The 56728-nt window shown below is 57.7% G+C and carries 52 protein-coding genes and 9 pseudogenes (2 of these 61 only partly in view); 41 read left to right on the forward strand and 20 right to left on the reverse strand.

Translation table 11 applies throughout. The features are described from left to right. Both AB8B31_RS32305 and AB8B31_RS32310 read right to left on the reverse strand, forming a co-directional pair. Nucleotides 1-984, reverse strand: partial view of a recombinase family protein gene (locus AB8B31_RS32305; protein WP_097622254.1) — the 5' end (the start) only. 1080 nt of this gene lie to the left of the window's left edge; 984 of the gene's 2064 nt are visible here — the first part of the coding sequence; its start codon is at nucleotides 982-984; its stop codon lies beyond the left edge, outside the window. Further along, on the reverse strand, nucleotides 974-1171 hold the full coding sequence (locus AB8B31_RS32310; RefSeq protein WP_037145433.1) for a hypothetical protein: 198 nt from the start codon (nucleotides 1169-1171) through the stop codon (nucleotides 974-976). Before AB8B31_RS32310 ends, AB8B31_RS32305 begins: the two co-directional genes overlap by 11 nt. A 569-nt stretch (nucleotides 1172-1740) precedes the next feature. Here AB8B31_RS32310 and AB8B31_RS32315 point away from each other — a divergent pair. Continuing rightward, complete coding sequence (locus tag AB8B31_RS32315; protein ID WP_096772157.1) at nucleotides 1741-1959, forward strand: hypothetical protein; 219 nt, start codon at nucleotides 1741-1743, stop codon at nucleotides 1957-1959. 351 nt (nucleotides 1960-2310) lie between these two features. On the opposite strand, the gene AB8B31_RS32320 is transcribed toward AB8B31_RS32315, so the two are convergent. After that, entirely contained in the window at nucleotides 2311-3225 is a 915-nt protein-coding gene (locus tag AB8B31_RS32320; protein ID WP_040111901.1) for a hypothetical protein, read from the reverse strand. 937 nt (nucleotides 3226-4162) lie between these two features. On the opposite strand from AB8B31_RS32320, the gene nodA reads away from it, so the two are divergent. Then, nucleotides 4163-4750, forward strand: a complete 588-nt coding sequence (gene nodA / locus AB8B31_RS32325; RefSeq protein WP_096772155.1) for a nodulation N-acyltransferase NodA — start codon at nucleotides 4163-4165, stop codon at nucleotides 4748-4750. A gap of 412 nt (nucleotides 4751-5162) precedes the next feature. On the opposite strand, the pseudogene AB8B31_RS32330 reads toward nodA, so the two are convergent. After that, nucleotides 5163-5546 (reverse strand): annotated as a pseudogene (locus AB8B31_RS32330) (GDP-mannose 4,6-dehydratase); the annotation flags it as partial. Nucleotides 5547-6010: 464 nt separating this feature from the next. On the opposite strand from AB8B31_RS32330, the gene nifH (AB8B31_RS32335) reads away from it, so the two are divergent. The 8 genes and pseudogenes from nifH (AB8B31_RS32335) (at nucleotide 6011) to AB8B31_RS32370 (ending at nucleotide 13012) form a co-directional block, all read left to right on the forward strand. Continuing rightward, nucleotides 6011-6904, forward strand: a complete 894-nt coding sequence (gene nifH, locus AB8B31_RS32335) for a nitrogenase iron protein (protein WP_054186393.1) — start codon at nucleotides 6011-6013, stop codon at nucleotides 6902-6904. Between the two features lie 106 nt (nucleotides 6905-7010). Then, nucleotides 7011-8513, forward strand: a complete 1503-nt coding sequence (nifD, locus tag AB8B31_RS32340; protein ID WP_096772154.1) for a nitrogenase molybdenum-iron protein alpha chain — start codon at nucleotides 7011-7013, stop codon at nucleotides 8511-8513. Between the two features lie 122 nt (nucleotides 8514-8635). Next, complete coding sequence (nifK, locus tag AB8B31_RS32345; protein WP_239621149.1) at nucleotides 8636-10177, forward strand: nitrogenase molybdenum-iron protein subunit beta; 1542 nt, start codon at nucleotides 8636-8638, stop codon at nucleotides 10175-10177. A gap of 58 nt (nucleotides 10178-10235) precedes the next feature. Further along, a pseudogene (locus AB8B31_RS32350) lies at nucleotides 10236-10553 on the forward strand (nitrogenase component 1); the annotation flags it as partial. A gap of 18 nt (nucleotides 10554-10571) precedes the next feature. Beyond that, entirely contained in the window at nucleotides 10572-11060 is a 489-nt protein-coding gene (locus AB8B31_RS32355) for a NifX-associated nitrogen fixation protein (protein ID WP_088397325.1), read from the forward strand. Nucleotides 11061-11084: 24 nt separating this feature from the next. Beyond that, on the forward strand, nucleotides 11085-11288 hold the full coding sequence (locus AB8B31_RS32360; RefSeq protein ID WP_097622192.1) for a CCE_0567 family metalloprotein: 204 nt from the start codon (nucleotides 11085-11087) through the stop codon (nucleotides 11286-11288). Further along, nucleotides 11285-11602, forward strand: coding sequence for a ferredoxin III, nif-specific (gene fdxB / locus AB8B31_RS32365; protein WP_097622191.1), 318 nt, complete (start codon nucleotides 11285-11287; stop codon nucleotides 11600-11602). Before AB8B31_RS32360 ends, fdxB begins: the two co-directional genes overlap by 4 nt. Before the next feature lie 954 nt (nucleotides 11603-12556). Continuing rightward, nucleotides 12557-13012, forward strand: a complete 456-nt coding sequence (locus tag AB8B31_RS32370) for a phasin (protein WP_007636614.1) — start codon at nucleotides 12557-12559, stop codon at nucleotides 13010-13012. 252 nt (nucleotides 13013-13264) lie between these two features. Here the strand turns inward: AB8B31_RS32370 and AB8B31_RS32375 are convergent, their stop codons facing one another. Further along, on the reverse strand, nucleotides 13265-13396 hold the full coding sequence (locus AB8B31_RS32375) for an NAD(P) transhydrogenase subunit alpha (protein ID WP_088397119.1): 132 nt from the start codon (nucleotides 13394-13396) through the stop codon (nucleotides 13265-13267). A gap of 336 nt (nucleotides 13397-13732) precedes the next feature. Between AB8B31_RS32375 and hemN (AB8B31_RS32380) the strand changes: the two genes are divergently transcribed. Next, nucleotides 13733-15085 (forward strand): oxygen-independent coproporphyrinogen III oxidase, encoded by a 1353-nt coding sequence (gene hemN / locus AB8B31_RS32380; protein ID WP_097622116.1) that lies wholly within the window; start codon nucleotides 13733-13735, stop codon nucleotides 15083-15085. Between the two features lie 567 nt (nucleotides 15086-15652). On the opposite strand, the gene AB8B31_RS32385 is transcribed toward hemN (AB8B31_RS32380), so the two are convergent. Together AB8B31_RS32385 and AB8B31_RS32390 are read right to left on the reverse strand one after the other, a co-directional pair. After that, nucleotides 15653-15892: a hypothetical protein gene (locus tag AB8B31_RS32385; protein ID WP_097622117.1), complete on the reverse strand. Its 240-nt coding sequence runs from the start codon at nucleotides 15890-15892 to the stop codon at nucleotides 15653-15655. 166 nt (nucleotides 15893-16058) lie between these two features. Further along, nucleotides 16059-16502 carry a pseudoazurin gene (locus AB8B31_RS32390; RefSeq protein ID WP_007637029.1) on the reverse strand — a complete coding sequence of 148 codons (444 nt, stop codon included), beginning with the start codon at nucleotides 16500-16502 and terminating at the stop codon, nucleotides 16059-16061. A 317-nt stretch (nucleotides 16503-16819) separates the two neighbouring features. On the opposite strand from AB8B31_RS32390, the gene AB8B31_RS32395 reads away from it, so the two are divergent. From AB8B31_RS32395 to AB8B31_RS32445, 11 genes are all read left to right on the forward strand, one after another. Beyond that, on the forward strand, nucleotides 16820-17044 hold the full coding sequence (locus tag AB8B31_RS32395) for a hypothetical protein (RefSeq protein ID WP_179874264.1): 225 nt from the start codon (nucleotides 16820-16822) through the stop codon (nucleotides 17042-17044). Nucleotides 17045-17328: 284 nt separating this feature from the next. Continuing rightward, nucleotides 17329-18951, forward strand: coding sequence for a cytochrome-c oxidase, cbb3-type subunit I (gene ccoN / locus AB8B31_RS32400; protein WP_007637026.1), 1623 nt, complete (start codon nucleotides 17329-17331; stop codon nucleotides 18949-18951). A gap of 8 nt (nucleotides 18952-18959) precedes the next feature. Continuing rightward, nucleotides 18960-19694 carry a cytochrome-c oxidase, cbb3-type subunit II gene (gene ccoO, locus AB8B31_RS32405; protein ID WP_007637025.1) on the forward strand — a complete coding sequence of 245 codons (735 nt, stop codon included), beginning with the start codon at nucleotides 18960-18962 and terminating at the stop codon, nucleotides 19692-19694. Between the two features lie 8 nt (nucleotides 19695-19702). Then, entirely contained in the window at nucleotides 19703-19855 is a 153-nt protein-coding gene (locus tag AB8B31_RS32410) for a cbb3-type cytochrome c oxidase subunit 3 (RefSeq protein WP_004674411.1), read from the forward strand. A 1-nt stretch (nucleotide 19856) separates the two neighbouring features. Beyond that, entirely contained in the window at nucleotides 19857-20720 is an 864-nt protein-coding gene (ccoP, locus tag AB8B31_RS32415) for a cytochrome-c oxidase, cbb3-type subunit III (protein ID WP_088397122.1), read from the forward strand. Nucleotides 20721-20731: 11 nt separating this feature from the next. Continuing rightward, the gene (locus AB8B31_RS32420) at nucleotides 20732-20917 is read left to right on the forward strand and encodes a hypothetical protein (protein ID WP_054185956.1); all 186 of its coding nucleotides are present in this window, start codon (nucleotides 20732-20734) and stop codon (nucleotides 20915-20917) included. A 167-nt stretch (nucleotides 20918-21084) separates the two neighbouring features. After that, on the forward strand, nucleotides 21085-22659 hold the full coding sequence (ccoG, locus tag AB8B31_RS32425; protein ID WP_097622118.1) for a cytochrome c oxidase accessory protein CcoG: 1575 nt from the start codon (nucleotides 21085-21087) through the stop codon (nucleotides 22657-22659). Continuing rightward, nucleotides 22656-23141: a FixH family protein gene (locus AB8B31_RS32430; RefSeq protein ID WP_007637017.1), complete on the forward strand. Its 486-nt coding sequence runs from the start codon at nucleotides 22656-22658 to the stop codon at nucleotides 23139-23141. The genes ccoG and AB8B31_RS32430 overlap by 4 nt, the downstream gene beginning before the upstream one ends. Next, a complete protein-coding gene (locus tag AB8B31_RS32435; RefSeq protein WP_097622119.1) occupies nucleotides 23138-25423 on the forward strand; it encodes a cation-translocating P-type ATPase in 2286 nt (761 codons plus the stop codon). Before AB8B31_RS32430 ends, AB8B31_RS32435 begins: the two co-directional genes overlap by 4 nt. After that, on the forward strand, nucleotides 25420-25578 hold the full coding sequence (gene ccoS, locus AB8B31_RS32440) for a cbb3-type cytochrome oxidase assembly protein CcoS (RefSeq protein ID WP_004674425.1): 159 nt from the start codon (nucleotides 25420-25422) through the stop codon (nucleotides 25576-25578). The genes AB8B31_RS32435 and ccoS overlap by 4 nt, the downstream gene beginning before the upstream one ends. A 31-nt stretch (nucleotides 25579-25609) precedes the next feature. Next, nucleotides 25610-26275 (forward strand): Crp/Fnr family transcriptional regulator, encoded by a 666-nt coding sequence (locus tag AB8B31_RS32445; RefSeq protein ID WP_054185960.1) that lies wholly within the window; start codon nucleotides 25610-25612, stop codon nucleotides 26273-26275. A gap of 277 nt (nucleotides 26276-26552) precedes the next feature. Here the strand turns inward: AB8B31_RS32445 and AB8B31_RS32450 are convergent, their stop codons facing one another. The 3 genes and pseudogenes from AB8B31_RS32450 to AB8B31_RS32460 all read right to left on the reverse strand — a co-directional run bounded on the left by AB8B31_RS32450 (nucleotide 26553) and on the right by AB8B31_RS32460 (nucleotide 28435). Next, a complete protein-coding gene (locus tag AB8B31_RS32450) occupies nucleotides 26553-26756 on the reverse strand; it encodes a hypothetical protein (RefSeq protein ID WP_097622120.1) in 204 nt (67 codons plus the stop codon). A 214-nt stretch (nucleotides 26757-26970) separates the two neighbouring features. Continuing rightward, nucleotides 26971-27249 (reverse strand): hypothetical protein, encoded by a 279-nt coding sequence (locus AB8B31_RS32455; protein ID WP_239621152.1) that lies wholly within the window; start codon nucleotides 27247-27249, stop codon nucleotides 26971-26973. 180 nt (nucleotides 27250-27429) lie between these two features. Next, a pseudogene (locus AB8B31_RS32460) lies at nucleotides 27430-28435 on the reverse strand (nodulation protein NodZ). 1656 nt (nucleotides 28436-30091) lie between these two features. On the opposite strand from AB8B31_RS32460, the gene nodB reads away from it, so the two are divergent. The 8 genes and pseudogenes from nodB (at nucleotide 30092) to AB8B31_RS32500 (ending at nucleotide 35799) form a co-directional block, all read left to right on the forward strand. Beyond that, complete coding sequence (nodB, locus tag AB8B31_RS32465) at nucleotides 30092-30751, forward strand: chitooligosaccharide deacetylase NodB (RefSeq protein ID WP_088397127.1); 660 nt, start codon at nucleotides 30092-30094, stop codon at nucleotides 30749-30751. A 7-nt stretch (nucleotides 30752-30758) separates the two neighbouring features. Continuing rightward, nucleotides 30759-32090, forward strand: a complete 1332-nt coding sequence (gene nodC, locus AB8B31_RS32470) for a chitooligosaccharide synthase NodC (RefSeq protein ID WP_097622121.1) — start codon at nucleotides 30759-30761, stop codon at nucleotides 32088-32090. Nucleotides 32091-32105: 15 nt separating this feature from the next. After that, nucleotides 32106-32717: a nodulation methyltransferase NodS gene (gene nodS, locus AB8B31_RS32475; RefSeq protein ID WP_097622122.1), complete on the forward strand. Its 612-nt coding sequence runs from the start codon at nucleotides 32106-32108 to the stop codon at nucleotides 32715-32717. Nucleotides 32718-32753: 36 nt separating this feature from the next. Further along, entirely contained in the window at nucleotides 32754-32969 is a 216-nt protein-coding gene (locus AB8B31_RS32480; RefSeq protein ID WP_008536485.1) for a carbamoyltransferase N-terminal domain-containing protein, read from the forward strand. Nucleotides 32970-33066: 97 nt separating this feature from the next. Beyond that, nucleotides 33067-33368: pseudogene (locus tag AB8B31_RS32485) on the forward strand (carbamoyltransferase C-terminal domain-containing protein); the annotation flags it as partial. A gap of 66 nt (nucleotides 33369-33434) precedes the next feature. Next, nucleotides 33435-34385 carry a nodulation factor ABC transporter ATP-binding protein NodI gene (gene nodI, locus AB8B31_RS32490; protein ID WP_280953262.1) on the forward strand — a complete coding sequence of 317 codons (951 nt, stop codon included), beginning with the start codon at nucleotides 33435-33437 and terminating at the stop codon, nucleotides 34383-34385. A gap of 3 nt (nucleotides 34386-34388) precedes the next feature. Next, on the forward strand, nucleotides 34389-35177 hold the full coding sequence (locus AB8B31_RS32495; RefSeq protein ID WP_097622124.1) for an ABC transporter permease: 789 nt from the start codon (nucleotides 34389-34391) through the stop codon (nucleotides 35175-35177). Between the two features lie 205 nt (nucleotides 35178-35382). Next, complete coding sequence (locus tag AB8B31_RS32500) at nucleotides 35383-35799, forward strand: cupin domain-containing protein (protein ID WP_088397132.1); 417 nt, start codon at nucleotides 35383-35385, stop codon at nucleotides 35797-35799. A gap of 353 nt (nucleotides 35800-36152) precedes the next feature. Here AB8B31_RS32500 and nodD1 read toward each other — a convergent pair whose 3' ends face one another. From nodD1 to AB8B31_RS32530, 6 genes and pseudogenes are all read right to left on the reverse strand, one after another. Then, a complete protein-coding gene (gene nodD1 / locus AB8B31_RS32505) occupies nucleotides 36153-37097 on the reverse strand; it encodes a transcriptional regulator NodD1 (RefSeq protein ID WP_097622125.1) in 945 nt (314 codons plus the stop codon). A gap of 166 nt (nucleotides 37098-37263) precedes the next feature. Further along, nucleotides 37264-37599 (reverse strand): hypothetical protein, encoded by a 336-nt coding sequence (locus AB8B31_RS32510; protein WP_054185970.1) that lies wholly within the window; start codon nucleotides 37597-37599, stop codon nucleotides 37264-37266. Nucleotides 37600-38249: 650 nt separating this feature from the next. Then, nucleotides 38250-38501 (reverse strand): FkbM family methyltransferase, encoded by a 252-nt coding sequence (locus AB8B31_RS32515; protein ID WP_275593057.1) that lies wholly within the window; start codon nucleotides 38499-38501, stop codon nucleotides 38250-38252. Beyond that, on the reverse strand, nucleotides 38429-40153 hold the full coding sequence (locus tag AB8B31_RS32520) for a carbamoyltransferase family protein (protein WP_275593059.1): 1725 nt from the start codon (nucleotides 40151-40153) through the stop codon (nucleotides 38429-38431). Before AB8B31_RS32520 ends, AB8B31_RS32515 begins: the two co-directional genes overlap by 73 nt. A 1528-nt stretch (nucleotides 40154-41681) precedes the next feature. Further along, nucleotides 41682-42073: pseudogene (locus AB8B31_RS32525) on the reverse strand (transposase); the annotation flags it as partial. Between the two features lie 49 nt (nucleotides 42074-42122). After that, nucleotides 42123-42299, reverse strand: a complete 177-nt coding sequence (locus AB8B31_RS32530) for a hypothetical protein (RefSeq protein WP_439004421.1) — start codon at nucleotides 42297-42299, stop codon at nucleotides 42123-42125. A gap of 185 nt (nucleotides 42300-42484) precedes the next feature. On the opposite strand from AB8B31_RS32530, the gene AB8B31_RS32535 reads away from it, so the two are divergent. Together AB8B31_RS32535 and AB8B31_RS32540 are read left to right on the forward strand one after the other, a co-directional pair. Then, nucleotides 42485-43159 (forward strand): transcriptional regulator, encoded by a 675-nt coding sequence (locus AB8B31_RS32535; protein WP_097622127.1) that lies wholly within the window; start codon nucleotides 42485-42487, stop codon nucleotides 43157-43159. Nucleotides 43160-43289: 130 nt separating this feature from the next. Then, the gene (locus tag AB8B31_RS32540) at nucleotides 43290-43868 is read left to right on the forward strand and encodes a hypothetical protein (RefSeq protein ID WP_097622126.1); all 579 of its coding nucleotides are present in this window, start codon (nucleotides 43290-43292) and stop codon (nucleotides 43866-43868) included. Between the two features lie 643 nt (nucleotides 43869-44511). On the opposite strand, the gene hemN (AB8B31_RS32545) is transcribed toward AB8B31_RS32540, so the two are convergent. The 4 genes and pseudogenes from hemN (AB8B31_RS32545) to AB8B31_RS32560 form a co-directional block, all read right to left on the reverse strand. Beyond that, nucleotides 44512-45858 carry an oxygen-independent coproporphyrinogen III oxidase gene (gene hemN, locus AB8B31_RS32545; protein ID WP_439004422.1) on the reverse strand — a complete coding sequence of 449 codons (1347 nt, stop codon included), beginning with the start codon at nucleotides 45856-45858 and terminating at the stop codon, nucleotides 44512-44514. Nucleotides 45859-45946: 88 nt separating this feature from the next. Then, nucleotides 45947-46144, reverse strand: a pseudogene (locus AB8B31_RS32550) (nitrogenase); the annotation flags it as partial. A gap of 106 nt (nucleotides 46145-46250) precedes the next feature. Next, nucleotides 46251-47144 (reverse strand): nitrogenase iron protein, encoded by an 894-nt coding sequence (nifH, locus tag AB8B31_RS32555; protein WP_054186393.1) that lies wholly within the window; start codon nucleotides 47142-47144, stop codon nucleotides 46251-46253. An 883-nt stretch (nucleotides 47145-48027) separates the two neighbouring features. Beyond that, nucleotides 48028-48726 (reverse strand): nitrogen fixation protein NifQ, encoded by a 699-nt coding sequence (locus tag AB8B31_RS32560; RefSeq protein WP_097622243.1) that lies wholly within the window; start codon nucleotides 48724-48726, stop codon nucleotides 48028-48030. A 1287-nt stretch (nucleotides 48727-50013) separates the two neighbouring features. Here AB8B31_RS32560 and AB8B31_RS32565 point away from each other — a divergent pair. From AB8B31_RS32565 to AB8B31_RS32605, 9 genes and pseudogenes are all read left to right on the forward strand, one after another. Beyond that, nucleotides 50014-50451 carry a DUF3846 domain-containing protein gene (locus tag AB8B31_RS32565; RefSeq protein ID WP_007636966.1) on the forward strand — a complete coding sequence of 146 codons (438 nt, stop codon included), beginning with the start codon at nucleotides 50014-50016 and terminating at the stop codon, nucleotides 50449-50451. A 322-nt stretch (nucleotides 50452-50773) separates the two neighbouring features. Continuing rightward, nucleotides 50774-51205 (forward strand): exopolysaccharide production repressor protein, encoded by a 432-nt coding sequence (locus tag AB8B31_RS32570; protein WP_239621156.1) that lies wholly within the window; start codon nucleotides 50774-50776, stop codon nucleotides 51203-51205. A 408-nt stretch (nucleotides 51206-51613) separates the two neighbouring features. Beyond that, nucleotides 51614-53020 carry a radical SAM protein gene (locus AB8B31_RS32575; RefSeq protein WP_245433424.1) on the forward strand — a complete coding sequence of 469 codons (1407 nt, stop codon included), beginning with the start codon at nucleotides 51614-51616 and terminating at the stop codon, nucleotides 53018-53020. Continuing rightward, nucleotides 53001-53465, forward strand: coding sequence for an adenosylmethionine decarboxylase (speD, locus tag AB8B31_RS32580; protein ID WP_097622241.1), 465 nt, complete (start codon nucleotides 53001-53003; stop codon nucleotides 53463-53465). The genes AB8B31_RS32575 and speD overlap by 20 nt, the downstream gene beginning before the upstream one ends. 76 nt (nucleotides 53466-53541) lie before the next feature. Beyond that, nucleotides 53542-53958 (forward strand): annotated as a pseudogene (locus AB8B31_RS32585) (IS5 family transposase); the annotation flags it as partial. A 157-nt stretch (nucleotides 53959-54115) separates the two neighbouring features. Continuing rightward, nucleotides 54116-54298 (forward strand): annotated as a pseudogene (locus tag AB8B31_RS32590) (1-aminocyclopropane-1-carboxylate deaminase); the annotation flags it as partial. 593 nt (nucleotides 54299-54891) lie between these two features. Next, the gene (locus AB8B31_RS32595) at nucleotides 54892-55023 is read left to right on the forward strand and encodes a hypothetical protein (protein WP_275593058.1); all 132 of its coding nucleotides are present in this window, start codon (nucleotides 54892-54894) and stop codon (nucleotides 55021-55023) included. Between the two features lie 200 nt (nucleotides 55024-55223). Then, nucleotides 55224-56504 (forward strand): cytochrome P450, encoded by a 1281-nt coding sequence (locus tag AB8B31_RS32600; RefSeq protein WP_097622047.1) that lies wholly within the window; start codon nucleotides 55224-55226, stop codon nucleotides 56502-56504. Nucleotides 56505-56509: 5 nt separating this feature from the next. Then, nucleotides 56510-56728, forward strand: a pseudogene (locus AB8B31_RS32605) (cytochrome P450); its annotated part runs 1062 nt beyond the window's last position; the annotation flags it as partial.

Raw genomic sequence — 56728 nt, forward strand, 5'->3', positions numbered from 1 at the left:
CCTTTTGCAGCGGAACAGGCCGGCAAGCAGAGCGTCGCCATGCTTCGGCGCTCCATGATGGCGACTGGCCGGTACATTGTCGCTGACCATCTTGCGGATCTCCTCCGCCCGTTCCCAACTGATGTAACCTTCGTGCGCATCCGGGATCAGCGCCAGCCATTCATCACGCGCCTTGCGGCGAATTCCAGATCGGCCATCGTATCCTGGTACGGAACGACTCTTACCATAAGCATAAGCGCCGCCGTAGATCGGGTTCGCAATCATCCGGTGGATGGTGGCATAATTTGGCCTGCGCCAGATGACGTCACCGTTGGCGCACCTGACGGGCAGGTCCAATCCCTGCTCAAGGAACCATAGCAAGGCCTGCCGGGCACTCCCGAGTTCGGTGACCTTGTCGAAGACGAGTGCGATGGCTTCCTGGATGCGCCGATTGGGATCCTTCTCGATCCTGTCACCGGCCTTTACGAAGCCGGCCGGAACAGTGACGACGAGTTCACCGCGGCGAGCCTTCTCATAGCGGGCGGAAAGGGAACGCTGACGCAAGAGATCGAGTTCATACTCGTTGAGGCTGCCCTTCAAACCCAAGAGCAGGCGGTCGTTGCCCTGGCGGGGCGCATAAACTGCTTCCTGGTCGACCAGGACGGTATCGACAACGCGGCACATCTCGATGAGTTGCTGCCAATCGCGGCTGTTCCGGGCGAAGCGCGATACCTCACGCGCGGCCACGGCGCCTACCTTGCCAAGGCAGACTTCCGCCACCATCCGATCAAATCCAGCGCGGGTCACGCCGCCGGCGGCCGAACGACCAAGGTCGTCATCCACCGTCTCTATATGTGACCATCCAAGCGCTGCCAGACGGTCGCGCATGGCGTACTGGAGGGCGCTGCTCTCTCGATTGTGCAGAACCTGGTGAGCCGAGGACTGCCGAACATAGAGGATGGCCTTCCGCTCCAGATGATGCGGCGCGATCTTCTCATGCATCATGACCGGCCTCCTTCTGTTGGCAGGCATGTCCGCACTTTGCGTGATCGACGAACAGCCGCACGATGAGCACCGTCAACGCTTGGCGGGTCTCCTCCGGCAACTCCGGCCATTGCGGCGTCCCTGCCGTCTTCCCCCGCTGCGGGGCCGAGAACAGATCGAACTGGCATGTCATGGGCTGGCGAGGCATGAACATCTCTCCGACTCGTTTCGTGAGAGACCAATGCTGCGCCCATTACCGAAGATTGCGATGAGGCATCAGCGTCCTTCAGCAATCTTGCCAAAGAATGCAGGCTTGCGAGATCGACGTGCGGGACCGCCAGGCTGCGCCAACAACCACTCACTGATCGGTCGAACATCCACGACGGGACCTCAAGAAGTCGACCAGAAGAAGAACCAGAAAGGCTGCAGCGGAAAATATGCGTCCCTTTAGACACCGCCTCATGCACGTGAACAAGCCGTCCGGACCAGGGATGCCACGGATACAGAAGCTCGCGAACCTCGGTCCCGTGGGTGTTCTGTCGTCGTGTTGTACAATGAGGAAAGACCTCATGGTGCGATCGGCAACAAGGTGCCGATCTCGTTGGTGAATTCAGGGTGCGCAACCAGCCCGCCTCCCTGAGTAAAGCCGGAAAACTCTAGCATGCGGTGGTCCAACGTTTGGGAGCGGTTCACTGACGCCGAGGCTCTAATCGCCGCCGGATGAAAATTCAGTGGCAGGTCACGGGAAGCGCTCCGCATAGATAGATGAGACGAACAATGGAAGAATGCATCAATATAGACAATCGGGATGACTTTGGTAACTGGGCGATCAAGGTCGCCAAGCAGATTGTCGGCGAACAGGGTTTTGATCTAGCCAAGGCCGTACGTGATGGAACCGAAGACGCAGTCCGGGAAGCAGGCAATGCTCTTGGACAGGCTATCAACAACGCGCTCATGGAAGTCTATGACGGCCTCCTCGAAGATGCGCCAGAATAGGCCCACGAAACGTTTAACGGCTTAACAACACTGATCATCTCCAGCACCGCTAAACCAGGATGGGTTCGGCGTGGCATGTTCAAGCCGGTGATATCGCCCTTTGCGCCGCGGCCGAGTGTCGCCAGCAAGGGGACAGACGTCAAAGTTTACGCCTTTGGTCTCGATGTTGCACAAGGAGCCAATTCCAGCGGTCACGAAGTACTTGGTATGCACCCGTGGGAACAACATGGGCGCTTCAATTGAACGGAAACTCAAATTTATGGCTGGCTCTGACAAATTACGGACGATCAGCGATAGTTCGGGTCTCCAGCGGGATTGCAGCATGAGGCCGGCAGTCAATACCAAAGGACATTACTGCGACTTCGCCGAATGCCGGTAATAGACATCCGCCAGAATGTGGTGGTCATGGCGGTAGACTTCGGCCATGATATTATAGAGGCTTGGATCGTGAGCCTCGAAATCTTCTGATGTGGCAATGGTGAGATTGCCTCGGCTGTAAGCCAAGTTCGTATTGAACCAAAATCGCGTGCCCTCGGCCCAATACTCATCGACGTTGTTCTCCATATAGGAACACGCCCAGAGGCCTTTCTCGTAGGCGTGCGAATAGGCACGTTCAACTCGTGCAACGAGATCAGGATCTACCGTGCGCAGCGCGTAGAAAATATTATGTGAGAATTCGTGAACAAGAATGTTCCCGCCGTAATACCGCGTGCCCGGCACGCCCATCAAATTCTCCACAGCTCCCGTCGTGTAGAGCCCGCCCATGCCGCGCGCCCTTTGTGCCCAGTAGTCTCGGGCAGTCATCTTGCCGATCGTGTTGGCGTAATCCCGCCGCTCGTCAGGGGTGAGACGTGGATCATCGGGAAGAGGCTTCTTCCAATCCCGCTGCTCGGGAATATCAGTCGTCGTCTCGTCAATTGCCATGACGCCCACCCGCGCTCCAGCCTGGATTAAAGCATCGCGGACATCACGGCGTTCTGACAACATGTAGAGGACAATGTCACGTGAGATCAATAGTGCCGTGTCTGGAACCTTGTTTGACGAAATAATAGGTATGCCCGCTGCGTCAGCATATTTGGCATAAAATGGATCCAGATTGAGTGATGTCGGTGGGCTGCGAACTATGAAAGTCTCGAAACTCGATACATCAGCCGCGGACAATGGCGAGTCAGATAAGACATTCTCAGCGCCGCCGAGTCTGCCTGCGGATGCAGCAAGAAGGTACCCACCGCACAACACCATCCCCATCGAGCATACGTCAATCATCGTGACCTCTCGTTAACGGCTGTCTTTCGTGAGACGACGCAACAATCGTGCCAGTCACTAAGTATTTCCTCGGGGGCACATCGGCGCCGCCGGCTCTGTATCAGACCATGTGCGTGACGATCGGCATCCGGTGACCAGGGTATGACGATCACCTCATACCGTTATCTAGGAGAAAATTGCGATCTCGCGGCCGCCTCGCCAGTCCTGGGAGGCGTTTGCTGTGTCCGGGGTCCTAAAAGCTTGCACCGGAAACGCACTGATCTGCGAATCCATTCCTGTACCCATCATCTTCTCCCGAGGTCGGGATCGCCAGGCAAGTATGTCCTCTGGCAATCTTCGCCGATACCCAGCGTGCCGGTCCATGGGTTGCGATAGCCAAAGCGAACCAGGGCGTTTTGCAAGGGGAACCCCTTTCAGATTCAACAGGAGAATGCTGCTGCCTATCGCCGCGTCCCATTTTGTGTGGAATCAGACGGGCGCAAACCGAACATTCCGAAAAAACCCCTCCGCCAGGTCGGGTCGTTCGACGACTTTCGACGCCGGGATAGACCAGCCCGGTCCCGCCGAGGGTTCTAATGTGATCTCGACAATTTGCCTGATTATCGCCGAAAACGTCTTTGGCTTGCTTCTGCCTGAGTAGCGAGCCCCTCAGTCATGGTCAACTTTTCAGTTCAATGTCGTGGATGCCTGATCAAGATGATCCAGCATGATGGACAAGGCGGCATGTTCACGAAGAAGTTGGAGCTCGGCCGCTTCATCTGGCGTCGGCAGCCGATGGCAGGCCGATTGATTGGAACGCATCCATTGGACGGATGAGTTCCATCCAAACAAATGATTTCACCAGCTTATACCAGTGCCATTAGAAGCGCCCCAACGAGTGCGTATCAAGTAGTTGCTCTGTCGACGCCTGGACAGAGTATTAAGTGGAGGTTTAGGTATGAGCCCTCAGGTGCGGTGGAAAGTATGCTGGGAAAACGAGTTGGAGCTCTCTGACCACACGGAGCTCGCAGATTTCTTTCGGAAGACCTATGGGCCAACTGGAGCTTACAACGCCCTTCCATTCGAAGGTGCTCGTAGTTGGTCAGGAGCTAGGCCCGAGCTTCGCGTAATAGGCTATGATGCGCACGGTGTGGCCGCTCACATGGGGTTGTTGCGTCGTTTCGTTCGGATTGGCGAGGTCGATCTACTCGTATGCGAGCTTGGATTGTGGGGCGTGCGTCCAGATCTTGAGGGGTACGGCATTAATTCGATGCGCATTGTTTACCCAGTGCTGCAGCAACTTGGCGTTCGGTTTGCGTTCGGCGGTGTTCGGCAGGCGTTGCGCAACCTTGTTCTCAGGCTCTGCCGAAATGGTCTTGCGACGGTTTTGGAAGGGGTACGCGTGCGATCCACCCTTGCCGATGTTTATCTCAACCTCCCGCCGACGCGCTGTGAAAACGTAATTCTGGTAGTATTCCCAATAGGATGCTCAATGAGTGATTGGCCATCGGGGACCTTGATCGAGCGGAATGGCCCTGAGCTATGAAAGAGCATGGTCCCATAGCTGAAGTTATCCGAAGAGAGACGGTGGCGGCCCAGTGATCGGTGCGTCTATTTAACCCTCGATGACGGACCGACTCACACGATGACACATCCCGCACCTTTCGATCTGCGAACGCTTAGACGTCAAGCTTGAGATATTCGAGACAAGCAGGACCATCAGGGACATATGCCCCGAAGCCTCGGTACCGCAATCCGGGCACCTGGAGGAAGTATGAACATTATCGGCTAATGCCGTATTTTTGCGCGCTCGCGGGTTCACGATCCGCGCTCCTCGTTCGACCCGCTAACTGACGCCACTGCCGCAGAGCACGGCATCGGAGCCTGCGTACAAGCGCACTGCCGACCATACTGCGATGGCCGACAACCCAGATCTTCTTGTTGGACAAGTCGTACACTTAGAGCTCTTCCCGGCTGTTCAGGGCCTTCCAGTGCTTGACACCTCGCGCACCTTCTCGGCGACGAGCTCCCGAACCGGGTTCTTGTGTTGCCAGCCCAGCTTCTGGCGGGCCTTGGTCGGATCACCGGCAGAAGATCGACTTCCGTCGGGCGGAGGTATCGAGGATCGACTTCCACAAGGCAGGCACCGGACGCGGAGTCGTAGCCATTTCGTCGACGCCGGACGCCTTCCATTCCAAAGCAATGTCCACATCGGCAAAAGCCCGCTCGTGAAATTGGCGGACACTCGTCGTCTCGCCGGTCGCCAAGACGTGGCCATCCGGCTTGTCCTGCTGCAGCATGCGCCACATGCCCTCGACATACTCACGTGCGTGGCCCCAGTCGCAGCTCCTGACGCTGTTTTTGGCCAGCTGTCGGGCGCTGCGGGCCTGCGCGATCGAAGTTGGCTTGTTCAGCCACAAGGCGAAGCTCTGTCACCTGGGCGCTCGCATCGTCGCCCGTGCGATACGCCATTTCTCTCTTGGCTACAGGGATGTGCGATTGTCTCCAGTTTTCGGAGCTTCGTTTGATCCTGCTGATAGTCGCGGTCTCCCTGCCGCGCGGTCGACCGAGCGGTGCAAGTGATGCCCTTACGACACCGTCTGTCGGCTTTGTCTTGTCGGCGACATTAGGGTTGGTTGGCCAGTTTCCTGTGCTGGCTCCGGCTAACTTCCTGAAACCCAACAAAAAGATCTTTCCTTCGGCTCGATCGGCCCACATGGCACGGGTTTTGAAGACTGCCCTGGGAGGCGGCGCGAGCTGCCGGCCTTTTACTCAGCGATGGATGGAACGAAAGAAGGAAGGCGATATGTCAGATTTGCGTCAAATCGCATTTTACGGCAAAGGGGGGATCGGCAAGTCCACCACCTCCCAAAATACGCTCGCAGCGCTTGTCGACCTCGGGCAGAAGATCCTGATCGTCGGATGCGACCCGAAAGCCGACTCCACCCGGCTGATCCTGAACGCCAAAGCACAGGACACGGTTCTGCATCTGGCAGCCCAGGAAGGTTCGGTGGAAGACCTTGAGCTCGAGGACGTGCTCAAGGCCGGCTACAAAGGCATCAAGTGCGTGGAGTCCGGCGGTCCGGAACCGGGCGTCGGCTGCGCCGGGCGCGGCGTCATCACCTCGATCAATTTCCTCGAGGAGAACGGCGCTTATGACGATGTCGACTACGTCTCCTATGACGTGCTTGGCGATGTGGTGTGCGGTGGCTTCGCGATGCCGATCCGTGAGAACAAGGCCCAGGAGATCTACATCGTGATGTCCGGCGAGATGATGGCGCTCTATGCCGCCAACAACATCGCCAAGGGCATCCTGAAATATGCCCATTCCGGCGGCGTGCGGCTCGGCGGCCTGATCTGTAACGAGCGCCAGACGGACCGCGAGCTCGACCTCTCCGAGGCGCTGGCTGCCAGGCTCAATTCCAAGCTCATCCACTTTGTGCCGCGTGACAACATCGTCCAGCACGCCGAGCTCAGGAAGATGACGGTGATCCAGTACGCGCCGGACTCCAAGCAGGCCGGGGAATATCGGGCGCTAGCCGAGAAGATCCATGCCAATTCGGGCCAAGGGACCATTCCGACCCCGATTACCATGGAAGAGCTCGAAGACATGCTGCTCGACTTCGGCATCATGAAGAGCGACGAGCAGATGCTGGCCGAACTACAGGCCAAGGAGTCAGCGGTGGCTGCGGCTCAATAACTGCCGCTGTCGACAGGACGCGCTGGCCCTTGAGCCAGCGCGTCCTTCCACGAAAGACGCTTCGTCGACGACGACCTAACCCGAACCTTGAAAGGGGCAGGGGCCCATGAGCCTTGATTACGAGAATGACAGCGTTTTGCATGAAAAGCTCATTGCGGAAGTGTTAGCGCAATATCCAGACAAGGCGGCAAAGCGCCGCAAGAAGCACCTCAGCGTCGCAACGAGCGGCGACGAGCCTGGCGATGAGCCGAAGGCGCTTTCCGAATGCGACGTCAAATCGAACATCAAGTCCATTCCGGGCGTGATGACGATCCGCGGCTGCGCCTATGCCGGCTCCAAAGGCGTGGTATGGGGGCCGGTCAAGGACATGGTCCACATCTCGCACGGGCCGGTCGGTTGCGGTCATTATTCCTGGTCGCAACGCCGCAACTACTACGTCGGCCTGACGGGCATCGACACGTTCGTGACGCTGCAGTTCACCTCAGACTTCCAGGAAAAGGACATCGTGTTCGGCGGCGACAAGAAGCTTGAACAGGTCATCGACGAGATCGAGGCGCTTTTCCCCCTCAACAACGGCATCAGCGTGCAGTCGGAATGCCCGATCGGGCTGATTGGCGACGACATTGAGGCGGTGTCGCGCAAGAAGGCCAAGGAGCACGAAAAGACGATCGTGCCGGTGCGCTGCGAGGGCTTCCGCGGCGTCTCGCAATCGCTCGGCCACCACATCGCCAACGACGCCATCCGTGACTGGGTTTTCGACAAGAACGACGTCGAGTTCGAGACCGGCCCTTATGACGTCAACGTCGTCGGCGACTACAATATCGGTGGCGACGCGTGGGCTACGCGCATTCTATTGGAGGAGGTGGGGCTGCGCGTGGTCGGCAACTGGTCGGGTGATGCCACGCTCGCTGAGGTCGAGCGCGCGCCAAAGGCGAAGCTCAACCTCATCCACTGCTACCGCTCGATGAACTACATCTGTCGGCACATGGAGGAAAAGTACGGCATCCCGTGGATGGAATACAATTTCTTTGGTCCGTCCCAGATCGAAACCTCCCTGCGCGAAATAGCCAAGCACTTCGGTCCGGAAATCGTCGACAAGACCGAGGCTGTCATCACCAAGTACCGGCCCCTGGTCGATGCTGTCGTCGACAAGTACCGGCCGCGCCTCGAAGGCAAGACGGTGATGCTCTATGTCGGCGGCCTGCGTCCTCGCCACGTCATCACGGCCTATGAGGACCTCGGCATGCGGATCGTCGGCACCGGCTACGAGTTCGCCCACAACGACGACTATCAGCGCACCGGCCATTATGTGAACAAGGGTACGTTGATCTATGACGACGTGACCGGTTACGAGCTGGAAAAGTTCATCGAAGGCATCCGCCCCGACCTTGTTGGGTCCGGCATCAAAGAGAAGTATCCGGTGCAGAAGATGGGCATCCCCTTCCGCCAGATGCACTCCTGGGATTATTCGGGCCCGTATCACGGCTATGACGGCTTTGCCATATTCGCCCGCGACATGGATCTGGCCATCAATAATCCGGTGTGGGATCTCTACGACGTCCCCTGGAAAAAAAAGGCCGCGCCAGCTGAGGCGGTTGCGGCCGAATGAGAGCTTGGCCTGTCTTGGGAGGGGGCAGGCCAGGCCCTTCCATCGGCCTTGATCCGCACTCGTGACAGATGACATCCCATTGCCGCCACCGGTGCGGCGCGATGAAAAGAAAGGTGCTTACTATGCCGCAGTCGGCGGAAAAAGTTCTCGATCATGCTCCCCTGTTCCGCGAGCCGGAATACAGGCAGATGCTCGCCGAGAAGAAAGCCAATTTCGAATGCCCCCACCCGGATCAGGTCGTTGCCGATCAAAACGACTTCACGAAGACCTGGGAGTATCGCGAAAAGAACCTGGGCCGCAAAGCCCTGGTCGTGAACCCGGCCAAAGCCTGCCAGCCGCTCGGTGCCGTCTTCGCAGCCGCAGGCTTTGAGCAAACGATGTCCTTCGTCCACGGCAGCCAGGGCTGCGTCGCCTATTACCGTTCGCATCTGTCGCGTCACTTCAAGGAGCCTTCATCGGCGGTCTCGTCCTCGATGACGGAGGACGCGGCGGTGTTCGGCGGGTTGAAGAACATGATCGACGGGCTCGCCAATACATACAAGCTCTACGATCCGAAGATGATCGCCGTCTCGACCACCTGCATGGCCGAAGTCATTGGAGACGATCTCCACAGCTTCATCGAAAACGCAAAGAACGAAGGGTCGGTCCCGCACGACTTCGATGTTCCTTTCGCTCACACGCCTGCCTTCGTCGGCAGCCACGTCGATGGCTATGACGGCATGATCAAGGGCATTCTGGAGAACTTCTGGAAAGGCAACGAGCGGAAGGAGGTTGCCCAAGCCATCAACATCATTCCCGGCTTCGACGGCTTCTGCGTCGGCAACAACCGCGAACTGAAGCGCCTGCTCGACATGATGGGCGTATCCTACATCTTCATCCAGGATGCCTCCGACCAGTTCGACACGCCGTCTGACGGCACGTACCGCATGTATGACGGCGGCACGAAGATCGAAGACGTGAAAACGGCGTTGAACGCCGAAGCGACCCTGTCGCTGCAGCACTATAACACGCGCAAAACGCTGGAATATTGCAAGGAGGTCGGTCAGGCTACGGCCTCGTTCCATTATCCGCTGGGTGTCCAGGCGACCGATGAATTCCTGATGAAGGTCTCGGAGATTACCGGCAAGGAAATTCCTCCGGCACTCGGCCTGGAGCGCGGCCGTCTCGTCGACGCTATGGCAGATAGCCAGGCCTGGCTGCACGGGAAGAAATACGCGATCTACGGCGATCCTGACTTCGTCTACGCTGTTGCTCGCTTCGTCTTGGAAACCGGCGGTGAGCCGACCCACTGCCTTGCTACCAACGGCACGTCGGCCTGGGAAGCCGAGATGAAGGCGTTGCTCGCATCCTCGCCCTTCGGCAAGGCTTCCCAGGTCTGGGCGGGCAAGGACCTCTGGGCGTTGCGCTCGCTGCTCTTTACCGAGCCGGTAGATCTTATGATCGGCAATTCCTATGGCAAGTATCTCGAGCGCGACACCGGCACCCCATTGATCCGGCTGAGCTTTCCGATATTCGACCGGCACCATCACCACCGTTTCCCGCTCATGGGCTACCAGGGCGGCCTGCGCGTCCTGACGACGATCCTCGACAAGATCTTCGACACGCTCGATCGCGAGACGAGCGAGCCGGGTGTGACGGACTATTCTTACGACCTGACCCGCTAGGAGCGGCGGCGGTCGGCCTTGTGAGGCCGGCCGCCTTCATCTGAACTTGGAGACCGCAATGCCCTCGCTCAATGCTAAAGTCCAGGACGTCTTCGACGAGCCTGCCTGCGAGAAGAACCGCAGCAAGGATTCCAAGGCGCGTAAGACCGGCTGCTCGAAGCCGCTGATCCCCGGGGCGGCAGCCGGCGGATGCGCTTTCGATGGCGCCAAGATCGTGCTGCAGCCCGTCACCGACGTCGCGCACCTGATCCACGGGCCTCTCGGCTGTGAGGGCAATTCCTGGGACAACCGAGGATCGGCTTCCTCAGGTCCGACGCTCTGGCACACGAGCTTCAAGGTGCTGACCGAATCAGGCGCCACCGAAAAGAAGCCTTTCGATGAGGAGGACTAGGACATGGGTACATTGACAGGAAGTACGGATGGCCCTGCTGTCAAGGAGGATGGGGATCTCGCCACCCCTTTTCTCAGATGCCTCATAAGGCTCATCCGCGCTCAGGATGCCCATGGGGCGTGGGAGGGCAAATCGGACGCTGACCTGCTGGCCGACTTCATCCTCACCAAGGAGCAGCGCCGTAAGATCCCGATCATAGGCGATCCCGATCCAGATGTGCTGTGGAGGCTCCAGAATTTTTACAGTTGCGTGGGGCTTGTGATCGAAGAGTGCACAGGCCTGTTGGCATCGCCGATCATGACGATCGGCCATGAGGGCTTCGGCCGCGTGCTTTTCACGACTGGACGGTTGGTCGTTCTGTCGAAGACCCTGCGCGATGTCCACCGGTTCGGCTTTGAGACGCTTGGCAAGCTCGCCGAGGTCGGCAACAAAATGGTCGATGACGCGATTGCAGTTATCGAAACCTATCCCGACGTTGCGCGGGCATCATGAAATCAGTTTTCGAGGAAAGAGATCATGCCAAACATTGTGGAGCAGCTGAAGAAGGTCCGTAAGCTGCAGTCACGTGCCGCCACTGCGAAAATGGCGTTGCACGATCTTGCCGAGGACCTTCCGATTAATTGGGCTAAGATCAAGACCATTGCTGGAGAGACGTTCGACGCCTTCGCCGAGTTGAACGCTGCGAAGGAAGAGCTCGCCGCATTGGAGAATTCACGATGACCGGCTCTTTCGTCACGCGCGACGGCTCCAGCTGGGTGCCGGAGTACCTGACCTGCATCGATGCTGCAACCTGCATCGGCTGTGGCCGATGCTTCAAAGTCTGCTCTCGCGAAGTCATGCACCTCTATGGCGTCGATGAAGCGGGTGGAATCCTCGGCATCTGCGACGACGAGGATGAAGACTTCGATGGCGAGCTCAATCGTATGATCATGGTTGTCGACCAGGCCGGCCGATGCATTGGTTGCGGCGCCTGCGCGCGCGTCTGCCCGAAGAACTGTCAGACCCATGTCGCGGCAGATAAGGTTAGTGCGTGATCTTGCGAACAAATCAGGAGAACGCTGTTGCCTTCATCTCGTTTGTTGCCTCCTGCTGCTCGTACTCTGCGCAAGCCAACGAACGAAGTTACTTCCTGTGGCATTCCATCCACAAAGTTAGCGTTGCGATGGTGGCTAGTTCATCGCTTCTTCAGTGAAGCTTTTTCAAAAGCGCGAAGTGGCGATCGCTGTCTCGTGGCCCTCGGCGATGAACCGATTATCCGGTTTCCAAGGCTGATGCCCCGTGATCGGATCGCCACACATCGTGACATTCGTGTCCCATGCCGGTTCCGCGGATGCGGATGCGGCGGTTTCTACCCAGATGACGGCCGGTGTAAAGAAGGCACTGCGCTTGCACGCAATGTCTCGCGCAAGCTGACCGTCAAGGCAAACACCAGTGCGCGGCTGACGGAGGCACTTGCGGCGAGGACCGCAACGTCACTTTCCACCCCGCAGGCTCAATACGATCCGACACAGGACGATCCTGAGCGCGATTGAATTACATGCTCATTCGCTTGTCCCCATCTCAGCTGTCCACATGTCTCGCAAATGTCGGGCACCCGACACCTATCTAGAAGCAACCCGCTCGTCGGGGTTGCTTCTGCTTCGCCCGCCGCCGTCGTCCCCTCTCGGGTCTCCTCGGTATTGTCGAATTGTCGAGATTAGAACGTTTGTTCGCCGGTCTCTCCGCCAAATACCCATCAATCCGCCCATCGATAAACAAAAATCATCTTCTTGGAGCGTCTGAGCAGTTGGCATGGTGTTTGCTGATCCCTGGTTACAAGCGGCAGAAAGCAGTCTGCATGATGCCGGTTCATGAAACGAACGGAACGGAGGCCACATGACGGTTCGTCATCGGCCCGACGTTCTACCAAGCGGCCTGCATAGTCCGCCGGCGGAAGGGGCAATCCCGACGTCACAGCTTGCAACCAACTCAATGAGAAGGAAAACGCTATGACCAAGATTTCCGAAAGATCCTTTGAAACGATCGAAAACCCGGCGTCATCGCCGCTCAAGGTGCCAGATCAGTTGGGCGCATCCGTTGAAAAGGGGAACAAGCAGGTGACAGAGGCTTTTTTGAAATTTGCGTCCGGTGCTGAAGCGACACAGAAAATGCTGCCTCCGATCCTCGAAACGACAAGCCTGTTCGGCAACGAATTGTCTTGGAAGACGATCGCTGCACTGCAGGCCGACGCCGAGGCCGGCTTCTCGCATCTGCAAGCTTTGCTTAGCGCAAATTCGCCGTCGCAGGTCCTCGAACTGCAGTCGACCTTCCTGCGCAAGCGGGTTGAGACAAGTTTGCAGCACGCCAAGGAATTCCGGGTACTCGCAAGCAGGACGGTGGAGGAAATCTCAAAGCCGGTCAAGGATGCTTTTGACAAGGTGCTGACGGACCTCAAGGCGACGTAAAACTGAGGAGAGCCTGGAAAAACCGCGCGGTGATCTGCCCGGTGAAGAAACACCTGAAGTTCGCACTCGCTTCGATGACCGCTCGGTAGCTCCCGATCTTTCCCATCCATCTTCTGTGCACGGCTGATGCGCGGGATGTCTATGGCGCTTATATTCGCGCCCGAATGCAGAGCCCGCTCGAGCAACTCGTTGTTGGCTACGGGATAGATGAAAGAGATCAGCGTCTTTTCAGGCGACAGCAGGGCGACCTCATTAGTCGGAGCGCACCTTGACGATCACGTCGGCGGCCGCGGCGAGGGCCTGTGGACTTGGAACGACCACGACTTCCGCATTTCGGTAGGCTTCGTTCGAGATTTCCGCCGTTAGGCCGGCACCAGTTTCCACTGGCGATCAGCAAAATATCGCCGGGGGCCAGCGCATGGAGCGTGCCGAGACGGTGGGATGCGGCTCGACCGGCGACACCACGCGGACATCAATTTGAGTTGTTTCACCCGGTATCAGGCATTCTTGCTCGTTTCCTTGTGCCACGTCTCTTCGAACAGACGGGACCGCGGCTCGACCCATGTCAGAACGAGATGTTAGGCGGGTTCGAAAGTGCTGACTTTCACAGCGGACAAAGATCGGGCTGAGTCTGGCCTGAGACGTCATCATTGATTTGGGACAAGGAAGCCGGCGCGGCCGGAGGTCATAAAGCATCCTGTTTTGAGAAGGGATGCGAAAATGTCCGATGATCTGATCGCCAAATACGGCGATGCGCGGGTTCCGCGTTATACGAGCTACCCGACGGCGGCGGCTTTTTCAGCTGCCGTGGGGCCGGATGAATATGTCGGCAACCTCGCCCATATCGCCGCGGCTGGCCCGGTTTCGGTTTATCTCCACGTCCCGTTCTGCCGTTCGATATGCTGGTACTGCGGCTGCCACACAACCATCACCCGGCAAGACGCTCCAGTCGCCGACTATCTCGACGTGATGAAGGAGGAGATCGAGCTTATCTCCTTTGCGGCCGGAAACGACGTGCCCGTCAAGTACGTGCATTTCGGCGGCGGCACGCCGTCGGTCATGAAGCCGCAGGAATTTTCGGCTCTAATGGCAAAGCTCAGGAGCGCCTTTACATTCGAAGCGAAAGCCGGCGTCGCAGTCGAGATCGACCCTCGCACATTGGTCGCCCCCATGATCGACGCGCTCGGCGAAAACGGTATCGACCGCGCAAGCCTCGGCGTCCAGAGCTTCGATCCGATCGTGCAGGCCGGTATCAAGCGGCTGCAATCCTTTGAGCAGACGGAAAGGGCGGTCGCCGGGTTGCGCTCAGCAGGCGTCAGCAGCATCAACTTCGACCTGATTTATGGCCTTCCGAAACAGACCGTCCAATCTTGCATCGAAACGGTCCGGCTGGCTGCAGAACTGCGTCCCGAACGTTTCGCCGTTTTCGGTTACGCTCACATACCCGCTTTCAAGAAACATCAGCGCCTGATCGACGAAGCATCGCTGCCGGACGCAAAACAGCGGAACGAGCAGGCGGAAGTGATCGCCGAGGAGCTGCAGAACGCCGGATATCAGCGCATTGGGCTCGATCATTTTGCACTGCCGGACGATCAGTTGGCACTCGCCGCGCGCAACAGAGCGCTGAGGAGAAACTTCCAGGGCTATACCACGGATGATTGCGATAGCCTGATCGGCCTCGGCGCATCTGCGATCGGGCGGCTGCCGGCCGGCTATATGCAGAACCACGTGCCTCTCGGCCTCTATGCCGAGCGGATTGCCTTCGGGGTGCTGCCGACCGCCAAGGGATATCTTCTCAGCGAGGAGGACAAGCTTCGGGCGAGGGTCATCGAGAGGCTGATGTGCGATTTCGAAGCCGATCTCGGCCATTTGAGCAGCGGGTCGGGTTTCGACACCGGCTTCCTTGTCGAGGGCAACGACCGTCTCGGCGAGCTCATGGCCGACGGCGTCGTGACGATCAGCGGTGAACGGATTGTCGTATGCGAGGAGGCGCGCTTTATGGTCCGTGCAGTCGCGGCAGCATTCGACGCCTATTTTGGCTCGCACGGGCACACGCACAGCAAGGCAGCCTAATGCATGTCGCCGGAAGTTTGCATCGGTTCCGGCGACACGAAACGCATCAAAGGCCGCGCGAGAAGACATCGAGTTCCCGTTTCTCGATCGAGGACCCTGCGGTTATCTTCCCAGGAGTCCCGTCGACAACCGCACGTCGACGAGGATCGACGTCGCAAGTTCGTGTGAATCAGGGCGGGCGCACTCACAAATACGGTCATCGGGCGCCCTGTCGCAAGCAGATGGGCGCGCGCCCGTATCACCGCCTGGACGTCGAGGTCGTTACCGTCGAGCTTTTCGGCTCATTGAAGCACAGCTCGATCTCGGCAGGCCGCGGTCTAGGATATCGTTGGCGACTGACGTCGAACCTTTCAGGTGGCGTCGGCAAGCGCCGGTCCGCAGAAATGTGCCCATCGCGATTATGGCGGCCGCTCAGGCGCCTGAAGGAGCCTTGTCGCGAGGTGAGCTACCGAGCGCCGCATGGTCGACGGCTCTCGCCCGCTCACGAAAGCGGTTGTTCGAGCACGTCGAAGGACGAGGGCAGGGGTCTCGTAATTGTAGCACGACTTGCCTGCCGCGGGATTTCGATCAAACGTTCGACGGCGCCTTCCGTGCAATTCCTAGACGACCGGAACGAAACCGCGGGTTTCGGCTGGCATCTCCTTCGCGACTGCCCGCAAAAAACGACCTCGTTATATTCGTCGTCAGCGAGATTGCCGCCGGGCCAGTGATCTCGCCCACGCGTTTCTTCGCAGGTCTGCCGTGCAGATCATAGCTCTTTTCACAGGCCGCATTGACGTTCTCGATGATCCAGCCAAGTTTCGGCATTGGCTTTGCCGACAACCGTGTCCGACGCTAACCACTGCCTGGACGCCTTGCCTGACGCGCCTGGCTCTGCTCGATGCTCACGGGAGCATCAGTTGCTCCTGAGAGGCAGAAAGCCCCCGCGAACGCCATCTTCATGGGCTGCGCGGCCATCCGCACCTGCCGTTTATCACTGGGTGATGTGTGTGAGGTCGGCATCGAGCCGCTTACGCACCATGTTCGGCACCTTTGCAGTCTTGATCGCTTCGAGATTGGCCGGGCTGTCGCCCACCTGGATCAAGGCAACCATGCCCATGCCGGAATGTGGGGTGCATTTCAGGACATAGACGCCTGGAACATCGAACTTCGCCCGATATTGCTCGTTCGGCTTTGACTTATATTCCGCAACGCCATCCGGAATGAGGCCTTTGAAGGTTTCGACGTTGTGGCCCTTGTCGGTGGGGATGAAAGTGACGGTGTCGCCGGGGGCGATCTTCAGGAAGCCGGGCTCGAACACCATCGCGCCTTCCGTGCCTTTGTTGAGCATCCGAACCTGATGGTCGGCCGCCATCAACGGCGCTGCCGAGACAATCAAGGCTGCTGCTGCAGCGATCGGACTGAATTTTAACCGCATTTGCAAGCTCCTGTTCTGCGAGACCCAATCAGCCTCATGAATGTTTTTAGCAGATGCCGGATTTGGGTTCTTTGATGCCCGTCAAATTCGGGAATAAAAGGCAGAAGATCCCAATTTTTGCCTGCTTGCCCAGCGCCCTTGCGAGGGACATGGCAGCCTGCAAGCGATGTAGGAATCACCGGAGGACAAGCACGCTCGGCGAACGTCGGCGCTGCTGAACCAGCTTTGGATTGCCGCGACTGAGCTCATATCGCGTCGGGAGTTCGCGAGGGCATTAATGTCGATCCCCCGGTGTCGCGTGTGTGGAAGTTGACCCTTTGACAGGAATCCTCCGAAAACGACGCGCCGTTGAGATCGTCGGCGAAGTGAAGAGCGATTATCACGCGATGATCTTCGCCGATGAAACGAAGCAGGCGCACGACACCTTCTTCCACCTGGACGAGATGGTTGGCTTATCACCCTCCCACCAAATCGCCTTACTGGCCGCGACGGCTTCCGCCTCCGAGCCTACGAAAAGCGACGAGAGGGATTGGCCGGCATGAAGAGCTTTTAACGTCTTCTCGACGGACGCGTGGTGTTCTGCACAGCATCTTCATACCCCCTTGTGGCAGTGGGTGCGGTAGAAAGCAGCTGCGTCACATGGGAATAGCGGGCGGTGCCAAAAGGGGAAAGTTTGTAACAGAGTGTAACAACGTCCGTTCGTCCACCGCTTCCAGTCCGCTTGTTGATGTAGATCAAGGAGCCGTTCCCGTCTTCGTGACAGTCCTGCCTCGAAATCCGAGAAAGCCGGCCGCGAGGCGGTCGTCTGCGCACTGGGGACGACATCATGAATTACACGACAGAAACGATGGTGGTCGCGGTCGCAGCGTTTCTGGCGCTGCTCGCAGCGGCATTCGCGCACGATCATCTCTTTGCAGTCCATATGGGTATACTTTGCCTCTGCCTGGTTGTGGGAACGCTGCTGCTTGTTAAAAACGCAGAGTTTTCGCCGACGGGCCAACAGCGCAAAACAGACCTTACGGGCTATTGCGATGAGGTAATCCGCTACGGCCTGATCGCCACGGTGTTCTGGGGCGTCGTCGGCTTCCTCGTCGGCGTGATCATCGCGCTGCAGCTCGCCTTTCCCGACCTCAACATCGCGCCCTATTTGAATTTCGGAAGATTGCGACCGGTTCACACGTCGGCGGTGATCTTCGCCTTCGGCGGCAACGCGCTGATCATGACATCCTTCTATGTGGTGCAACGCACCTGTCGCGCGCGTCTCTTCGGAGGAACACTCGCCTGGTTCGTCTTCTGGGGCTACCAGCTGTTCATCGTGATGGCCGCGACCGGCTACGTGATCGGCATCAATCAGGCGCGCGAATATGCCGAGCCTGAATGGTACGTCGACCTGTGGCTTACCATCGTCTGGGTCGCCTATCTGGCCGTCTATCTCGGAACGATCCTGAAGCGCAGAGAGCCGCATATTTACGTGGCAAACTGGTTCTATCTCAGCTTCATAGTCACCATTGCGATGCTGCATGTGGTCAACAACCTCGCTGTTCCTGCTTCGTTCCTCGGCTCCAAGAGTTATTCTCTCTTCTCCGGCGTCCAGGATGCACTCACCCAATGGTGGTACGGCCACAACGCCGTCGGCTTCTTCCTCACCGCCGGCTTCCTGGGCATGATGTACTATTTCGTGCCGAAGCAGGCCAACCGCCCGGTTTATTCCTACCGGCTGTCGATCATCCACTTCTGGGCCCTGATCTTCATGTATATCTGGGCCGGCCCGCATCATCTGCATTACACGGCGCTGCCTGACTGGGCGCAGACGCTCGGAATGGTCTTCTCCGTCATGCTCTGGATGCCCTCCTGGGGCGGCATGATCAACGGTTTAATGACCCTTTCGGGCGCCTGGGACAAAATTCGCACCGACCCGATCATCCGGATGATGATCGTCGCCATCGCATTTTATGGGATGTCGACCTTCGAAGGCCCGATGATGTCGATCAAGGCGGTCAATTCGCTCAGCCACTATACCGAATGGACGATCGGTCACGTGCATTCCGGAGCACTTGGCTGGGTGGGTATGATCACCTTCGGGGCGATATACTACCTGACGCCGAAACTGTGGGGGCGCGAGCGCCTCTACAGCCTGCGGATGGTCAACTGGCACTTCTGGCTTGCGACGCTCGGGATTGTGATTTACGCCGCGGTGCTCTGGGTCGCGGGCATCCAGCAGGGGCTGATGTGGCGAGAATACAATTCCCAGGGCTTCCTCGTCTATTCCTTCGCTGAAACGGTCGCGGCGATGATCCCCTATTACGTGCTGCGTGCCGTCGGCGGAGCACTCTACCTGGCCGGTGGCCTCGTCATGGCCTGGAATGTGTTCATGACGCTCCGAGGCCACCTGCGCGACGAAGCCCCAATGCCGACCAGTTTGGTGCCCCAGGCACAGCCTGCCGAGTGAGGTGAGACATGGCATCGTTACTTGATAAACATAAGACCCTCGAGAAGAACGCGACGCTTCTTCTGGTCGGCTCGCTGCTGGTCGTCAGCATTGGCGGCATCGTTGAAATCGCCCCGCTGTTCTACCTGCAGAACACGATCGAAAAAGTGGCAGGGATGCGGCCCTACACGCCGCTAGAGCTCGCCGGACGGAACATCTACATCCGTGAAGGCTGCTATCTCTGCCACAGCCAGATGATCCGGCCGTTCCGTGATGAGGTCGAGCGTTACGGCCATTATTCGCTCGCAGCGGAATCGATGTACGACCACCCGTTCCAATGGGGATCCAAGCGGACAGGGCCAGATCTGGCCCGCGTCGGGGGGCGTTACTCGAACGAATGGCACGTCCAGCATCTCGCAAATCCGCGGGCCGTGGTGCCGGAATCAATCATGCCGAGCTACGCCTTCCTAGAAGAGAAGGAGGTGACGGTCAGGAGTGTCGGAGAGGACCTCAAGGCCAATGAGGACGTGGGCGTGCCTTACAGCGACGACATGCTGGCGAATGCCGAGGCCGACATGAGAGCCCAGGCCGATCCGAACGCGGACGCGGCGGCCCTACTCAAGCGCTACCCAAATGCGAATGTCGGCGATCTCGACGGCGATCCAACCCGGCTGACCGAGATGGACGCGCTGGTGTCCTACCTGCAGATGCTCGGAACGCTGGTTGATTTCTCGACCTATGACGACGCGACCGGCTACCGGTGAGGTGATCCATGGAAACTTACACTGCAATGAGACACTTCTCCGACAGCTGGGGCCTCCTGGCAATGGCGGCATTCTTCGTCGGCGCGGTCATGCTCACCCTTCGCCCAGGTAGCAAGCAAACGGCGAAAGATGCCGCCGATATTCCCTTGAAGGACGATTGAGATGTCGGAAAAGCATATCGATGAACTGAGCGGCGTCGAAACGACGGGTCATGAATGGGACGGCATCCAAGAGCTCAACAATCCCATGCCGCGCTGGTGGATCTGGACCTTCTACGTGACGATCCTCTGGGCGATCGGCTACGCCATCGCTTACCCGGCCATCCCGATGATCACTTCCGCCACTAACGGCTATCTCGGTTATTCAACGCGCGCCGAGCTGCAGCAGGACCTCAATCTCGCTAAGTCATCGCAGACGAAGTTCCATAATCTGATCGCTGCCAAGACAGTGGAGGAGATCGCCGCGGATCCTGCTCTTCGTGAATTCGCGATCGCTGGCGGCGCATCCGCTTTCAAGGTGAACTGCGCGCCCTGCCATGGATCGGGAGCGAGCGGCGGTCCGGGGTTTCCGAATCTCAACGACGACGACTGGCTGTGGGGCGGGGATCTGAATGCCATCCAGACCACGATCGCTCATGGCATCCGCTTCGACGGCGATACGGATAGCCATTCCTCCGAAATGCCGCCCTTTGCCGGTGTTCTGGAGCCCATCCAGATGAAGCAGGTCGCCGCCTATGTCTGGGGGCTGACCAATACGCCCTCGGATGTCGGTCTGGCGGCGGCCGGAAAACAGGTTTTCTTCGACAATTGCGCCCCATGTCACGGCGAGGACGCAAAAGGAAAGGCGGAAATGGGTGCGCCGGATCTCGCCGATGCAATCTGGCTGAAGTCGCGGGGTGAAGACGCCATTCTTCGTCAGGTTGCCTCTCCCAAACATGGCGTCATGCCTGCCTGGGCAGCGCGCCTGGGGGACACAACGGTCAACGAGCTTACCATTTTCGTTCATGCGCTCGGGGGCGGCACGTAAGGAGAAAAGACATGACAGCCCACGACCGCAATCCGATCCTCCGTCTCTACGGCACGCCGCGTGCTGTTATCCGATCGCGTGTCTCAGCGCGCGCCCAACAGATGCCTGCGTCTTCGGAGCAGGACGACCCGGCAAAGATCGGCAATTCGATGGTGAGTTTGATCTGCCTCAAAGACCACATGCAGACGAGCCGATAGTTTCAGCTCCTGTGGAGGACGTCCCAGCGGTTTCTCCGCCGCTGTCCTCCGGCCACGCCCTTACTCTGGGGCGTGGCCTTTTCGCTTCTGCACGGTCGTTCTTGATCTGCATCAAGGAACAGATGCGCCACGGCTGGGAAAAGAGTGGTGAAAATCGGACAGGTCCTATGAATCTCTATACCCGCTCCAATCTAAATGACATTGACCGCGTTTGCGTCGAACCCGTCAACGCCCGGCGCAATCGCCAGCCTCTCTATGCGCCGCGCAAGAAGATCTTTCCGAAACGCGCCGAAGGGCCATTTCGCCGGTTCAAATGGGTCTTGATGCTGCTCACGCTTGGCACCTATTACCTCGCGCCATGGATTCGCTGGGATCGCGGTCCCTATGCGCCCAATCAGGCAATCCTCGTCGACCTCGCCTCGCGGCGCTTCTTCTTTTTCTTCATCGAGATCTGGCCGCAGGAATTCTACTATGTGGCGGGCCTGCTCGTCATGGCGGGCTTCGGCCTCTTCCTCCTCACCGCCGCTGTCGGCCGCGCCTGGTGTGGCTATGCCTGTCCGCAGACCGTCTGGGTCGATCTCTTTCTCGTCGTCGAACGCGCTGTCGAAGGCGACCGAAACGCTCGGATGAAGCTCGATGCCGACCCCTTCACTTTCGACAAGCTCAGGAAGCGGGTGATCAAGCACGCGATCTGGCTGCTGATCGCCGTCGCCACGGGCGGAGCGTGGATCTCCTATTTTGCCGACGCGCCGAGCCTGGCGGCTTCACTGTTTGACGGCAGCGCTCCTGCCGCTGCGTATGCCACGATCGCCACCCTGACCGCGACGACCTATGTGCTTGGCGGCCTCATGCGCGAACAGACATGCACCTATATGTGTCCGTGGCCGCGCATTCAGGGCGCGATGCTGGATGAGAATTCGCTTGTTGTCACCTACAACGACTGGCGGGGCGAGCAGCGGTCGCGCCATGCCAAGAAGGCTCAGGGTCTGCCGGTGGGCGATTGCGTGGACTGCAATGCCTGCGTCGCCGTCTGCCCGATGGGGATCGACATTCGCGACGGCCAGCAGATGGAATGCATCACATGCGCCCTCTGCATCGATGCCTGTGGCGGCGTCATGGACAAGCTCGGAAAGCCACACGGCCTGATCGCCTATGCGACGCTCAAGGAATATTCGAGCAATATGTCGCTTGCTACTGACGGAGGACGGACAGCCATCCAGCCCTCCAATGTCCGAAACGACGACGGAAGCTTCATCCCGACCGTCCGGCATTTCGACTGGCGCATCATCTTCCGCCGAAGAACCGTCTTCTACGGTGTCGTCTGGGCATTGATCGGCATCGCCATGGTCGTCCATCTCGCCTTCCGCGATCGGCTCGGGCTCAACGTCGTCCACGACCGGAACCCTCAATATGTTCTGGAAAGCGACGGCTCCATCCGAAACGGCTACACGCTGCGTGTCCTCAACATGGTGCCGAAGCCGCGGGACGTGACCATCACCCTCGTCGGGCTGGAGGGGGGCACAATGCGCATTCCCGAGTTCGGCAGGCAGGATGTCCGCAGCTTCACCGCTCACGTCGAACCCGACGCGGCCACGACGCTCAAGGTCTTCGTCACGCGCGCCCCCGACGGGGCAGAGATCAACGAATTCCTCTTCGTCATCGAAGATATAGGCCAAGACGCCGGTCAAGCCGACCGGGCGAGCTATCGCGCGGCGTTCAACGCGCCGGGAGACGTGAAATGAAGACATCTACTCGAGGCTTTACCGGCTTGCACGTGCTGCTTGCCACCTCGGCATTCTTCGCCGTGGTGATCGCCGTCAACGCCACCATGGCCTTCTATGCTGCGTCCAGCTGGAGTGGCATCGTCGTGGAAAACACCTATGTGGCCAGCCAGGAATTCAACGCCAGGGCGGCAGCGATGAAGGCAATGGCCGCCTCCGGCGTCGAGGGCGCGCTCGTCGTTAAGGGCAGCCAAATCCGTTACGACATCCACGACAAGGCCGGCACGCCTGCGATGATCGATGATGTCACGCTGAACTTCAAGCGGCCCGTCGGCGATCATGAGGATTTCCGCTTGACGCTCCGGAAGACGGGCGAAGGGCGGTTCGAAGCTGATCACCAGGTTGTCGCCGGCGACTGGATCGTCGAGGCCATATCGAGAATGAATGGGGCGGTCGTCATGCATGAGGCCAAACGCTTCGACACCGCGGAGTTCCGCCAATGACCTGCTGTTCGATGGATGCGGAAAGCGTTCTCGCCCTCAGCGCGACATCTGCCAGCGCCGGGGAGGTACGCCTTGCCAGCCACCCGCTCGGGGCTGGATTACGCCAGGTCGACCTCAGCGTGCCCGACGTCCACTGTGGCGGCTGCATATTGACCATCGAAAAAGCACTGTCGGCGCTTGCGTTCGTCAGGAAAGCCCGGGTCAATCTCACCGCCAGACGTGTCAGCTGCGTCTATCAGGAGGAGATCGAGGCGAAGGCGACCGATCCCTCCGAAATCCTCGCCGCGATCACTTTGGCCGGATACCGCGCCCATCTCATCACGTCGACAGCACTCGAAACCGACAGGATCCGGAACCAGCTACTGCTGGCGATCGGAGTTTCCGGCTTTGCGGCCGCCAACATCATGATGCTCTCGGTGTCGGTATGGTCGGGCGCCGATGCGGCCACGCGCGACATGTTTCACTGGATCTCGGCGATGATCGCGGCGCCTGCGCTGGTTTATGCGGGACGCCTCTTCTTCAAATCGGCGTGGAACGCGGTAAAAAGCGGGCGCACCAACATGGATGTTCCGATCTCGCTTGCCGTGACGCTATCCTATGCAGTCTCCCTGTGGGAAACCGTGCACCATGGCGAGCATGTCTGGTTCGACGCATCGGTGTCCCTGCTGTTCTTCCTGCTGATCGGTAGAACGCTCGATCATGTCATGCGGGAAAAGGCGCGCGCTGCAATCAATGGGCTTGTCAGACTAACGCCGCGCGGTGCGCTGCTGATAATGGCGGACGGGTCGCGGCGCTATGTTGCGGTCGAAGAGATCGCAGTTGGAGACGAGATCTCGATTGCGGCCGGCGAACGCATCCCCCTCGACGGCATGATCGTCAGCGGCAAGAGCGACGTCGACCTCTCCATCGTCACCGGCGAAAGCAGCCCGGTCGCCGTCGCCGCAGGCAGCGCGGTGAATTCGGGTGCGATGAACCTGACCGGTTCGCTCGTCCTGCGGGCGACTAAAGTGGCAAGGGATTCACTTCTTTCCGAGATCATCGGCCTGATGGAAGCGGCCGAGGGCGGCAGGGCTCGTTATCGCCGGGTCGCCGATCGCGCCGCAGCACTTTATTCTCCCGCCGTGCACCTGTTGGCGTTGGCCTCCTTTCTCGCCTGGGGCTTGCTTGGCGGCGATTGGAAACAGGCCATGCTGGTCGCGGTCGCGGTGCTGATCATCACATGCCCCTGCGCATTGGGCCTTGCTGTACCGGTGGTCCAGGTGGTCGCCGCCGGCGAACTTTTCCGCAGGGGCATCATGGTGAAGGACGGTTCGGCGCTCGAAAGACTGGCCGACGCGGACATCGTGGCCTTCGACAAGACCGGCACCCTGACGATGGGCCGGCCCCGCCTCGTCCGAGCCGACGCGATCGACGGGGGCAATAGCGCCATCGCCTGCGCAATGGCGGCGCATTCCCGGCATCCGCTTTCCCAGGGTCTGGTGCGGGACATAGAGATCTCTTACCCCTTCGCCTTCGACAGGGTCACGGAAATCGCCGGCGGGGGGCTGGAAGCCTGGAAAGGAGCGGACTTCTATCGGCTCGGCAACCGGGCCTTTGCCTGCGGAACCGGGCTCACGCCCGCAGGCGATAGTCCGTTTTCGGAGGTGGTCCTGTCGAAAAACGGCGTTGATCTCGCCCGTTTCCTGTTTGACGACACGCTTCGTCCGGGCGCCGCCGAGGCTTTCCGCCAGCTCGCTGCAGCCGGTATCGAAACGCTGATAGTATCCGGCGACAGGCAGGCCGTCGTCGACAACACAGCGCGGGCTCTCGGTATCGGCAAAGCTCTGGGCGACCTGGCGCCGAAACAGAAGGTCGAGGAACTCCAGAGGCTGGGCGCCGAGGGCTATCGCGTGCTCATGGTCGGCGACGGGATCAACGACGCACCGGCGCTGGCCGCCGCGCAGGTCTCGATGGCGCCCGCAACCGCATCCGACGTCGGCAGGCAAGCCGCCGACCTTATCTTCTTCAACGATCGTCTCGATGCCGTTCCTGAAGCAATCGCCGTTGCGCGAAGATCCGCCAGCCTCATTCGCCAGAACTTTGCTCTCGCCATCGGTTACAACGTGCTTGCGGTACCGATCGCAATCGCCGGCCTGGCAACGCCGCTGATAGCGGCGGTGGCCATGTCGACTTCGTCGATCATCGTCGTGACGAATGCGCTGCGATTAAATGCCTTCGGCAGGCGCCCCGGCCTACGGAGCGAGCCGCTTGCCGGGGGAAGTGCGGAAGTTGAAACCACATGAACATGCTGATCTATCTGATGCCGATCGCACTGCTGATGGGGGGAATGGGTCTCCTGGCGTTCCTCTGGTCGCTGACGAGCCGCCAGTACGACGACCTTGAAGGAGCAGCTTGGCGAATCCTCGTCGAGGACGAAACCGATTGCAAAAGACCTTGAACCGCTCACGGCCGAAACGAAAGGAAGATCGATGCTATCGAGACATCCCATACTTTTGCGATCTGACCTGTTTCACGGCCTGGACAAAGCAAGGATAGAAGAACTGGCCGACACGGCTCAGTTCCAGATCTTCGCACCGGACGAGCGGATCATCGCCGAGGGCCAGCAGGCGTCGTTCGTCTATTGCGTGATGCGCGGCTTCGTGCGACTTTCGAAGTCGGAATCCGCGGGGCGCCAGGCAGATATCTGCATCTGCGAACCGGGCGAGACGTTCGGCGAATATCTCCTGTCGGGAGGCGGCTCCTACACCTACAGCGCATGGTCCGCCGACGGCGCAGAGGTCGCGTTGTTCGACCTTGTGGAGTTGCGGGTGCTCGCCGACCGCTATCCGATCATGCATCGCAACGTGATGCGCATCATAACCCAGCATCTGCTCGGTGCCATGGATTGCATAGCGGGAGACCGGCTGCACACGGCTGCACAGCGTGTTGCGAATTACCTCGTCAGCCGCTGCCCGGCCTCAGCATCGCAGGCCACCTTTCGCCTGCCTTACCGGAAGAGAATTCTGGCCGGCAAACTCGGTGTTGCGCCCGAAGCCCTTTCGCGGGCTTTCGCTGCCCTCGGTCCTGCAGGGGTCGAAGTCAGAGGCAGGGTCGTCGTGGTCGACAGCGTCGATCTGCTGCGGAAGGCGTGCTGACCTCGGGGCAGGGCGATAACCGCGCCGGAATTCGACCGCCGTCAATGTGGCGATCAATCGCTTGCTCCGTTATGGCCAGGCGCAAATGTACCAGGACGTCATGCTCATCGGGATTGTTCTTGCCATCTCGACTGTCTTCATCGCTTGCTTCAGGCCTTGTCCGCATCAACGGTGGCGCTGACGACACATGCGGATACCGTCGGACTGGCGGGCTTAATAGGGAAGTGCAGACGAACGGGCGCAACGAGCACCAACATGCGACGGAGAGCGTCCGGCGTTATTCTTCGAGGAGCAGGGCCGTCGCGAGATAACCCATGCTGATGGTGCTTGCGAAGAGGTAGATGAACAGGCCCTGCGCGAGATAATTCTCAAGCGTGCCTGCCGCGGCAAATCCATTTTGCCAAACGAAGAAGCCCACGGCGGATCTAATTGCGAACCCCGTCGCCAAACGCGTGAGCATGAACCTGATCATGCGAGGCATGGCACCACCTCAAACTTAATCATTACAAATGGCCGGGCAACGGGAATGGTGACTGGCCAATTGAGTTTTGTCAACGACTGGCGCAAGCCGTCATGCAAGCAGCGGCGGGAGCCGGAGACTACAACAGTGCATCTTCTGTCTTTCGCAGCCGATCACGCCTGCGAATGCGTCGTGAGTTGAGCTGCGAGTTGCAAGGACGATGCGCGCTAAGGACCTAGCGCGGCGGCGGCTTCTTCGCGCGGTTTGCCAGACGTGTCGGAATGTGGGAATAAACAACGGCACCGGCCACGCCCACGACCGCATAGAGCACGAACATCAGCTTGATGGCGATCTGTCGACCAAGCCCGACGAAGGCCCTCGCATCAGGCAGGGCGGCGGCAAAGGCGCCGACGAGGCTGCGGCGCGCGAATGTCCTCGTCCGATCGGAATCGCCGACGTGCGAGCTTGCTATGCCAATGATGCGGGTCGAGCGCGCGGTGCCGTTTCCATTCACCGAAGGCGCCCAATAGCTACCCTCACAACAATGATCCGGCAAGCCTTTGGGCGCGCGAGACGCTAGGAGAGGATGCGCCCCCGCCTTGTCTCGTCGCGTGCTGCGCCCACATTACGATCCAGTGAAGACCTCTCGTCAATCCTGCGAGGGCGCCGAGAATTTGTTCAGCGGAGTGCCGGTTCATAAAGCCAGCTCATGCTCGGACGACTCGTCAGTCAAGATCAAGCGAGTCGGATCTTTCAAGTCGAACTCAATAACACGTGACACGAAGAGACGGGCATAGCGCGTGAAGGCGCTGGTCCGCGGAAAGCGAATTACCGTATCGCATCGGGCGAGAAGGTACATCTCTGTAAGAGCAGAGATACCGCCGTCCGCTCCCAGCGATGCACTGTGTAATAGCCCGGCCTGTGCCGCCTGGAAGCATTTCGGGATAGTGATTAGATCGGGAAACACACCCAGTAAATGGTCCCGTACCTGCGCGCTGTCCGTACACAAGAAAACCAGGGCGTCGATGCGGTAGCGCTTTGGCCTTCTCAATGGCAGTGCACACTTGGCGTAAGGCGAACTCCGGATCGGCCCAGTAGGGCGTATGGTCCATTATATCTTCGTCATTGCCGTGCCGTACGTGCACACCGATGATACTGCGCCCCTTGAAGTGCTCCTGATAGATGGTGTGAATACGAGCCTGAATTTCAGGTCTAAGGTTGAGGCTCTGAAATATCTGGCGTTCGGCAGCTTGGTCGCACCGCCACATTAAACAGGCATCAGAAACTACCCTGTTGGTATCAGTATCGTCCTGGGCTTGAAGAAGCTCAGTCAGTTCGTCCCGTTCCGGGAAAATTTGTTCATCGGGGCGGCAAACGCTCTCGATTGTGGGCTTGTTCCACCATGATGGGAAGAACGGTCCCGGAAATGAGAACTGGTTGATCTGGTCATCGCAAATCACCCGTACGCCAGCAATATCTTGAATCGGCTCGAAGAACACCGTAAAAGCGTTCGTGAAGGGTTGATTGAGATAGCAGGAGCCACGCCAATCGATGGCCAGCGTCCGCCCCGTTCGCTGTGCATAGCGCCAAGCTGCCGCCAGCGACCACAGACAATCACCGAAACCAGTCCGCCGTCGAGAAACAACATACCGATCCCTCTTCAGCGAGCATGTTCTTTGCCTCGTTCTGGAAAAGCGCATCGGCTTAAAATCTGCTGAAATTCTGCATATCAATTCGGACCTGCATCAGCGATCGTGATTCTCGCCAATTTTTATGCATGACCCTTCGTCTCACAGATTTACGATTTTCTGCCAGACTGGAAGTTGCGGCGCCATACGCCTTTTCAGTCCGGGCGTTCAAGCCGCCGCATATCCCTCCGTCATCGTTCAGTCTTTTATCTCGCACCCGATCCGACCCATCGGCATCGCACTTGGGTCGGAGCGAGAGGCCGGAGCTTCCGTGCAAATGGGCGATGACGTATGTTGCGGTACGGCTCATGTTGGCGCGCTTCGCCGATTCATCGAGGATGGCGCCGATCTAGCCAATTCCCGTCCCTTCCCGGTACCTGATCTCGTCATTTCATGCGTCTTCTGGAGCATCCCGGGGAATCCGTAAATCGATTGTTTGGATAATCGCCATCCGCTTCATGGATAACTGTGGGCACCACTGCCATCGTCACAGCTGCCACCGTGGCGGCGATGCTGGCGAAGTCTCACAACTGCGGCTCGCTGGACAAGCAGTCGATGTCGTGCCGCGGCCCAGGTTGTTGATTCAGACGAGCTCGGTTACCTGCACTTGGAGGCCAATCGCGCCCGGGTGTCTTCCAAATGGTGTCCCGCGCTACGACAACGGCTCGATCCTGATCCCCTCAAGTAGTCGTGTGGTCGTCACAGCATGGACCGCCTGCTTTCACCTCTCGACGGTGGTCACCATCCGGGCGACAGTTATCGCTTAGCCAAAAGCGACGCTCCGCCCATCTGCGGAAGATTGGGGCCAGCGCTCGGATCTAACGAAACCGCAAACCGATGGGGTCAGTTCTTCAATTCGGCAAGTGAGACAAGTTCCTCGAGTCGTTTGACAGCCATAGCCGAGCAATTCTATCCGGCGCTTTCAGGCTTCCGGAAGGTTTCAATCTGCTCCAGAGCTTTACCCAGAGCAGGTTAAAAAGCCGCCAATGCCGAGCCATGATAAGTTCTTCAAGGGAGCGACGACGCAAGTCCCGCGCCAGCCACGACAACAGGCTCGGTCCGTTAGCAGGAACCCGTGGAGGCAGAATTTTATCTATGGCGTGGATGGGTGTCATCCAAACAATCGATTTTACGAATTGAATGGCGTCATCCATTAGACGGGCATCTTGACAGAAATCAAGTCGTCGATGGCGCGCCAGTGGTGTAGAGGGGTCAAATGTGTGGCTTTGGAATGCGATGCTTACATAAGCGTTCGATCAGCCCATTGCATCACCTTGCGATCGTCGACAGCTCGGGGATTCACCACCAATCGTCACTTTGATCGCAAGATCGGACGCTTTGGCAAATCGGCAAAAATTATGAGGCCTTTGCATGCGCTTTAACGTGCGTTGGGAACCGTTGCGGAAAAGGAATCGCAACTCCGAGCATGTCGAGGGATCATCTATCGCTCGAATTTACATTCGCACTCGGTGCAGTCCGCAACGAGCCGCGGTATTGACAGATTCAGACGAGGCGGTCTGGTGACCGCTATTTTGGGAAACGGCGTACGCTACACGCTGCCCCGCGCGCGTTTCGACCTGCGTCCACGCGCGGCGTCATCATCCTACCCTTTGGGCGGCCGGTCTCCGAATGGCACACCAGGATAATTTACCGGAAAGGACGAGAACAATGACGCACCTCGATTGCTCGTGCGAAGTGCACGGTGAGCGCGATGACGGCACTGGTCGTAACAGCGTTTATTTGACGTTCGACGACGGTCCGCATCCATTTTGTACACCGGAGATTCTCGATATTCTGGCTGAACACCGGGTGCCGGCAACATTCTTCGTCATCGGCGAGTTCCTGGCCGATCAATCGAAATTGATCCAGCGAATGATTGCAGAGGGGCATGAAGTCGCCAACCACACAATGACGCATCCAGACCTGTCTGACTGCGAACCCGACGAGGTGCAACGTCAGATACTCGAGACAAACAGAGCCATAAAAATGGCGGCGCCTCAGGCGGTGGTGCGGCACATCCGGGCTCCTTACGGCATCTGGACCGAAGAAGTGCTCAAGGCTTCGGCGAATGCGGAACTCACTGCCGTGCACTGGTCGGTAGATCCACGAGACTGGTCTCTTCCCGGGGCCGACGCCATTGTCAATGATGTGCTGCAGTCTGTCCGACCGGGGTCAATCGTGCTCTTGCACGACGGTTGTCCCTCCAGTGAAATGCAGCAAGGAACTGACCGCAGTCTGCGCCACCAGACTATTATGGCGTTATCTAGGATAATTCCAGCTTTACATGATCGCGGCTTTGTATTCCGCTCGCTTACTCGGGAGTTCTGAAGATCCGATGGATATGCTTGACACAACCAGCACTGTCGCCGTCTCGCTTTATACACTTCTCTCGACTGCTTATAAAAGCATGCAGGCCGTTTATTCTCTGCCGACCGATGTTTCATTGGCGTCCCAGGGCTTGGACGGCTTTGACGAGCTGCCCAGCGTAGATGTCATCGTGCCAAGCTTCAACGAGGATCCCCGCACGCTTTCGGAGTGCCTGGCTTCTATTGCGGGTCAGGAATACGGGGGAAGGCTGCAGGTTTACCTAGTTGATGACGGTTCCGAAAATCGCGAGGCTTTGCGACCTGTGCACGAGGCCTTCGCACGAGACCCCAGATTCAATATTCTCCTGCTTCCCCAGAATGTCGGTAAACGGAAGGCACAGATCGCCGCGATACGCCGCTCTGCTGGAGATATGGTGTTAAACGTCGACTCCGACACGATCCTCGCATCTGACGTCATCAGGAAACTCGTGCCTAAAATGCAAGATCCGGCTGTCGGCGCGGCCATGGGACAGTTGACGGCCCGCAACCGAAACGATAGTTGGCTGACCCGTTTGATCGATATGGAGTACTGGCTGGCTTGCAACGAGGAGCGTGCGGCACAAGCTCGCTTCGGAGCCGTTATGTGCTGCTGCGGTCCATGTGCTATCTACCGTCGCTCTGCGCTCGCTTCGCTGCTTGACCAGTACGAATCACAGTATTTTCGGGGAAAGCCAAGCGATTTCGGTGAGGATCGGCATCTCACCATTCTCATGCTGAAGGCAGGCTTTCGAACGGAGTACGTGCCGAGCGCCATCGCAGCGACAGTCGTTCCGAACAAGCTAGGACCGTATCTGCGCCAACAACTACGCTGGGCGCGGAGCACGTACCGGGACACGTTGCTTGGGCTGCGCCTGCTGCCCAACCTCAATCGCTTCCTTACGCTCGACGTTGTCGGACAGAACCTCGGACCGCCGCTTCTGGCACTATCGGTGCTGACGGGGCTCGCACAGCTTGCATTGACGGGCACCGTGCCTTGGTTGGCAGCCCTGATGATTGTGGCCATGACGATGATCCACTGCAGCGTTGTCGCGCTTCGGGCCCGCCAACTACGGTTCCTCGGGTTCTCTCTGCATGCATTCATCAATATTTTTCTGCTACTTCCCTTGAAAGCCTACGCGCTGTGCACGCTGAGCAATAGCGACTGGCTGTCGCGCAGCTCTGCTGGCAACTCGAATCAACATCCGGCGACTGATGCGCGCACTACAGAATGTTCTGGACATGCGACAGCGCCTCGAAGGCTCAACCCCGCCCGCGATCCTGCCGCGCGAACGACGTCTGACTGCATGTGCAGCGACGAGTAAGATCTATTTACCGAGGTGAACGAGTTGACACAGATCGACAATTATCAATTGCTGAATCGGGAACTGGCTGCACCCGATCCATGGGGACTCGACGCCAATCCATTCGAGCGTGAGCGTCACACGCAAATGCTCCGCTTGGCGCTTGCCCAGGGATCCATCTCAAATGCGCTCGAAGTGGGATGCGCTGCCGGCGCATTTACGGTGCAGCTAGCCCCCCACTGCAAACGGCTCACCGTGATCGATGTTGTGCCTCACGCTATAGAAAGATCGCGTCGACGCATGAGGGATTATCCGCACATCAGCTGGATAGTCTCTGATGTTCAACAGTTTTCACCTGACGAGAGGTTTGATCTGATCGTTGTGGCGGAAGTGCTCTACTACATCGGAGGAATAGCCGAGATGAGAGGGGCTGTTCGGAATTTAGTGCGGATGCTTGCGCCAGATGGATATCTGGTTTTCGGATCGGCGCGCGACGCCAATTGTCGTCGCTGGGGCCACGTTGCTGGTGCTGAGACGGTCCTCGGCATGCTGAACGAAACTTTGCTCGAGGTAGAGCGGCTTGAGTGTCGGGGTGAGTCGGTCAACGAAGATTGCTTACTCGCCTGTTTCCGAAATCCGGCCTCCTAGCGGCCCCAACCCTCGACGTTCAGACATGGAGACACTATGCGCGTCTGTGGTATTAAATTGACCCGTGACGGAGCGGACGCGCTTGTCGAGGGTGGGTGGCTCGCCTTCTGCGTCGAGCAGGAGAAGCGGGGCAACAACCCGCGATATGAAACTGTCGACAATCTCGACGCGATTGGCGCCGCTTGGCGCAACACGGTCCGGATCCACGCGTTATTGATCAAATCATCATCGATGGCTGGGATGCAATGCTGAAAGTTCTCTCGAATCCGTCGAGGGCTCCGGACTCGTTCCAATGACAGGGCATTTCCTTACAAGACTTATCCTCGTGATACGTGCCGCGCGGCCCCCGCGCCCGTGGCTCCGCCTCGTGGCGCCGATCTGCCTGGTGGACCGTGCGCCTTATATAGTCAGCCCTCGAACTCCGGATTGCGATATGTTGTTTAAGCATCAGACGCGGATGGGACGCCAGGAGAGAATTCCGGCTGTTGTCCATCTCGATGAATCTGCACGATTGCAGACCATTCCAGGCACTCTCTCCACGAAGTCGCCGAGGTACTCGTCGAATATAAAAAGCTCAGGGACATTCGGCTGCTCTGCAACACGATTGCCAATTACCACGGACGAGGCGTTTTCCCGGATGCTGCTGCAGCCCTTTAATGAGGACGCAATGAACACATACGGTGCGATAGACCAGGAAGAACCCACCCAACCGAAGAAATGCCAGTCAACGGCGCCCGACGGTCAGATGAGGGCATGTTCATGCCCGCAATAGATTTTTCCGACGTAAGCAAGACATATGGCGACAAGGCCGTGGTCAACGCGCTATCGTTCCGTGTTTCCCCGGGGGAATGCTTCGGGCTGCTTGGACCGAACGGCGCGGGCAAGAGCACGATCGCACGTATGATCCTTGGCATGACATCCCCTGATGCGGGGAAGATTACTGTGCTCGGCGTGCCGGTACCTGCCCAGGCTCGTTTGGCGCGCAAGGGTATCGGCGTGGTGCCGCAATTCGACAACCTTGAGCCCGAATTCACTGTGCGCGAGAATCTGCTGGTCTACGGCCGCTACTTCGGCATGAATACACGCAGAGTTGAAGCGGTCATGCCGTCGCTCCTTGAGTTTGCACGCCTAGAGAGCAAGGTGAATGCGCGTGTGTCTGAACTTTCAGGCGGCATGAAGCGGCGCCTGACGCTAGCGCGTGCGTTGATCAATGACCCGCAGCTACTTGTCATGGACGAGCCGACCACCGGTCTCGACCCACACGCGCGCCACCTGATCTGGGAGCGCCTGCGTTCCCTGCTTACGCGCGGCAAAACGATCATCTTGACCACCCATTTCATGGAAGAGGCCGAACGGTTATGCGATCGACTCTGCGTACTCGAAAGAGGTCGCAGCATTGCCGAAGGGCGTCCGCATGACCTGATCGATGAACTGATCGGGTGCGAAGTCATTGAGATCTACGGCGGCGATCCGCATGAATTGGAATCGCTGGTCGGGCCATATGCCGATCGCATCGAAATTAGCGGCGAGACCCTTTTTTGCTATGTGTCCGACCCGGAGCAGGTGCGTGTGCGGTTACGGGAGCGCGCGGGCTTGCGTATTCTGCAGCGTCCGCCGAATCTTGAGGATGTGTTTTTGCGGTTGACCGGGCGCGAGATGGAGAAGTGAACGATGGGTGAAGGTTGTGCCGCGGCTCTGCCCGCCAACGCTTTTAACTGGATTGCGATATGGCGACGCAACTATCTGGCATGGAAGAAAGTAGCACTTGCGTCAATTGTTGGAAGTCTGGCCGATCCTATGATCTACCTGTTTGGCCTCGGCCTTGGTCTCGGAATTATTGTGGGTCGCGTTGACGGCACAACCTACGTTGCGTTCTTGGCGGGCGGCATGGTGGCGACAAGCGCGATGACGTCTGCGACGTTCGAGACGATTTACGCGGCTTTTACGCGAATGCACGCCCAACGCACCTGGGAAGCCATGCTCTACACACAAATGACACTCGGGGACATCATCCTGGGTGAGTTGGCATGGGCAGCGAGCAAGGCATTTCTTGCCGGTACGGGAATCATAATTGTCGCCACCGTGCTAGGCTATGCGACGTGGCCGTCAGTCCTCTATGTGTTGCCAGTTATCATGCTCACTGGATTTGCATTCGCGAGCCTGGCGATGGTAGTCACGGCACTTGCGCCCAGTTACGAGTATTTCATTTTTTACCAGACGCTCGTCCTCACACCAATGCTGTTCTTGTGCGGCGCGGTGTTTCCAATCACGCAACTGCCCCCGACCTTTCAGCAGGTAGCGCAGTTCTTGCCTCTAGCGCATGCGATCGACCTCATACGCCCGGCAATGCTTGGGCGTCCCGCGAGCAGCATGGGCCTGCATATAGGCGCGCTTTGCATCTACGCGATTTTGCCGTTCTTCCTGTCGGCAGCGCTGTTGCGTCGGCGCCTGATGTCTTGACGCTACTCGCAACCACGCCAGGAGGGGTATTGCGACGCAGTGTCTGGAAAAGACCCGCAGAGCTCTGAAGATAGTCATCATAGTCTGGGAACAAATGAACCCGTGTCGGCGCCGGTGAGACGATGCAGGTTTTCGCTCTGCAACTGGCCGAACTCGGTAGCAAACACCCTTCAGGAAGATCCGGCGTGCATCAGGAGAAAAGCAAATGAAGGTCATCTCAATCGCCACGGCGCTCTTTGCTCTGGCGTGTCCCGCGAACGCGTTCGAAAACAAAGCGGTCGCGGCTACGCTTATCTTAAGGACCGATCGTACGATTGCCGGTCAGCCCATCATCGTTCCACGGAAGGACGTCGAGGTCATCGCTTCGATTTATGAGATTGCGCCCGGTGCGACGTTACCAATTCATCAGCATCGCTATCAGCGCTATGGCTATGTGCTTTCCGGGGAAATCACGGTCACCAATACAGAATCTGGGAAAGAAAGCATTTTCACGGCAGGGGATTTTGTCGTCGAGTCCTGGGGGATATGGCATAAAGGGGCGAACAACGGCACCGAGCCGGTAAAGCTGCTCGTGATCGATCAGGTGGAAAGGGGCAGTGAGAATGTTCTGCCGCAAAAATAAAGACGTTGAGGTATCACCGGAGGGCAATCTGGCGCCACGGCTCGGATGTGGTGAACCCGTCCCATATTAGGGGTTGGTTTGCCGCTCCTTGCTAGTGTCGATTGGAGCTGCGTGAACCTTCGACTTGCGTTGTCGACAAAACTGTCGAGGAGCTTGTTTCATTGGTCGGTTGAACGGCGGGCGTAGGAGAGCATCTGTCCAGTTCCTCCATGCTTGGTCGTCAGTCAGTCAGCGCGGCTGTTGGGCCAGCGGCGACACGATCGCTCATCCGTGAGGCTGTAACGGCGGCGTCTCAAAGTGGCCCTCATTCCGACGCCATGAATCACGCCCAACGACAAAACCACGTAAGAATGCTAGGAAATCCTGAGACGTCTCATTACCTCATTCGGCGAGGGCATGCGGGATGCTTCCTGACATAGCACGTCCCGCATCCAGAGGCTTGCCTGATCACTATTGTGAAGGGCGGGCCATTGGAGGGCCTGTGTGAACGCGGGCAACGGTAGCGGAAGGTCAGCGATCCGCAGGGGTATTGTCTTTTCGAGCTGCTTGACCAGGCGTAAGGGCATTGTCGCTATGCGCTCGGTCCCTGAAAGCATGAACGGAATCATGCTGAAGCCCTGCACGACTACTTCGACATGTCTCTTAAGCCCGTGCTCAAGCAAACACCATTCCTCGATGGAAGCCGTCCGGGCGTTCCCAAACTTCACCACAACGTGTCCCATCGACATATACCTCTCGATTGTAAGTTGCTCCGAGAGTAGCTTGTTCGAGCGGCAGCCCACGCACACGAGGGTCTCCTCGAATAGCGTCACCTTAGGATGTGCGCGCGACATGAGCAATTCCGGAAAGATGAGAAAATCGGCGTCACCGCGCCGCAGGTAATCATCGTAGTTATCGGCGATAGGCAGCAACTCGAAGCAGACGGCGGGCGCTTCTCGGGCGACACGCCTCACGACCTTTTCAAAAAAAACGAGTGCGGCGTAATCGGAAAGGATGACTCTGAAGCAGCGATCCGATTGAGCCGGGCTAAACGGATCCCAGGATATGATCGAGACCTGGATGTGAAGCAGAGCCTCGCGGACCGAAGGCGCGAGCCGCTCCGCACGCGGGGTTGGAACGAGTTCGCGACCCACCATGGTAAAAAGGTCGTCATTGAAATAGGTGCGTAACCTGCCGACGGCCGCGCTCATGGCCGGCTGGCTCAGGTTGATGCTGCGCGCCGCCGCCGTGAGATTACGCTCGGTCATCAGGGCGTCGAGTGCGACGAGGAGATTCAGATCAAGGCCCTTGAACCGCATGTCTTCATCCGTAGCGAGGTGGGGAGAGAAAAGGTGAAAAGGCTCGGTCTCGCGGTGCGGCGCCGAGAGAGATCAGCAAGCAAAGGGTCGCCTAAAATTGGGAAAGTATCGACATTCCAGCCGCCGTGGCTTCAATGGTCTTACTGCTATCTTCAACCGACAAGATTCAGTGGCGCCTGATCATTCTGGCGAGTAGCAGTGATTTCCGCGGATATAGGTTGCGGTCTGCGACGTCGATGACTTCGGCGTCTTGAATATGTACTTCGGGGGGTAAGACGCACTCGTAGCATTCACCTTCTTCGGCAGGTGCATCTTGGCAATTGCAGTCTTGAGTGTGCTCTGCTGAATGGGTTTTGTCGGCACCGGTCTGGTTTGCGCGGAGGTCACTTATCGCCGGGCCGGAATCTTGGTCACGATCATCTGCTGCAAACGACGGCCCGGCCTGCAATGTCAATGCGAGCAACGCGGCGACGATGACGTGGTAGTAGCCAATAACCTTCATGGGACGTTTCCTTTCGTTGGCTAAGGCCAGGCGACACCAAGTAGGATTGATGCCATTCCCGCCGCCGGTACTTCGGGGCTACGGGTGTTGTTCGATTGGTCGAGAGCCTTTCAACGGATCATACCCGGTGGAGTGGAGATGGCCGTCTATGGAACATCCGCGAAAATTGGTGAAATCTATTGTTTAAATGCGAGTCATCCATTTGATGCATGAGACGACGTCTTGCCAGCCCGAACCACCAAGTGTCCGCCAAACCCACTGTTTTCGGCGGTGCTTTTTCACCCAATCGCGACTTCTATCCTCGGTGGTCTTGCGCATGTCGTTGCCGCAATCCCCCTTCATCCCGGATGGCAAAGGGCGCCGCATGCACCGGAGTGACACCGAGGAATCCCTTATCGATCTCCTAAAGATCTGCCGGTGTCATACACGGTCCATTGATACTGTGATGATAGCCCGCTATCATCCCAGAGGACTCGGTTGGATTTCGCCTCATCGGACTCTACGATGTAGCCCAGCGGCAAAGGTCGAAGGAGGATTGGTTCACTTTGCTAACCGGCGGCGGAAATGAATTGCAAAAAAAGGAGATCGAAACGGCTATAGGCTCGTGTTTCTGAGCAACACGTCACCCTCCACTCCTCGGGGATACTCAACTACCATCTGGAAGGAAGGTAAGAGCTCAAGAATGGCGCGCAGGGGAGCTGGCCTTCATAGAGCTCCTGATCACTATACTCAGTATATATGTAGCGCGTTCTGCTCAGGATCTGATTGCCCCCGGCAATAACGTCGGCCTCGGCTCCTTGCACATCCATCCAGATGACATCGATGTTCTCTAGGCCAGCTTCGCCGCACCAGTCATCCAGCCTTCTCGTCTCAACGGAAATCGGACGGTCAAACCGAACCAACGCATACTCAGAAAGGTGGTTCTTGGGACGGCGTATCGAGCCCGAGAGATCCCATTCCTTAGCGCTGCCATTTCCATTGCTGCGTTGAGCAAGATCGGAACGCCGGTTCGCTTCCCGAAAGCATTGATTAGCTCCCAATATGCGGGATTTGTCTCGCGTGACACCGTCTGCAAACGAGCCGTACCATCTACGTGCGTTATGGCGCCTAGCGAACTACGCTGGGATTCGCGCACAGACACTACAAAATTCATAAAAGGAAATTCCCGCAAGGTACCTGGCAGATCAAAGAATTTCGCGGCATCCTCCTCCAATACCGAGGGAGCAAATGGGCGGTAGCCTTCCCGCTTCTTGACCATCATATTAATTCGATCCTTGTTTGAGGCCGGCCTCGGGTCAGCAAGAATACTTCGGTTGCCCAGCGCCCGTGGACCGAATTCCGAACGTCCCTGCACCCAGGCGATCACGGCGCCATCCGCAATCCATTCCGCTGCTTTGCCTGTCACGTCATCACTGCGTTCAATGTCGAGATGCTGGCCCCAAGCAACAAGTTCCTCCTCCACGCTTCCTTCGCTCCCCAGGTGGGGTCCCCAATAGACGTTTTGCAAACGCTCACGAGGTGCCGGATGTCCCAGATCATGAGACGCCATCAATGCGGCGCCTAGTGCGCAGCCAGCGTCATGGGCAGCCGGTTGTACGAAGATGTCTTCAAACATCCCCGAGTACAGCAGCTTGCCATTCAAAGTGCAGTTGTGAGCCACTCCTCCGGCCAAACACAGTCGTTCTATGCCGGTAACCTTGGTGTAATGCCGCAGGACGTGGAACACGATCCGTTCCAGTGCTTCCTGCAGTGAAGCACTCACATCTTTATGCTGCTGCGTGAACGGCATGCCTTTCTGGCGTATTTGGATGTTGCTGAGCAACGTGGGACCAACTCGGTCGAGATAGACCCGGTAACCACCGTCGTCTAGGAGTTCGTAGAATTGTTGGAAGATCGCGCGGTATGACGCGGGATTACCGTAGGGTGCGAGTCCCATGACCTTATATTCATCGAACGCGCCATAACCTAGGAAGCGGATCGTTTCCAAGTATAGCAGCCCTAGAGAATCGTTCTCCGGGAATGCCACGAGTGGCTCAATCTCCGTGCTGGAACCAACCGCCAAAAGCCCCGAAAGAAAGTCCCCACCGCCGTCAATTGAGAGGACCAGACTTCGCTCGAAGCCCGACATGAAAAACGAGCTCACGGCGTGCGACATATGGTGGCTCACGAAGGAGACACGTGAGGGATCAATTTCGGCACCAAATTCTTGCCCGAGTAATCCACACAACAACAGCCTCGCATCCGGTATTGGGGCGCTTGGGTGAGAGAGGCGCACGCGCTCGAGCACAGCGTTGCAATAGGCCTCGGTCGCATAATACGCGATGCGGTCTATGTCGTTAAGGTGAACACCTGCAGATGCGAGGCAATATTGAACCGAACGTGTTGGTAGCTTGTTGGAGTGCTTGATCCGGTTAAGGCGCTCCTCCTCGACCGCCGCTATCACTCGGCCGTCGCGAACGAGAACCGCAGCCCCATCGTGCATAAAGGTGTTCGGTAGATCGAACGAATTTTCGTAGACTCTGCTTAGACCGCCACTGAGCCCTAGACACAGCATGTTGCTCTCCAGTTCGTTTCGAAAGGTAGGTCGCTCTGGCTTGGCCTCCGGCTTTCGTAGTTTCATAGGGTGGTGCTTGACAGTGCAGCTAGAGCTCACGGGCCGAAGCCGAAATCAGATCGTGACCGGATCGGTGAGATTGCCGACAATCGGCGCTATCAGAAACCCAGACCGAAGCATTTGCGGCAGTAACGCCGCGTTGCGTATCCACATTACCCAGTCCTTCATCTTTCCGCCCCACAGCCACAAGGGAAAATCAACGACGTTTGGTCGTCGCTGCAAAGGTCGTAGACCGTGTCCTTGCAACGGCGAGTGCGCCTGCGTTGGCTCCGAGGCATAGCAAACAGAGTTCTGCCGCCGGTCTCTATCACCGCATGTGCGCCAGTACCGAACTCAGCTCCCATGCGGTGAGACCGCCATTGATATCAATCACGTTGAACAGAGGCTACGGTGTGAGAACCAATCTGCGCTCAATGTGCAAAACGCGTGTTCCTTAAGGGGAAGCAGTAGAAAGATGACCAGCGCGCGCGGTGAAACTCGACGAATAGGAGGCGGCATCGACCGGGGCAAAGTGCGTCCCTTGAGAGCCCGCTGAAATGTCGAGAAGCAACGACCAAGATTCTGGCCGATCACTTCGAGTGCAAGATAACGATCGAGACCAGGCAGCAGACGGACTGCCCCAGGCCGTTTTCCCAGCACAGTCTGCACGGCACCCGAGGACCCATTTTAAGAACTCCGAATTATCGCTTTACAAAGCGCTTCTTCAGCGTCTTCTAATGGCAACCGTTTCGATCAGTAAAATCGATTGTTTGGATGGAATGCATCCAAAAAAAAGATGGCGTGACTCCCCGGTGAAGCGGGCGGCGCCCCCATCCTTCTCTCAATGGCGGCCGTGTTCAAGGCAGATCCGCCTGCGACATTCGGACCGACGAACTCCTCGTGTCTAGTCGTATAAGCAACACTCCTTCGCTACTCTTGTTCAGCCGACAAAGCCAAGCCGCGTGTTCGTCTTGGCACATCGATGAGCGTGATAGCCGCGCCTGCTGCAAGGAAACGGCGTTCAGTCTTGGTGAGCGCTGCCGCAGCGAGTGCCGCGAAACGTGGGCCAAGCGCTTCATCATTTCCCGAGCGTAAGTGCGCAGCATCTGGTCGGTGAAGCGCGAGCCGAAGGAGAAGCCCGGGGGTTGGTGCGCCGCTCCTTCACGACTTCAGGGATCGGCTCTGAGTATCGATATCGGTCAGGACTTCGATAGTCCGAATTTGCGACTAAGAAGTTTGCGGCCGGCCTGACGCTGCCGTGTGCAATATAGAAGACGGTCTTCGCCGCTGACCCCAGTCCGATTTCCCTCCCAACAAATCGCTTTCGCCCAGATGTCGCCGGATGAGGCTTTCCCACTGTACCGCCTCGAATTGCATGGAGTGCGACGAGTTCAAGAGTTGCTTCGGACCAGAGGAAGTCTGACCGGCCCCGCATGGGCACTCCTTCGATCGACATTGAAGCCGTACGTTACATCGCGGCGGTGTTGCACGGAGGAGGGCAGACACTGCCACGGCTGAAGCCGAGAAGCTTCGCCTGGCGCACGACGGATAGCTTATGCTCGCGGTCGATCATTTCTTTCCGCCCAGCAATCCCGCCTTGCCGAGCGCACCGGACAAAAAATCGTTCTCCAGTGTCAGCTCGCCGATCTTGGCGTGCAGCGTTTTGACATCGACGGTTGGGGCTGCTGGTTCCGCCTTGGCTTCATCCCCGAAAACGCCAGTCGCCCCCTCAAGGAGCTGCTCTTTCCATTGCTTGATCTGATTGGCGTGCACGTCGAACTGCTGGGACAATTCCACCAGTGTCTGCTCGCCTCTGATAGCGGCAAGCGCCACCTTCGCCTTGAAAGCCGGGCTATGGTTCCGGCGCGGTCGTCTTGTCATGGTATCTCCTGTTCCCGGCATCTAAGCCAAAGTCAGGCAGAAATTCCACTTATCCTAGCTGTTCAAATTTCCCGAGCCAGCTCTGGCTGTCCATTGCCTCCCTATGCTTTGTGACAGTGCGGCGCGCAATGCTGATGCCGGTTTCCTTCAGCCAAGCGACGATTTCATCGTCGGAAAGTACTTCCGAGGCCTCTGCGGCGATACTTGCCTTGATGCGGTGGCGGATGCGCGAGCGCTTCCCCGGGGGCCACGATAAATCGGCAGAGGCGCGGTAACTTCAAAAAAATAACGCGGGGCTAAAAAATTGGCCGCAGGCTAGTCCGTGGGTATGGACTGGAAGTCCGGTAGGCGCTATTCGTGCCGTTCCAGCATAACATCAGCCACCCCGTGGATTCTCCAAGGCCTCTTATATTGAAAAAAGTGCAACGCAGTTTTGCCGTCGAGTACAAGAACGGCAGGCGAAAACTCGATACCAGATCGAACTCGATCTGGGGCAATGTGGATCTAAAGTCAGTCGCGCGCGATCTAGAGGAAGAGGCATTGCCTGCTCTGTCAGGTAGCTCTCAGAGTGGCAAACCCGACAGCGAAATGTCTTTGCCGGAACAAGATCAGGCCGAGCAGTTGTTGACAGCGCCTCTCGGCCCGTCGACAACTGCATCAGATACACAGGAGATGAGCATGGCCGACGAGACTAATACGACAACCAATGTCGATGGACAGACCGTTGTCGAAACGCCTAATGCGCCGAAGAAACAGCGCAAACCGCGCGCCAAAAAAGCCGCGGCACTCGAGACCGCGTCCGCTGACGCTACGGCAGAGCCAGCAGCTGCTCTGGCCGGGGCCGGTGGTGTAAAGAGGAGAGGGCGCAAGACAAAGGCGATCGAAGCCACGGCGAGCGCCAAAAGTGCACCTATGCGCCGCGCTCCAAAAGCTGTGCAGACAGCGCCGGCCGCCCCGATGACGGCGATCGATGAGATGGCAGACCTTTTGCAGTTGGAAGAAGAAAATCAGCGACTGCGCAAGCTTCTTGCTGAAAAACTTCGCGCTGAAAATGAAGATCTGCGCAAACGGCTCAAGCTCGATTAATATAAGCAGCCGGTCAATTAGCCGGCCGTATCTACACTCTTATCGAGACAAACAATTCGGCAACGGTAAATGCTGTTGCCGGACCTAAAACTCACTGCCTGCTTGCGGGATAAAACGCGAGGTCAGATAGATGGCGTCTCCCTGGAAACTTCTTGCCCGACTGATCTCACCGGGTCGCGAACAAAAGCGAGAAAACGGCTCGGACCAAAAGGTTACGCCGGACCCGTTGGCTATTGCCGGTCCGACCGAAACGCCTGCCGAGAAGAGCCTGATTAGCGCCGTTCGACCGGCAAGCGAGGGGCTTCCCCGTCACGGCCATTCTCCTGCAATTTCCACCGAGTTTGTTGTTTCCAAAGAAGTCGGAATCGGTATCGGCATGAACGAGACTGAGGAGGCCATCTCTCGTCGCAGCCACGATCAGGTCGACGGCCAAGACGCCAAAATCGTTGAGGCGGCTGATCCACCTCCATTCGGCGAGCTTGGTACCGACATCGTCGCTGGGCATGATGCTACGAAGTTCGTGCGAACTCTCGAGGTCGCCCCGCGTAAGAAGGCATCAGCCGCGATTGCAAACGCGGCCCCGGCAATTCACACTGCGGACCAGATGAGCCTCGACGAAGACATCAGGGTGCTCAGGGGGCAGCTAGCCAGAAAGCTAAGGCTGCAAAACGCGCAGTTGAGAACAATGCTGGAGCGGTTTGAACGGTGACCTGTCGCAGTGCAACACGTTGAGCCCGGTTTATTGCAAGTGACGGCATTGAAAGCGTTCTCCTAGGCCACGTCGAAGGATCATTGTTCAGCGTCAGGCAACCTGTCGCCCTGGGCATGTTGATGGTTCTTGCCGCCGGTGCTTCGCGGAGCCAGCGGCAGCATCACCTGTGTACGGCTAGGGTTCCAAGCACGGTCCCATTTCGTCGACATCGACGACAAGCGTGTTTAGGCCATGTTCTAGGCATTTAACCGCGCTCGATCGCCACTGTGGACATCGAGCCTGCCGCAGGTTTCTTGATGCGCGTCTCCGCCGCTTGCGCAATCGAAGCCGCATTGGTGACGTCAAGCTGAACTGTCCGGGCGTCTGGTCCGGCGCTTTGAACGAAGGTGTCGCCTGCTTCAAGTTGGCGCGCGCAACCGAGCCGGTGAAGCCGTTCTGCGCCAGACCTTGCACGATCTGACGGCGGATTTCTTTGCCAGTGGCGAGAGCTGAACTGTGACGCGATCGAGACCGACACATGCCATTGACTTCGAATTCAGCGATCGATTTAAATCGAGCAATTGGGGCTTGCCTCCTGCCTAACATCTCGACGAACTCGAGCTCGATTATGTGATCACTCTAAGGCCCTCCGTTTGCCAGTCTAGATGGGCTGGCGGCCAAGATAAGCATCGAACGCGGCAGCGACATGGCGAAGGGCAGAGCGACATTCGTGCCGTACACGGACTAAACCGTTGTCAAACTGAACGATCCCGTCCTCAGCCAGAATCTCTAGCTGCTTAGCTGAACTCACTAGATGGGTCTGATCAAATCCCTGGGCCGTACAGATTGCTGATATGTCCGCCTCCAAGTAGCACATGAGCTGTTCGATGATTGCAGCTCTTACGCGATCCTCGGTAGTTAAACGGTAGCCCCTTGAGATCGCCAAGCGGCCGGATGCTATGTGTCGGTTATAACAGCTTTGCGTGAGATCGTTTTGAACGTAACCGTCGCCGCAACGACCGATGGCGGACGCGCCCAAACCGATGACAGTTGGGCAGGTTTCGGCAGAGTAACCAAGCGAATTGCGGCGCAGACGACCAGCTCTCTGTGCTATTGCAAGCTCGTCATCCGGCAAAGCAAAATGGTCGAGACCGATTTGCAGATAGCCTGCTGCAACTAACGTATCGGCCATGGCTGAGGCCTGCTCAGCTCGCGCGGCTATATCGGGCAGTGCTGCGGTGTCAATCAAGCGCTGATTTTTTCGAAAAGATGGAACGTGGGAATAACCGAAAACCGCGAGACGGTCGGGACGCATCGCAATAGCTAACATTGCGCTCTCTAGACAGGACTGGACGGTTTGGTTCGGCAAACCGAACATCAGATCGAAATTGATACGCCTGACCCCATACAGGCGGAGGTTTTCGACGGCGGTCATCACTTGCGCCTCGCTCTGAATCCGGTTGATCGCTTTTTGTACGACGGGATCGAAGCTCTGCACACCGACGCTTGCGCGATTCACACCGGCTCTTTCTAGGGCTTCGGCCATATCGGTGGTGAACGTGCGCGGGTCGACCTCAATGGCAATGGTTGCGCCTCGCTCAAGCGCAAAACGGCCGCGCAGGAGTTCCATTAGCGACAGGAAGTCTGCCGATGGCATAATGGTCGGGGATCCGCCGCCAAAGTGCACGTCACCCACGGAGAGTGCCTGCGGCACTTGCTCGGCGACCAGGCGGATTTCCTCGCGCAGCATTGCTAGATAATCGGTTATCAAAGTATCCCGACGAGTGATGCTAGTCGGAAAACCACAATACCAGCACATCGAGCGGCAGAATGGAATGTGGAGATAGAGCGAGACAGCGTCATCAGTTCCCTGGCTTCTCAGCCATTGCTCATAAGTGTGGGCGCCGATTTCTGGAGAAAACTCCTGTATTGTTGGGTAGATAGTATACCAAGGCAACTGCGCCCCGCTATTTGTGTTCGGAACGAAAATCGACGACGGTGCGCGCACAGACTTTCGCCTGCAGTCCGTGTCACGTTCACATTCAATATTTGACACGTTTTTTTCCCTCGAAAGCTGGGTCCTATTGGGCACGTGCCACGCCCGGAATGGACTTGATGTTCGATTTGACGTCGCATTCGGAAAGCGCCTTCGGCTCATCGCCAGGCTCGTCGCCGCTCGTTGCGACGCTGAGGTGCTTCTTGCGGCGCTTTGCCGCCTTGTCTGGATATTGCGCTAACACTTCCGCAATGAGCTTTTCATGCAAAACGCTGTCATTCTCGTAATCAAGGCTCATGGGCCCCTGCCCCTTTCAAGGTTCGGGTTAGGTCGTCGTCGACGAAGCGTCTTTCGTGGAAGGACGCGCTGGCTCAAGGGCCAGCGCGTCCTGTCGACAGCGGCAGTTATTGAGCCGCAGCCACCGCTGACTCCTTGGCCTGTAGTTCGGCCAGCATCTGCTCGTCGCTCTTCATGATGCCGAAGTCGAGCAGCATGTCTTCGAGCTCTTCCATGGTAATCGGGGTCGGAATGGTCCCTTGGCCCGAATTGGCATGGATCTTCTCGGCTAGCGCCCGATATTCCCCGGCCTGCTTGGAGTCCGGCGCGTACTGGATCACCGTCATCTTCCTGAGCTCGGCGTGCTGGACGATGTTGTCACGCGGCACAAAGTGGATGAGCTTGGAATTGAGCCTGGCAGCCAGCGCCTCGGAGAGGTCGAGCTCGCGGTCCGTCTGGCGCTCGTTACAGATCAGGCCGCCGAGCCGCACGCCGCCGGAATGGGCATATTTCAGGATGCCCTTGGCGATGTTGTTGGCGGCATAGAGCGCCATCATCTCGCCGGACATCACGATGTAGATCTCCTGGGCCTTGTTCTCACGGATCGGCATCGCGAAGCCACCGCACACCACATCGCCAAGCACGTCATAGGAGACGTAGTCGACATCGTCATAAGCGCCGTTCTCCTCGAGGAAATTGATCGAGGTGATGACGCCGCGCCCGGCGCAGCCGACGCCCGGTTCCGGACCGCCGGACTCCACGCACTTGATGCCTTTGTAGCCGGCCTTGAGCACGTCCTCGAGCTCAAGGTCTTCCACCGAACCTTCCTGGGCTGCCAGATGCAGAACCGTGTCCTGTGCTTTGGCGTTCAGGATCAGCCGGGTGGAGTCGGCTTTCGGGTCGCATCCGACGATCAGGATCTTCTGCCCGAGGTCGACAAGCGCTGCGAGCGTATTTTGGGAGGTGGTGGACTTGCCGATCCCCCCTTTGCCGTAAAATGCGATTTGACGCAAATCTGACATATCGCCTTCCTTCTTTCGTTCCATCCATCGCTGAGTAAAAGGCCGGCAGCTCGCGCCGCCTCCCAGGGCAGTCTTCAAAACCCGTGCCATGTGGGCAGCAGCATATAAAACAGTTGGTTTGCTGATCTTCAGCTATTTAATTCCAAACTTTCGAAGGCGGGTTCGACAAACTCTTGTCCCGAAGCCGCCAAACTGGACGAAGCGGCTGTGAGGTTTTGTCGGTTCGAAATCGCTAGCCTCAAAGATCAACAAATGTCGTCCGTATCCCTACATCCCAAGCGAAGGGACAGAAGTAGTGTGGCAAGTCGTAGAGCCAAACAGATCGATACCGTCTTGATGGCCGATCGGCTTCGCACCACGCGTCGGATTAAGGCCGGATGATCAGCAGAACGCAGATGAAGGCACAGTAGAGATTGTCGCTTACAACAAACTCGCTGTTATGCTGTCTCCATGAACACATAGGAGGAATGCCGCCAGCTTGGCAGCTGCAGTCTTGCGGCCGGATTGTTTCGCCATAGGCTGAGATTGACAACAGAGCCGGTTTCGATCGTCAGCGGGTCAATTCTGAGGAAATGCTCGAAGGCTACAGCAAAGATCGGAGCAAGGTATCAAGTAAAAGCGCTAGTCGCAGATGCTTTTTTCCAGGCGCACGCTCAGCTCCGACAAATTGTGGATCGCGTAGTCGAATACGGCGAAGAGCTTATGGCAATTTTAGTAGGTGCTATCAAAATCGCCCGATGATCACCATCCGACGACGACATCACCGCTCATCTTTAAGGAAGTGGCATTTGCGCGTGCCGCACAGTCGCAAATATCGGGAGCAAGGATCCCCGTTCTCGGTCCAACGTCGCCGGACAAGCCCGCTAGGTTGCATCTGGGGCCTTCACGTTTTCAAGATCTGGCGCCCGACGAACTCTGCCGCTCCAGAAAGACTTCCGCTTTCCTCAGGCAGAAAGCATTCATTAAAATCGCCGCATTCCTTGCAGCTGGGAGCGCTACAAAGGGAAAAGCCTTCAGCTTCGCAAATCTTGCGGTAAAAATACTTCTTCCACCTCATGTTGTTGGTGTTGCCTGCCGCCAGCGCCGGAAAATGCGCGAACAGCAATCTGCCAAGTTCGGTCTTGTCAAGCAAGCCGAGATCCCGCCAGAGGTGGTCTTCACGCATGGAACGTCGCGCAATGATCTTAGCGAAACGCACGCCCTCAGGGTCGCCTGGCCGGACATACGCTAGAAGCATATCGCGCAACAGTTGCTCCTCCGCATCACGCACGCAATCACTCGCCTCTTGCAGGGCAAAGGCGCGGATGAGCCTTGCCGGGAAACTGCGGGTTGGAATATCCCGCAGCTCCCTAAGTGAAAGGCCGGTTGCCTCGGTCGCGGTGGCAATCCCCATCTCAATTTCTTCAAGTGCGCGCGAAAAAACGCGGAAGAGCACATAGTCATCAAAATATAACCTAAGACCCATCTGGCATGGTCGGCTGACATAGAGTGTTTGGCAATCGTCGCAGTGGTCGACGGCTATGCTGGTTTGACGTGCTGCGTCCGCTATCGTCGAGACCCCGATGTGATGCACATTTGGCATGCGCTTCGTCACTTTCTCCAATAATCGAATTCAGTTGGCTGCTTTGGCCCTCGCAAGGCGAACATTCAAAGATTGTGCCAGCTTGAGCAAGTGACACTTGAAGCCTCGATCGCCCGTGCAGCGGGGAGGCGATCCCGCCTCCAGTGGTCGCCAAACGGACAAACGCAGGCTTTCAATCTGCGGCGCCGATCGAGCAGTCTGAATGCAGCAATCCGAGCGAAGATCAAAGATCAACGCCTGCGCAAAGACGCGTTAGCCGATAGAGTTATCCATATGTCTCTTCTATAGTCCTCAGAGTAGTTGGAGACCGGGCCTGTTCGCCGCGCTCCGAAGGCCGCCGCCATAGCGAGCAACAAGGCGGCGCCAGTATCTCTCCGGGATACGCAATAAAATCTGCCGCTTCCTATCTATTGCATTTTTGTACGCTCTCCGCTGCGGTCGCGATCGGCTTCCTTGGTTAGACACCTCCGTCATGCACCAAGGTCGCCAATCAGGAAAAATAGATTGATTGGATGTCATCATTTGCGTTTTGAATAACGCTCAAAACGCGGCACCAAAAACGCCTGGGGACCGAGGGCGAATTCGCGACCGCGGCACTCAGCGCACTTGAGTAAGCCAACAGTGAGCGCGGCTGTTGCCCCGGTTGCGCTAGCCAAATGTCGTGATGCTCGGATGGAACTCGCCGATTGCAGATTTTCTTTCTGCTTTCAACGTCGTAAGGAGTGCATTGATAGAAGCTCCACTCGTCAGCTTCGAGTTCAGGCGCTCGCGTCTGCAGCGGTGGGAGATGGTTTCTAATTCTGCCGGGTATTCGTACAACGTAAAGATCTCGTCAAATCTGGAACACGCACTCGTTTGCATAATCTGCCCAAGGTCGGGATTCCGTTCCGCAAAAGTGGGACAAATGTCGAGCCATACGAGCGGCGACGCCGATGGCCGCCACGTTCGATTGCTGAACCCGCCCTGGTCGACTGCGCGGCCGCCGGTATGGTTTAACATCGTCGCGTACATTGTTGGCGCGAATTCTGTATAGGGGCGTGCCGGAATAAAAACATGCCAATCATAATATCACATCAAATACAACATGATGATCGCTATCGGAGCGCCGCGTCCGGAGCCAAGCTTGGTTTAAGCCGAACCGAATTGGCGCAGGACCATTTACACAGCACACTGAAATCTGCATATTGCCGCGCGTTGTCGCTATCCCGAGTTGATGGACAAGTCGCTTTCGCTCCAGCCAAAAGCAGCTGGGCACGGGCTCTTTTCAAGAAATTAGAAGGCAAGGATATGGAAAATTTTGTGTATCTGTTGGAGTCGGAAAGTGCGATCTTTCGCGCCGCTGAGCTCCCTGATCGCAACAGCATTGCATCGATCTCCGGTTTAATTGGCAGTGATCTTATTCAGATGATCCGCTTCGACGACATGCACTCGCTATTTGTTGGGGAAGAAGCTTTGCGAGCTGGGTTAACCGCCTTTACGATCTTTGACGGGTACCCGATCCCTCTTGCCGGGAAAATAGCGCTTTTGGGAGGCGATGGTAGTAAACCTTATCGTTCGCCGTCAATAATGATGACGGAAGCCGCGCGACGTTTTGAATGTTGCCGGCCGGTGCTTGATCCTGTGTTTGTTCCGATGGACCGAGTAGTGAACAAGGGCCTCATCGTTGCGGGCGCACTGGAAAGCTTGCAAGTGCGTATTGATCGCCGCTCCCCGGTGCTCCTATGAGCGCAATGACGAATGATAGGATCCGCGAGAATGAACTCTATCGCGCCGGTTCGCTCAGAGTCCGCGAGCGTGGCGCCATGGGCACGAGAAACGGAAAGCTGACGCCTCAAAATTGCGGCGTTTACTACGTTGCCGAAGGCCTCCCGTTCCACTGGACAAGGTCAACACTGAAGGGCGGAAGACATTCATTGCATTTGCCGAGTTGGAAGCCGCGAAGGAAGAAGTCGCCACTTTGGCGTATTCGCGCTTACCCGGCTTTTGGCAACCTATGGCACCAGCTGAATGCCGAAGTATTTGATCGCTGTCGACGGCGCAGCCCGCATTGATTGCAGACGCTGTTTCAACGCCTGCTCACGGCGAAGTCATGCACGTTCATAGGGTGGACGAATCGGGCGAAATCGTCGGCGTTGACGCAGTTGAAACATTGGACGAACGAACGGGGAGCAAGACCTTGCCCTTTAGAACCTTTTTTTGCATCCTGCTGCTGGTCACGTGCACCAGTGCTGTTTCGGCTTACGCTGCCTCGCTTTCCATCTTCAAAGCGTTCGCCGTAACCTTAGCGGCTTCGTTTTTGCTTCAGGTCATCTATTTCTTGAGCCTGCTATTTATGTCCTTCCGGCCCACGCGCGAGAGCGACAGGTCGATACATTCAGGAACTTGGCAGGCAGACCAGCCACAAAAACGTGATCGCGATGAAACTGAGCAGTCCAACGTCCCCCAGCTTGACCCAAGGCGTAAACGGCGCACCCCTTAAGGCAATTTCGGCGGAGGACAGATTATCAAATATACCGAGCATTACCACTTGGTGTATTCTGCGTACGTCGCGGTTATACTAGCATATTTGCTGTATCAATACTTATGCCATCGGATACGACCAAGTCTAATACCGAAGAAAGGATCGCTTAACCGCCCGAATCATTTCAAAAAATATTATAGATAGTGGAGGAAGCCCGTGGGCTTACGTGTAATCGCGTGTTCTGCCCCCCAGTTTTCTCACGGCGAGGCGGGCGAAATGGCATTATCAAGCGCCGATCCGGCAAGCCTCTACAATGCCTGCAGATATGCTGCGTCACTGGCATCCAAGGCGGAAGGTGCATGGGGCGAAAGCAATTGGCGCGGCACCAGGAGTGACAGGCGACAATCAACGCTTCTGCTATCTGACATGGACGATGTGCAGCGAAGGCTAACGCCGCTATTAGTCCGGGTCCGGCCCAATTTAGTTCTCATAGGAGCGATGTCGATATGCTTCCGTGGTGCGATTGAGACAGCGAAATACATCAGAGAGTTTCTAGGCGATGACGTTTGTATCGTTCTTGGCGGTCGCCACGCCACCGAAACAATATATCGGGATGACGAAAATCGTGTAAGACATCATCTAGCGTCCCCTCTGCGGCTAATTGCTGACGGAAAAGTTTCCAACTGTTTCGACATCGTGCTCTCCGGAGATGGTGAACACTTTATCGCGGAAATTGGGTGCGTCGTAGCTTCCTTGGAAGCAAGAGGTTTTTCGCCAAGGGAGGCGAAATTCTCATTGGGCCACCTGACGACCACCCCGGGGCACTGGATCGCCGGCACAATCATGGACGATCAGGTCCACACTGTGTGCTCTTCGGGCATGCCGCTCGATTATAATGGGATGCCATCCCCAGCCGAAATGTTCGGAATTACAACTAGCTTTGACGTGTTTGGTGGCGCGCCTACCGCGCACGTCTTCAGCGACATCGGGCGTGGATGTATCTATGATTGTATCTTCTGCAGTGAGAGGGTCAGCGTTGTCGGGCCTCCTCGACAGTTCAAGACAAGCCCCCACCGGTTATGCGGCCAGCTCGCAGCAGCCCACCGCGTAGTCAAGGCAGATTACGGCGAAAACTTTCCTGTCTCGGCGTTCATTGAAGACTCAACTCTTCTTGGATGGAATTCGGCCCTCGTAGCCCAGTTTGAAAAGGTATTCGACCCACTCGAAAATCCTGTGCGGCTTGGCGGACAAGCGACCATTGACCAAATCGTTAATAACCCAGCCCTTGCACGAAGACTAGGCCGCATGGGCCTGGAGTATCTTTTCATCGGGGTCGAGACACCGCGCCCAGAACTTGTTGGAGGTCTTCACAAGAACATCGCCACCAAGAAGGGTTCGTGGATGGAACGCGCGGACAAAGCAGTTGAGATCTTGTCCGAAGCCGGAATCAAGGTTGGGGTATCCCTCCTATTTGGCATGGGCGAGGGAGCTGCTGAAAGGCAGCAATTGTTTTCGGCCTTAGAAAGCTGGCGGAAAACGGGCTCTCTGATCACAATCAGCATGAACTGGGCCGTCCAACACCCTTTGAGAAACACGGTTCAGGGGAATGAATATACCTATTTGGATTGGGCGGTGTCGCCCGGTCCCATGCTGTCGTTGTTAAGGAATTTTGGCGAAGCCTCTGAGATCTATCCAATTGCCGGCGGTACAAACCCAGACGAAGCCTCCGTAAAGGATATTCTCCAAGCCACCACGGAGATCATGGCTATGCCGCCTGCACACCCAATGCAAAACCAAGAAGCGGAGCATATATATGCTGAACGGAGCGCCTAAAGGCGGAATAAATTACCCTAGCTCAGACCGAGTATGCGCCGGAACCCATCTCTTTATCGATATGTGGGATGCAGAAAATACGGGAGATACTGAAGCGATTGAGGCGGCGGTAGCGCAAGCCGTTCATGACTGCCGCGCCACGATGCTGGAATCGAGTTATAGAAAATATAGCGAAGATGGGGGCGTCACGGGCTTCGCAATTCTCGCTGAATCGCACATTTGCGTAAATACCTGGCACGAAGAACGCATGGTCGCGATAGACGTATTTTTTTGTGGTTCGCTAGACCCGTACGCGAGTATCGCCGCGTTGCGCGACGTATTTCGCCCATCCCGGATCGATATTAGCGAGCACAAGCGTCTTCTTGGAACAAGAATAACGCATCCAAATATTGTGGAAGCGCTTCAACCGAAAGTATTCTCCGAAATCGAGGTGGAACATGTCTAAGAGCCCGATTTAAAAGAAGTTGTGCGATAACAGGCAGTTGTGATTCCCTATTGGTGCTAAATCAAATGGGGTTTCGATGAGCTGGACTGCTATCGCTCGCCGTGGGCATAACCGAGACGTGCTTCGTTTTCCAAGTGATTTGAAGGACCGGGAATGGACGTTGATCAAACCGCTGATCCCGCCAGCGCGTCGTGGCGGGCGGCGTCGGACGACGAATATGCGCCCGGTCGTGGAGGCGATCCTCTATATCCCCTCGAGCGGCTGCCAATGGCGCATGCTGCCGGGCGATTTTCCGCCGGTTTCGACAGTGCGCGGTTATTTTTATGCTTGGCGCGCGATCGGACTGTGGCAGAGCATCAACCAGCTTCTGGTGATGGCGGCGCGGGAAATCGAGGGACGGGAGGCGCAACCGACGGCAGGGATTATCGACAGCCAAAGCGTCAAGACCACGGAAAGCGGCGGAATATCCGGCTATGATGCAGGCAAGAAGATTAGTTGAGGCGAGCAATGTGCGGCCATGGTGACTGGACGATCGAAATCGTCAAGCAGGAGGCTTCTGGGGGCATCGTCTGGTTTAGAAAGCACCTCCGACTAAGGCGACTGTTGCCGACCGCCGCTTCTGATTAGATGACATGTTTCCGGAAGAGAACATGCCTCGAAAATTTGAGCGTTTCCCGTTTGCCTTTTGGACCTACGCCGATCGAGAAGCTCGACCGTCTCGGTAAGCGCGGGGGTGGAAACATTGAGAACAACGTCAAAACGAGATGACTGCAAGTTCGCAACTTGCATTTGGCGGAAATAAGCTCCGCAAACTTTATTGCAGTGTTCCGGACGGTGAGTCGAGGCGGGTCCAGTGAGATTTGCCCAGGGCCGGCGCTTTTAACGCGGCGGCCTCGGCGCAGTCGACGACGTTCCCGCCCATCGGACGAAAACTGGCGGGGCAACTTCGACGTCGAAGATGGCGCGGATTGTTGCACGAAAGCCCGCCGCGGGGACATCCCAATGCAGGTCGCCGACTATCGGACGCAGACCGGCGTTAGAGCAGGCTTTTGTCAGACATGTACTCAGCGGTTGTCGGCATTGAGACTGAATGGCGGGAGCTTGACACTACGCGCTGCTACGAAATGCCTGCTGAGCCCACGAATTCACCCCGGCACGCGATTTGCTCTGGTCACGGTATGTCGCCAATCGCAGCGCGATGGTCTTCGGGCGGTGCGTCGCTGTTCGCGTCTCGTGAGGTCCCGATGGTTTGCTGTGGCAATGATAGTGGCTCCGTTGTGACCGGGAAAATCTCAGGAGTGTTGGATGCGATCTAGAGTTCTTCATTTGCGAGCCACAACGATCGCCCACGTCGCGGGCGGTACAGCCAAAGCGGCAGACCTTGAGCCAGGAGGGAAGCCGGGGGTGTGGGACTGGTCTGGAAGTTATGTTTGCGGACGGGTCGGTAGGTGGGTGCGGTCGAACCTGCTGCGCCAATTCCTACGGTCGGGCGACCTATGGCGATACCGACATGTTCGATTTCAACCGGCTGCACAACCCGCACCTGCCGCTCGGCTAAGGGCTGTATCTGTGCCTGGGCGCTGCGCTGGCGCGCCCGGAATTGGGAAGTGCCTTCCCCCCGCCGTTCGTGCGGTCGGAGGATCTGGCGCTGGTAATCGCCGCAGAGGACGTCGTCTACGCGCTGTCTTAGCTCATTTGCTGCCCGCAGTCTGCCCATCATCTTCCGCCCCTTCCAGGCTCAGAGAGTAAAGCGTCACCATGTCCGAACAATCCTTGCCGGCGCTGCCGATGTGGCGGGTCGATCACATCGAGCCCTCGCCCGAGATGTTGGCGCTACGTGCCAAAGGTCCGATCCACCGCGTGCGCCTTCCGTCCGGGCACGAATGCTGGTGGGTGACAGGCTATGACGAGGCCAAGGCGGTGCTGTCTGACGCGGCATTCCGGCCCGCGGGAATGCCTCCGACGGATTTCACCCCGGATTCGGTCATTCTCGGTTCGCCGGGATGGCTGGTCTCGCACGAAGGGGACGAGCATGCTCGGTTACGCACGATCGTGGCGCCGGCCTTCAGCAACAGCAGGGTGAAGCTGCTTACGCAGCAGGTCGAGGCGATCACTGTGCAGTTGTTCGATACGCTGGCGGTTCAGCCCCAGCCCGCAGACTTGCGACGCCATGTCTCCTTTCCGCTTCCGGCCAAGGTAATCAGCGCGCTGATGGGCGTGCCCTTCGAGGAACACGCCTTTTTCGCAGGACTCTCCGACGAGGTGATGACGCACCAGCATGAAAGCGGCCCGCGCAGCGCGTCGGGCCTGGCCTGGGAAGAGCTCCGCGCCTACATTCACGGCAAAATACGGGGCAAGCGACAGGAGCCGGGCGATAACCTGCTGACGGATCTGCTCGCCGCGGTCGACCAGGGCAAAGCGACCGAGGAAGAGGCGATCGGCCTCGCGGCGGGCGTGCTGGTGGCGGGGCACGAGAGCACCGTTGCGCAGATCGAATTCGGCCTGCTGGCCATGTTTCGCCATCCGCAACAGCGCGAACGCCTGGTCCGCGATCCGTCCCTGGTGGACAAGGCGGTGGAGGAGATACTGCGCATGTATTCGCCTGGTGCGGGCTGGGACGGCATCATGCGCTATCCCCGGACCGACGTGACCATCGCAGGCGTGCATATACCCGCGGAGAGCAAAGTACTGGTCGGCCTGCCGGCGACCTCGTTTGATCCGCGCCATTTCAAAGACCCGGAAGTCTTCGACATCGGACGCGACGCAAATCCCCACCTGGCGTTCTCCTACGGGCAGCACAATTGCATCGGGGCGGCGCTGGCCAGGCTGGAACTGAAGGCCGTATTCGGTTCGATCTTCCAGCGCTTTCCCGCGTTGCGCCTGGCCGTGGCGCCCGAAGAACTGAAGTTGCGCAAGGAGATCATCACCGGCGGGTTCGAGGAGATGCCGGTGATCTGGTGCGGACGCCGCCCGGTATCGCAATTTTCTCATTTGACGGCGCCTGGCGCGCGCCGGTCAGATCAGCCACCCGACAGGTAACCAAGATGGACGTGCAAGGAACCAAGGCAGCATGCCACGACGCCTTCGCCGAGCTGGCGTCGCCAGCATGCATCCAAGACCCGTACCCGTTCATGCGGTGGTTGCAAGAGCACGATCCGGTGCACCGCGCGGCGTCGGGCATCTTTCTGTTGAGCCGCCACGCCGACATCTACTGGGCGTTCAAGGCCACGGGCGATGCGTTTCGGGGACCGGCGCCATCCGAA

It is taken from the genome of Rhizobium sp. 62_C5_N11_2 (genome assembly GCF_051811185.1).
In the GTDB taxonomy this organism is placed as follows: Bacteria; Pseudomonadota; Alphaproteobacteria; order Rhizobiales; family Rhizobiaceae; genus Rhizobium; species Rhizobium leguminosarum.

Excerpts from the sequence above, each read along its gene's own strand:
- AB8B31_RS32310 (WP_037145433.1), bottom strand. The coding sequence starts at position 1,171 with ATGCCTCGCCAGCCCATGACATGCCAGTTCGATCTGTTCTCGGCCCCG.
- AB8B31_RS32315 (WP_096772157.1), top strand. The coding sequence starts at position 1,741 with ATGGAAGAATGCATCAATATAGACAATCGGGATGACTTTGGTAACTGG.
- AB8B31_RS32320 (WP_040111901.1), bottom strand. The coding sequence starts at position 3,225 with ATGATTGACGTATGCTCGATGGGGATGGTGTTGTGCGGTGGGTACCTT.
- nodA (WP_096772155.1), top strand. The coding sequence starts at position 4,163 with ATGAGCCCTCAGGTGCGGTGGAAAGTATGCTGGGAAAACGAGTTGGAG.
- nifH (WP_054186393.1), top strand. The coding sequence starts at position 6,011 with ATGTCAGATTTGCGTCAAATCGCATTTTACGGCAAAGGGGGGATCGGC.
- nifD (WP_096772154.1), top strand. The coding sequence starts at position 7,011 with ATGAGCCTTGATTACGAGAATGACAGCGTTTTGCATGAAAAGCTCATT.
- nifK (WP_239621149.1), top strand. The coding sequence starts at position 8,636 with ATGCCGCAGTCGGCGGAAAAAGTTCTCGATCATGCTCCCCTGTTCCGC.
- AB8B31_RS32355 (WP_088397325.1), top strand. The coding sequence starts at position 10,572 with ATGGGTACATTGACAGGAAGTACGGATGGCCCTGCTGTCAAGGAGGAT.
- AB8B31_RS32360 (WP_097622192.1), top strand. The coding sequence starts at position 11,085 with ATGCCAAACATTGTGGAGCAGCTGAAGAAGGTCCGTAAGCTGCAGTCA.
- fdxB (WP_097622191.1), top strand. The coding sequence starts at position 11,285 with ATGACCGGCTCTTTCGTCACGCGCGACGGCTCCAGCTGGGTGCCGGAG.
- AB8B31_RS32370 (WP_007636614.1), top strand. The coding sequence starts at position 12,557 with ATGACCAAGATTTCCGAAAGATCCTTTGAAACGATCGAAAACCCGGCG.
- hemN (WP_097622116.1), top strand. The coding sequence starts at position 13,733 with ATGTCCGATGATCTGATCGCCAAATACGGCGATGCGCGGGTTCCGCGT.
- AB8B31_RS32385 (WP_097622117.1), bottom strand. The coding sequence starts at position 15,892 with ATGCCGAAACTTGGCTGGATCATCGAGAACGTCAATGCGGCCTGTGAA.
- AB8B31_RS32390 (WP_007637029.1), bottom strand. The coding sequence starts at position 16,502 with ATGCGGTTAAAATTCAGTCCGATCGCTGCAGCAGCAGCCTTGATTGTC.
- ccoN (WP_007637026.1), top strand. The coding sequence starts at position 17,329 with ATGAATTACACGACAGAAACGATGGTGGTCGCGGTCGCAGCGTTTCTG.
- ccoO (WP_007637025.1), top strand. The coding sequence starts at position 18,960 with ATGGCATCGTTACTTGATAAACATAAGACCCTCGAGAAGAACGCGACG.
- AB8B31_RS32410 (WP_004674411.1), top strand. The coding sequence starts at position 19,703 with ATGGAAACTTACACTGCAATGAGACACTTCTCCGACAGCTGGGGCCTC.
- ccoP (WP_088397122.1), top strand. The coding sequence starts at position 19,857 with ATGTCGGAAAAGCATATCGATGAACTGAGCGGCGTCGAAACGACGGGT.
- AB8B31_RS32420 (WP_054185956.1), top strand. The coding sequence starts at position 20,732 with ATGACAGCCCACGACCGCAATCCGATCCTCCGTCTCTACGGCACGCCG.
- ccoG (WP_097622118.1), top strand. The coding sequence starts at position 21,085 with ATGAATCTCTATACCCGCTCCAATCTAAATGACATTGACCGCGTTTGC.
- AB8B31_RS32430 (WP_007637017.1), top strand. The coding sequence starts at position 22,656 with ATGAAGACATCTACTCGAGGCTTTACCGGCTTGCACGTGCTGCTTGCC.
- AB8B31_RS32435 (WP_097622119.1), top strand. The coding sequence starts at position 23,138 with ATGACCTGCTGTTCGATGGATGCGGAAAGCGTTCTCGCCCTCAGCGCG.
- ccoS (WP_004674425.1), top strand. The coding sequence starts at position 25,420 with ATGAACATGCTGATCTATCTGATGCCGATCGCACTGCTGATGGGGGGA.
- AB8B31_RS32445 (WP_054185960.1), top strand. The coding sequence starts at position 25,610 with ATGCTATCGAGACATCCCATACTTTTGCGATCTGACCTGTTTCACGGC.
- AB8B31_RS32450 (WP_097622120.1), bottom strand. The coding sequence starts at position 26,756 with ATGCCTCGCATGATCAGGTTCATGCTCACGCGTTTGGCGACGGGGTTC.
- nodB (WP_088397127.1), top strand. The coding sequence starts at position 30,092 with ATGACGCACCTCGATTGCTCGTGCGAAGTGCACGGTGAGCGCGATGAC.
- nodC (WP_097622121.1), top strand. The coding sequence starts at position 30,759 with ATGGATATGCTTGACACAACCAGCACTGTCGCCGTCTCGCTTTATACA.
- AB8B31_RS32480 (WP_008536485.1), top strand. The coding sequence starts at position 32,754 with ATGCGCGTCTGTGGTATTAAATTGACCCGTGACGGAGCGGACGCGCTT.
- nodI (WP_280953262.1), top strand. The coding sequence starts at position 33,435 with ATGCCAGTCAACGGCGCCCGACGGTCAGATGAGGGCATGTTCATGCCC.
- AB8B31_RS32495 (WP_097622124.1), top strand. The coding sequence starts at position 34,389 with ATGGGTGAAGGTTGTGCCGCGGCTCTGCCCGCCAACGCTTTTAACTGG.
- AB8B31_RS32500 (WP_088397132.1), top strand. The coding sequence starts at position 35,383 with ATGAAGGTCATCTCAATCGCCACGGCGCTCTTTGCTCTGGCGTGTCCC.
- nodD1 (WP_097622125.1), bottom strand. The coding sequence starts at position 37,097 with ATGCGGTTCAAGGGCCTTGATCTGAATCTCCTCGTCGCACTCGACGCC.
- AB8B31_RS32510 (WP_054185970.1), bottom strand. The coding sequence starts at position 37,599 with ATGAAGGTTATTGGCTACTACCACGTCATCGTCGCCGCGTTGCTCGCA.
- AB8B31_RS32520 (WP_275593059.1), bottom strand. The coding sequence starts at position 40,153 with ATGCTGTGTCTAGGGCTCAGTGGCGGTCTAAGCAGAGTCTACGAAAAT.
- AB8B31_RS32540 (WP_097622126.1), top strand. The coding sequence starts at position 43,290 with ATGGCGTCTCCCTGGAAACTTCTTGCCCGACTGATCTCACCGGGTCGC.
- nifH (WP_054186393.1), bottom strand. The coding sequence starts at position 47,144 with ATGTCAGATTTGCGTCAAATCGCATTTTACGGCAAAGGGGGGATCGGC.
- AB8B31_RS32560 (WP_097622243.1), bottom strand. The coding sequence starts at position 48,726 with ATGCCAAATGTGCATCACATCGGGGTCTCGACGATAGCGGACGCAGCA.
- AB8B31_RS32565 (WP_007636966.1), top strand. The coding sequence starts at position 50,014 with ATGGAAAATTTTGTGTATCTGTTGGAGTCGGAAAGTGCGATCTTTCGC.
- AB8B31_RS32575 (WP_245433424.1), top strand. The coding sequence starts at position 51,614 with ATGGACGATGTGCAGCGAAGGCTAACGCCGCTATTAGTCCGGGTCCGG.
- speD (WP_097622241.1), top strand. The coding sequence starts at position 53,001 with ATGCTGAACGGAGCGCCTAAAGGCGGAATAAATTACCCTAGCTCAGAC.
- AB8B31_RS32595 (WP_275593058.1), top strand. The coding sequence starts at position 54,892 with ATGTTTGCGGACGGGTCGGTAGGTGGGTGCGGTCGAACCTGCTGCGCC.
- AB8B31_RS32600 (WP_097622047.1), top strand. The coding sequence starts at position 55,224 with ATGTCCGAACAATCCTTGCCGGCGCTGCCGATGTGGCGGGTCGATCAC.